Annotated in this window: 30 protein-coding genes and 1 pseudogene (1 of these 31 only partly in view); 11 read left to right on the top strand and 20 right to left on the bottom strand. The window is 67.5% G+C overall.

All coding sequences use genetic code 11. The annotated features are described in order from the left end of the window. The 7 genes and pseudogenes from BLV60_RS34545 to phnD (BLV60_RS10910) all read right to left on the bottom strand — a co-directional run. Nucleotides 1-184: pseudogene (locus BLV60_RS34545) on the bottom strand (hypothetical protein); the annotation flags it as partial. Continuing rightward, on the bottom strand, nucleotides 184-834 hold the full coding sequence (gene tagF / locus BLV60_RS10935; protein WP_093054223.1) for a type VI secretion system-associated protein TagF: 651 nt from the start codon (nucleotides 832-834) through the stop codon (nucleotides 184-186). The gene tagF and the pseudogene BLV60_RS34545, both read right to left, overlap by 1 nt. Beyond that, nucleotides 831-4,433 carry a type VI secretion system membrane subunit TssM gene (gene tssM / locus BLV60_RS10930; protein ID WP_093054221.1) on the bottom strand — a complete coding sequence of 1,201 codons (3,603 nt, stop codon included), beginning with the start codon at nucleotides 4,431-4,433 and terminating at the stop codon, nucleotides 831-833. Before tssM ends, tagF begins: the two co-directional genes overlap by 4 nt. Continuing rightward, nucleotides 4,430-5,779 carry a DotU family type VI secretion system protein gene (locus BLV60_RS10925; protein WP_093054219.1) on the bottom strand — a complete coding sequence of 450 codons (1,350 nt, stop codon included), beginning with the start codon at nucleotides 5,777-5,779 and terminating at the stop codon, nucleotides 4,430-4,432. Before BLV60_RS10925 ends, tssM begins: the two co-directional genes overlap by 4 nt. 32 nt (nucleotides 5,780-5,811) lie before the next feature. Beyond that, entirely contained in the window at nucleotides 5,812-7,143 is a 1,332-nt protein-coding gene (gene tssK / locus BLV60_RS10920; protein ID WP_093054217.1) for a type VI secretion system baseplate subunit TssK, read from the bottom strand. 154 nt (nucleotides 7,144-7,297) lie between these two features. Then, the gene (gene phnD, locus BLV60_RS10915; protein ID WP_093054215.1) at nucleotides 7,298-8,356 is read right to left on the bottom strand and encodes a phosphate/phosphite/phosphonate ABC transporter substrate-binding protein; all 1,059 of its coding nucleotides are present in this window, start codon (nucleotides 8,354-8,356) and stop codon (nucleotides 7,298-7,300) included. Beyond that, the gene (gene phnD, locus BLV60_RS10910) at nucleotides 8,356-9,393 is read right to left on the bottom strand and encodes a phosphate/phosphite/phosphonate ABC transporter substrate-binding protein (RefSeq protein ID WP_093054213.1); all 1,038 of its coding nucleotides are present in this window, start codon (nucleotides 9,391-9,393) and stop codon (nucleotides 8,356-8,358) included. The genes phnD (BLV60_RS10915) and phnD (BLV60_RS10910) overlap by 1 nt, the downstream gene beginning before the upstream one ends. 162 nt (nucleotides 9,394-9,555) lie before the next feature. Between phnD (BLV60_RS10910) and BLV60_RS10905 the strand changes: the two genes are divergently transcribed. The 3 genes from BLV60_RS10905 (at nucleotide 9,556) to BLV60_RS10895 (ending at nucleotide 14,643) form a co-directional block, all read left to right on the top strand. Next, nucleotides 9,556-11,445: an ATP-binding response regulator gene (locus BLV60_RS10905; protein WP_093054211.1), complete on the top strand. Its 1,890-nt coding sequence runs from the start codon at nucleotides 9,556-9,558 to the stop codon at nucleotides 11,443-11,445. Between the two features lie 154 nt (nucleotides 11,446-11,599). Beyond that, nucleotides 11,600-12,670, top strand: a complete 1,071-nt coding sequence (locus BLV60_RS10900; protein ID WP_093054209.1) for an ABC transporter substrate binding protein — start codon at nucleotides 11,600-11,602, stop codon at nucleotides 12,668-12,670. Further along, the gene (locus tag BLV60_RS10895; protein WP_093054207.1) at nucleotides 12,667-14,643 is read left to right on the top strand and encodes a hybrid sensor histidine kinase/response regulator; all 1,977 of its coding nucleotides are present in this window, start codon (nucleotides 12,667-12,669) and stop codon (nucleotides 14,641-14,643) included. Before BLV60_RS10900 ends, BLV60_RS10895 begins: the two co-directional genes overlap by 4 nt. A gap of 12 nt (nucleotides 14,644-14,655) precedes the next feature. On the opposite strand, the gene BLV60_RS10890 is transcribed toward BLV60_RS10895, so the two are convergent. Then, a complete protein-coding gene (locus tag BLV60_RS10890) occupies nucleotides 14,656-15,621 on the bottom strand; it encodes a GlxA family transcriptional regulator (RefSeq protein ID WP_093054205.1) in 966 nt (321 codons plus the stop codon). A 100-nt stretch (nucleotides 15,622-15,721) separates the two neighbouring features. Between BLV60_RS10890 and BLV60_RS10885 the strand changes: the two genes are divergently transcribed. After that, nucleotides 15,722-16,363: a cysteine hydrolase family protein gene (locus tag BLV60_RS10885; protein ID WP_093054203.1), complete on the top strand. Its 642-nt coding sequence runs from the start codon at nucleotides 15,722-15,724 to the stop codon at nucleotides 16,361-16,363. Nucleotides 16,364-16,375: 12 nt separating this feature from the next. Here BLV60_RS10885 and BLV60_RS10880 read toward each other — a convergent pair whose 3' ends face one another. From BLV60_RS10880 to BLV60_RS34355, 6 genes are all read right to left on the bottom strand, one after another. Further along, nucleotides 16,376-21,787, bottom strand: coding sequence for a two-partner secretion domain-containing protein (locus BLV60_RS10880; protein ID WP_093054201.1), 5,412 nt, complete (start codon nucleotides 21,785-21,787; stop codon nucleotides 16,376-16,378). 2 nt (nucleotides 21,788-21,789) lie between these two features. After that, the gene (locus BLV60_RS10875) at nucleotides 21,790-23,565 is read right to left on the bottom strand and encodes a ShlB/FhaC/HecB family hemolysin secretion/activation protein (protein WP_256328971.1); all 1,776 of its coding nucleotides are present in this window, start codon (nucleotides 23,563-23,565) and stop codon (nucleotides 21,790-21,792) included. A 15-nt stretch (nucleotides 23,566-23,580) separates the two neighbouring features. Beyond that, on the bottom strand, nucleotides 23,581-25,725 hold the full coding sequence (locus BLV60_RS10870; RefSeq protein ID WP_093054197.1) for a CHAT domain-containing protein: 2,145 nt from the start codon (nucleotides 25,723-25,725) through the stop codon (nucleotides 23,581-23,583). A 163-nt stretch (nucleotides 25,726-25,888) separates the two neighbouring features. Continuing rightward, nucleotides 25,889-28,696 (bottom strand): ExeM/NucH family extracellular endonuclease, encoded by a 2,808-nt coding sequence (locus BLV60_RS10865; RefSeq protein ID WP_093054195.1) that lies wholly within the window; start codon nucleotides 28,694-28,696, stop codon nucleotides 25,889-25,891. Between the two features lie 186 nt (nucleotides 28,697-28,882). After that, nucleotides 28,883-31,069 (bottom strand): catalase HPII, encoded by a 2,187-nt coding sequence (katE, locus tag BLV60_RS10860; protein WP_256328970.1) that lies wholly within the window; start codon nucleotides 31,067-31,069, stop codon nucleotides 28,883-28,885. A gap of 35 nt (nucleotides 31,070-31,104) precedes the next feature. After that, nucleotides 31,105-31,257: a hypothetical protein gene (locus tag BLV60_RS34355; RefSeq protein WP_176928769.1), complete on the bottom strand. Its 153-nt coding sequence runs from the start codon at nucleotides 31,255-31,257 to the stop codon at nucleotides 31,105-31,107. 287 nt (nucleotides 31,258-31,544) lie between these two features. Here BLV60_RS34355 and BLV60_RS10855 point away from each other — a divergent pair, with 287 nt between their 5' ends. Continuing rightward, the gene (locus tag BLV60_RS10855; protein WP_093054192.1) at nucleotides 31,545-32,363 is read left to right on the top strand and encodes a transglutaminase-like domain-containing protein; all 819 of its coding nucleotides are present in this window, start codon (nucleotides 31,545-31,547) and stop codon (nucleotides 32,361-32,363) included. A gap of 140 nt (nucleotides 32,364-32,503) precedes the next feature. After that, a complete protein-coding gene (locus BLV60_RS10850; protein WP_176928768.1) occupies nucleotides 32,504-32,941 on the top strand; it encodes a DUF1569 domain-containing protein in 438 nt (145 codons plus the stop codon). A 58-nt stretch (nucleotides 32,942-32,999) separates the two neighbouring features. Here BLV60_RS10850 and BLV60_RS10845 read toward each other — a convergent pair whose 3' ends face one another. Beyond that, a complete protein-coding gene (locus BLV60_RS10845; protein ID WP_093054188.1) occupies nucleotides 33,000-34,376 on the bottom strand; it encodes an MFS transporter in 1,377 nt (458 codons plus the stop codon). A gap of 323 nt (nucleotides 34,377-34,699) precedes the next feature. On the opposite strand from BLV60_RS10845, the gene BLV60_RS10840 reads away from it, so the two are divergent. Beyond that, complete coding sequence (locus tag BLV60_RS10840; protein WP_093054282.1) at nucleotides 34,700-35,683, top strand: amidohydrolase family protein; 984 nt, start codon at nucleotides 34,700-34,702, stop codon at nucleotides 35,681-35,683. A gap of 25 nt (nucleotides 35,684-35,708) precedes the next feature. Further along, the gene (locus BLV60_RS10835) at nucleotides 35,709-36,578 is read left to right on the top strand and encodes an intradiol ring-cleavage dioxygenase (RefSeq protein WP_093054186.1); all 870 of its coding nucleotides are present in this window, start codon (nucleotides 35,709-35,711) and stop codon (nucleotides 36,576-36,578) included. 62 nt (nucleotides 36,579-36,640) lie between these two features. Here the strand turns inward: BLV60_RS10835 and BLV60_RS10830 are convergent, their stop codons facing one another. Continuing rightward, complete coding sequence (locus tag BLV60_RS10830) at nucleotides 36,641-37,579, bottom strand: LysR family transcriptional regulator (RefSeq protein ID WP_093054185.1); 939 nt, start codon at nucleotides 37,577-37,579, stop codon at nucleotides 36,641-36,643. Between the two features lie 29 nt (nucleotides 37,580-37,608). Then, on the bottom strand, nucleotides 37,609-38,145 hold the full coding sequence (locus BLV60_RS10825; protein ID WP_093054183.1) for a MarR family winged helix-turn-helix transcriptional regulator: 537 nt from the start codon (nucleotides 38,143-38,145) through the stop codon (nucleotides 37,609-37,611). A gap of 131 nt (nucleotides 38,146-38,276) precedes the next feature. Here BLV60_RS10825 and BLV60_RS10820 point away from each other — a divergent pair, with 131 nt between their 5' ends. Together BLV60_RS10820 and BLV60_RS10815 are read left to right on the top strand one after the other, a co-directional pair. After that, nucleotides 38,277-39,545 (top strand): acyl-CoA dehydrogenase family protein, encoded by a 1,269-nt coding sequence (locus BLV60_RS10820; protein ID WP_093054181.1) that lies wholly within the window; start codon nucleotides 38,277-38,279, stop codon nucleotides 39,543-39,545. Between the two features lie 14 nt (nucleotides 39,546-39,559). Next, complete coding sequence (locus BLV60_RS10815) at nucleotides 39,560-40,105, top strand: flavin reductase family protein (RefSeq protein ID WP_093054179.1); 546 nt, start codon at nucleotides 39,560-39,562, stop codon at nucleotides 40,103-40,105. A 45-nt stretch (nucleotides 40,106-40,150) separates the two neighbouring features. Here BLV60_RS10815 and ligD read toward each other — a convergent pair whose 3' ends face one another. The 3 genes from ligD to BLV60_RS10800 all read right to left on the bottom strand — a co-directional run bounded on the left by ligD (nucleotide 40,151) and on the right by BLV60_RS10800 (nucleotide 44,675). Further along, entirely contained in the window at nucleotides 40,151-42,631 is a 2,481-nt protein-coding gene (gene ligD, locus BLV60_RS10810; RefSeq protein ID WP_093054177.1) for a DNA ligase D, read from the bottom strand. 15 nt (nucleotides 42,632-42,646) lie between these two features. Next, nucleotides 42,647-43,591 carry a non-homologous end joining protein Ku gene (locus BLV60_RS10805; protein WP_093054175.1) on the bottom strand — a complete coding sequence of 315 codons (945 nt, stop codon included), beginning with the start codon at nucleotides 43,589-43,591 and terminating at the stop codon, nucleotides 42,647-42,649. A gap of 73 nt (nucleotides 43,592-43,664) precedes the next feature. Continuing rightward, nucleotides 43,665-44,675 carry a succinylglutamate desuccinylase/aspartoacylase family protein gene (locus BLV60_RS10800; RefSeq protein WP_093054173.1) on the bottom strand — a complete coding sequence of 337 codons (1,011 nt, stop codon included), beginning with the start codon at nucleotides 44,673-44,675 and terminating at the stop codon, nucleotides 43,665-43,667. 157 nt (nucleotides 44,676-44,832) lie between these two features. On the opposite strand from BLV60_RS10800, the gene BLV60_RS10795 reads away from it, so the two are divergent. Then, nucleotides 44,833-44,875, top strand: partial view of a hypothetical protein gene (locus BLV60_RS10795; protein WP_093054171.1) — the start only. Its footprint extends 224 nt past the window's final position; only the first 43 of its 267 coding nucleotides appear in the window; it begins with the start codon at nucleotides 44,833-44,835; the stop codon falls past the right edge of the window.

Below are 44,875 nucleotides of genomic sequence, written 5' to 3'. Positions count from 1 at the left end.
GGGCTTCCGCACACCGGCTCAAGTCCTCTTCGAGGACTGCTTCAACCAGAATGTCGACATTCAACCCATCGTTGCACTTGGGATTTGAAATCGCCCTTACTTTCTTTTGGCGAAGCAAAAGAAAGTAAGTCGCCCGCCGGGGCGAGACCCGGCCTCGGAAGACAAAACAAAGAGAGGCCTTCATCACCCCTCCTCCGCAAATCCAAAAAACAGGGCTTCAAACTGCTCATCCCGAGGCAACCCAGTACAGAGCATCCGAACCCCATGCTCAGCAGCAGGATCACTCAGCCAAAGCGACGCCCCCGCCAGCGGCAATTCCAGCGAATCGACACTACTCTCACGTCCGTCAGCAGAAGCGCCATCAACAAACAGCCGATGCAACACCGCATCAAACCGCAGCGCATCCAGATCCCCATCAAGCCCTTCCAACGCAGCCTGCGTAGCATGAGCCCACCACTGCAACGCCATAGCCAGCGCCTCCCCCTGCAGTTGCCCGGAAACGGACCGATCGAGCTCCATAGCCAGGGCAAACGGAAAGTACCGCCCCACCCCATCGACAGAAGGCATCAGCACCCCGATCCACGCCTGCTCCCCCGCCACCTGCCGCCCCAGCGCAAAGCACCAGATAGGCGCTTCGAGGTATCGCTCAGTCCAATCCGCATGCCGATCCCGCAGCCGGGCCATGCCCCGCTGCAGCCATTGATCCCACACGGCACGAAACGCCTCAGGCAGCCGCCGATGCGCAAAATCCCCCATGCCCGGCAGCTTGCCGAACCACCCCGGCAACGCGGTCGAGGCAAAGAGAGGCGAAGGTGAAGAAGCTGCCTCGTTCACAGCCCCTCCGGACAAGAAAACTCCCGCAGCTCACGCAACCGGATCGGATGCTGCACGCTGTTCGTCGTCACTTCGAAGCGCGTCTTCCGGGCTCCGATCTGGAAGGTGATGAAGAACTTCTCAGGCGCATCGCCGGCCTCGAGCTGCCCGTCGTCGAGCGCACGGAACAGCGCCCACGGCCCATCCACAGCGGCACCCGAGCTGCCAGTGGTCGAAGGCGGGCTGACCTGGATACGCACCTGGTTGCTGCCCTTCGGCCCCGGCCACTGCACGGCCATCGGCACCACAGGCCCGTGCGCGTACTTCACGAGCTGGCCGTCGACGTCGAGGATGAACTGGGTGATGCCCGCATCCATCTCCACCGGCTTGAAGTCCAGCCGCATCGACGGCCCACGGCCGCCGCCGCGGAAGAAGATGTCCTTGATGCGCGCGGCCCGCTCGAACTGCGCGAGCGCCTGCGTGGTGATGGCGCCGCGTTCGGCCACGGGCTTGTAGCGCCACGGCTTGGTGCTGGTGTCGACCAGCGCGGCCAGGCGCTTCTGGAAGAAGTCGTCCATCAGGCCACCGGGGCCGAACATCTGGCCGAAGTCTTCCGGCAGCACGTCGCGCTTGCTTGTGCTCACGAAGGGGTAGCGGCCCGCGATGGCGCGCGCGCAGAACTCGGCCACGGGGCGCAGGTCCTGGCTCAGGTTGCCGCGCTCCGCCGTCTGCGCCTGCGCGGCGCCCGACTGGCTGAGGTTCTCGACCATCGAGCGCACCGGCTCTGGCAGGCGGCCCGCATCTGACTTGAGCTTGCCGGCCACGTCGCCGGGCGGCGGCGAGGTGCGGCCCTTCACGGCCGTGTCGACGGCGTTGAGGTACACGTAGACCTCGTTGAAGAGCTTCAGCGCGTCGTCGATGGGCGCAGGCTGGTTGGGGCCGCCGGCGGTGACGAGGCGGCGCAGCGACTCGAAGCGGTCGTCGACGATGCTCTCGATGCGCTTGCCCGGGGCCACCTGCCGGCCGGGGTCGCTGCCGAACAGGTCTTCCAGGCCCTTGCGCGTGTTGCGCACCGTTTCGGTCGCCTTGCTGACGACGTCCTTGTTGGCGTCGGCCGCCGGGATCAGCGTGGTCTGCTTGACCACCGCGCGCAGGAAGTTCGCGAGCGGGGAATCGACGCCCGAAAGAATGCGCGCGGTCTCGATGTTCTTCTCCAGCCCGGTGGCGCGGATCAGTCGCACGTCGGCGAGCAGTGCTTCCCACTGCTTGACGTATTCCTCCAGATACAGGCGGCGCACGCGATCGGTCAGCGCGCCGAGCGCGGCCACGTCGCGCAGGCGGTCGGCTGCGTTGCGGTCTTGCCCCAGCACCCACGGGTCTTCGTTGGCGAGCAGGCCGGTGAGCACGGTCACTTCGTTCTGGAAGCGCTTGTGATAGCCGTCGTAGGTGAACATGCCCGGCACGCCATCGGTCAGCGGCTTGCCGCTGATGCGCTCGAACACCAGCGGGCCCGAGGGGCCGGTGGCGGTGGCCACGCTGAAGGCTGGAATGTCCTTGGTGGCGCGCTGGCGCTTCAAGCGGCTGAACACGCGCTGTTCCAGCGGGTAGCTCGCGAGCACGGCGCGCACGCTGCGCACCAGGTTCTCGTCCATCTTGAGCGGCGAGCGCGGCGGGCCTTGGGCGATGAGCACGTCGAGCTGGTCTTCGAGCGCCTTGCGCTGGTCTTCGGGAATGCCTCGGTCGAGGTTGCGGGCCCAGTCGAGCGTGATCCAGGCCTTGAGCGCCTCGGCATCGAAGTGCTCGGGCTGGTAGAGCATCAGGTAGCTCTTGAGCGCCTCGTACGTGTACTCGAGGTTGTCCTTCTGCGCGGTGCGCAGCTGGTCTTCGATGCGCTTGGCGATCTGCGGCAGGAAGGCGTCGTTGAGCGCGCGCTGGTGCGTGAGCATGGCGGCGGCGTCGAGCTTGTCGCCCTGGTAGAGGCCCAGCGTCATCGACAGCGGCTCGTCGCCCTGGTGGTTGTCGGGCGTCTTCCAGATGTCGCGCAGGCTCTGCAGCACGGGCGCGACCTCGACCAGGTTCTGCACGCGCGCGGGCAGCGCCGCGAGGTTCTGCCTGGCGGGCTCGACGCGGGCCTCGACCGACTTCAGGTAGTTCATGTTCTGCAGCGTGCTGTAGCCCCAGGCCGCGAGCAGGCCGACGGTGACCAGCGTCATCGCCGTCACGCCGATCACGCGCAGCGTGTGGCGGCGGCGCTCCAGCTTCACGTCGGCGCCGGCGAGGCGCTGCTCGGGGAACACCACTTCGCGCAGCAGCGAGGTGAGGAAGTAGCTGCGCCCGCTCGACTTCTGCGGCGCGAGCATGGCGCGCTCGATGCCGAAGCTGCGCGCAAGGCTGCCCATCACGCGGTCGATCGGGCTGCCTTCCTGCGTGCCGCTGGTGAAGTACACGCCGCGCACCCACGGCGGCTGCGCAAAGCGCGAGCCGGTGAACACTTGTTCGAGCAGGTCGGACAGCAGCGAGCCGATGGAGCCGAACTGCGCCGGAAAACCGAAGATGGCCGCGCGGCGCGTGCCGTCGGTCTCGCGCTGCATGCGCGCGATGAGGCCGTCGTTCACGCGGTTGTGCAGCAGCGCGAACTCGCGGTTGAAGGCCGTGGAAAGGCCCTTCTCTTCCAGCTGCACGTTCTCGTTGGCCGGCAGCGTGAAGCCGAAGACCTGCGCGCGCTGTTCCTTGCCGAGGTCGTCGAAGTAGTCGGTAAAGCCGTAGAGCAGGTCGCTCTTGGTGACGAGCACGTACACCGGCAGGCGCGTGGTGAGCTTGCCGTCGAGTTCGAGCAGGCGTGCGCGGATCGAGGCCGCAAGCTGGGTGCGCGCCTCGGGGCCCTGGCTCAGCAGGTCGGCCACGCTGACGGTGAGGAACACGCCGTTCAGCGGACGACGCGGGCGCGCCTTCTTCAGCAGGCCCAGGAAGCCTTCCCATGCGCTCTTGTCTTCCGACTGGTGGCTGTCCTGCGTGGTGTAGCGCCCGGCGGTGTCGATGAGCACGGCCTCGTCGGTGAACCACCAGTCGCAGTTGCGCGTGCCGCCCACGCCGCGAATGGCGCCGGGGCCGAACTTCTCGGCCAGCGGAAAGCTCAGGCCCGAGTTGACCAGCGCCGTGGTCTTGCCCGCGCCCGGCGCGCCGATGAAGACGTACCACGGCAGGTCGTACAGGTAGCTGCCGCCCGAGATCGACATCCAGTCGCGCAAGCCGGGCTTCTTGCCGGCGGCATGCAGGCGCATCTGCTTGAGCGTGGCAACGGCTTCGCTGAAGCGCGTGTCGAGGATCTTCTGCTCGCCGTTGACGGGTGCGTCGGTCTTCGCAGCCGGCGCCTTCATGAGGCCGTCTGTCAGGTGCCGGCTCGCACGGCGCGCGCGCCAGCGGCGGTACAGCGCACGCAGCACCACGATGAGCACGATGACGCCGATGACGATGGCGCGCGTCATTTCGCTTTCGAGCGGCGCGAGCGAGCCGATCTTCACCAGCGGGCCGATCCACCAGATCAGCAGCGCGACGACGATCAGCGCGAGCAGTGTCAGCAGCAGCGGGCTGAACAGGAAGCCGAAGATTTTCTTGATCATTTCGTCGCTCCTGGTGCGGGAGCAGCCGGTGTGGCAGCAGCGAGCCGGTCGGGTTCGGTCAGCAGCACGATGTCGACGCGGCGGTTCTTCGCTCGATTGGCAGGCGTGTCGTTGGCGGCCACGGGCTCGGCGTCTGCCTTGCCGTCGGAGCGCATGCGCGCCGGGTCGACCAGCGTCGTCAGCGCGCCCTTCACCGCATCGGCCCGCGCGGCCGAGAGGTGCCAGTTGGAGGGATAGCGCAGCGAGCGGATCGGCTGGTTGTCGGAGTGGCCGGTGATCAGCACCTCGCCCTTCACCTCGGCCAGCGCCTGGCCGATGCGGCGCAGCACGGGCAGTGACTGCGCCATCGGCTCGGCGCTGCCGGAGCCGAAGAAGGAATCGCCGCGCAGGCGCACCACGCTGCGGTCGGACTCGTCGGTCACCGTGACCAGGCCCTGCTTGATCTCGGGTTCGAGAAAGCGTGCGAGGCGCGGCGTCTTCGCCGGCAGGGCGGGCGGCGCGATCTGGATGTTGGGCGCGCGCAGGCTCGACACCGCGGCGTAGGTGGTGTCGGAGCGGTAGTTGAGCGTGAGCCGCAGGCCGAACCACGCCAGAGCCAGCAAAAGCGCAAAGCCGGCCGCGAACACCCACAGCGGCAGCGACTCGCGCAACCGCACCGTGCCCGCGCCCTGCCCGCGCCAGTGCGGCGAAAGCTCGGGCTCGACGGCCGGGCGGTCCTTCGCGATCAGGTCCGCGAGGCGCTGGCGCACCGAGTCGAGCTGCGCGCGGCCGTTGTCGACCACGCGGTAGCGACCTTCGAAGCCGAGCGCGAGCACGCTGTAGATCAGCTCCAGAAGCTGGCGGTGCGTGGGCACGTCCTGCGCGAGCTTGGCGAGCAGCTGGAAGACTTTTTCGCCGCCCCAGGTTTCGTTGTGGAACTGCACCAGCAGGCTCTGCTTGTTCCAGCCGGCCTGCACGCCCCACGGCGTGTTGGCCACGGCTTCGTCGAGCGCGGTGCACAGCACGTAGCGCGCGGCCAGCACCGATTCGTTGCTGACGCCGGCGCGGCGCGCATTGGCATCGAACTGGTTGACGGCGTCGGCGGTGGAGGCGCGCAGCGCCGGCACATTGGGCGGCTGCGCAAGGTTGCGCAGCTTGCCGATCAACACCAGCAGCTTGCCGGCGGCCGACACCAGCGGATTGAGCAGGCCGAGCTCGCCGACGTCGGCGGCCGGCGTGGGATCGGCACCGCCGAAGAAAGGCGCCGGTGCCGGCGCAGGCGGCGTGCCGCCGGGCGTGCGCGGCTTGGGCTTGATGACCGTGCGTTCCGACTCGAAGGCGGCGAAGGGGTCGGGAGGTGTGCTCATGATGGTGTTCCGTTTCCGTCAGCCCGATGTGGCTAGGAACGAATGGCCCAGAACGCGAGGTCGAGGCCCGGGAAGTCTCCGGCGATGTGCATCGCGATGCCGCCGGATTGCTCGAGCTGGCGCCACAGGTCGCTGTTGCGCGTTTCGAGTTCGAAGTAGTTGGCGCCGGTGTGGAAGGGAATCTGCCGCGGCGCGACCGGCATCGGCGTGAGCGTGACGCCCGGCAGCGCAAGGTTCACGAGATCGCGAATGCGCTCGACCGGGCCGACCTTCACTTGCGTGGGGAAGCGCGCGCGCAGCGCTTCGCTGGGCATGTTCGCATTCACCGCGAGCACGAAGGTCGCCTTGCGCTGCAGTTCCACGTCCGTCACCATCGCCACGCGCACGCCGTGCTTGCGGTCGTGCAGCTCGATGCGGATGGCCGATTGCTCGAACACCATCGAGAGGCTGCGGCGCAGGTCGTCCATCACCGGGCGGAAGCTCAGTGCAAGGTCGTCGTGGATGTAGGGGCCGAAGCGCGCGACGCGGCGCGAATCGCGAAAGCTCGAAAGGTCGCCGGCCAGCCCCAGCGCATGCTCGAAGAAATGCTGCGGGTGCAGCATCGCGCTCTTTGCCAGGTGCGCAAAGATGGCCTCGTTGCGGTTCACGGCCTGCAGCAGCATGAAGTCTGCGATCTCGGCCACGCCGCCGGTGCCGCCCTGGGTCATGCGGCCCGCCAGCGCTTCGCCGCGCTGGCGCAGCAGGCCCAGCAGTTCGTCGAGCCAGGCGCGGATGACGGCATGGCCGGCCACGTCCAGTAGCGGCGGCAGCATGGCGCGGTCCAGCTGCACCTGGTTGTCGACGCGGCGCTCGACCACACGGGCGACGCCGATGGTGGTCCAGGCGTCGGTGGCTTCGCCGGCGCGCATCAGGCGCGTGTGGAGCTGGCCCAGCTGCAGCATCGCCGTGCGCTCGCCGGCGGTGTTCGAATCGGGCACTTCGGATTCGAGCACGCGGTGGCGCACCAGCTCTTCATATTCCTCGGCGTCGGCCTCGCGCGCACCGGCGCGGCGCAGCGGCAGCGCGAGCACCACGGCTTCGTCGCGCATGGAAGCAGGAATGTCGATGGGCTCGGGCAGCGGGTCGACCGCCGGCATGTCGAAGACCGTGCCGTCGCCGAAGACGCCGACCGCCCGCACCAGCGCCAGCTTGCCCAGCGTGAGCGCGGCCGGGTCGATCTCCAGCTCGGCAAAGCCCCAGGCGTAGGGGGTGGTCGAACGCAGGAGCACATGCCTCGCATGATCGGCATGACGCTCGCTCTGCTGCAGGTGCTGAGGCTGCAACAGCATCCCCTCGCTCCAGACCACTTTTGTTCGCCAACTCATCCGCACTCCGTCAACGGCAAGGGTGCCTGAAAGAAACACGAAGTTTCCGGCGCGGGGGACGGGAGGCAAATCCGCCTTAAGGCCTAGCTAATGGCCTAGGCGGGGGGATTTGGAGCTACGGCGAAGGGACTAGGTTGAGAGTCGAAGCGGGCGTTCAGCGCGCCGGAGCCGCGCGCAGGATCTCGACCTGCTCCGCATATGTCTTCTCGATGCGCTGCAGCCGCTGTTCGCGCGCCGCGTCATTGACCCACGAGGCGGCCATGGCGCGCTGCTTGCCCAACTGGTGCTCCAGCCGCGCCTCCGGCAGCAGCGCGCTGTCGTCGGCCGCAACGTAGCCGTAGGCCGCGCGCAGGGTCTTGAGCACTTCGCGCTCGGCGTCCGCACGCGGGCCCTTGCCCTTGCCGTAGCCGGTCAGGAAGTTCTGCAGCCGCGCCTGGAACTCGGGCGGGAAGTCGCGCCGCACCACCATCGGCGCGCCGGGCGGCGGCTCCGATTGCCAGACCACCTGCAGCCGCTCGGCCTCCACCGGGAACTGCTGGCGAAAGCGCTCCAGGTCGGTGGTGTTGTTGGTTGCCACGTCGGCGTCGCCGTTGGCCACGGCCAGTGCGGTGGCCTGGTGAGTGCCGACGAATTCGCTGCGAAAGCGTGTCTCCATCTCGATGTTGTTCGGCAGGAAGAGCTGGCTCTGCGGCACGATGAAGCCGGTGACCGAACGGCTGTCGCCGCGCGCGAGCCGCCATTTCTCCGGCTGGGCCAGCACGGCTTCGAGGGTGTTGAGCGGCCCCGCCTTGCGCACCAGCAGCACGGCGCGGTGCTCGGGCACGCTGGGGTGCCGCGCGATCTGCGCCACCACCTTCATGCGCCGCTGCATCACGGCGTCGAGCGCCATCTTGGCCGAGAGGAAGGCCATGTCGATCTCGTCGCGGCCGATGGCGCGGTCGAGCTCTTCGTAGGTAGGCACCGAATAGGCGCTCACCGGAATGCCGAGGCTGCGGCTCATGTCGGCCATGAGCGGGGTCCACAGAGCGCGCGACTCGACGGTGCCGCCCAGCGGCAGCACGCCGAAGCGGATCATCCTGATCGGCACCGGCGCGGCCTTCTCTGCTGTCTTTTCGGATGATGCGGCGGCGCCCTGCGCCATGGCCGGCAGCGGCCCGGCCAGCATGGCGGCGAAGGCCAGCACCAGCACGGCAGCCACGCGCCAAGGCTTCATCACGGCGTCACGTCCTTGAGCACGCTGACCTGCTCAGCGTAGCCGCTCTCGATGCGCTGCAGGCGGGCTTCGCGCGCGGCGTCGTTCACCCATTGCGCGGTCATGGCGTTCTGTTTGGCGAGCTGGTAGGCCAGCTTGGCCGCGGGCTGCAGCGAGCTGTTGTCGGCGGCCACGAAGCCGGCCAGGTCGTGCAGCGACTTGAGCACCACGCGCTCGGCATCGCCGCGCGGCCCCTTGGCGCGGCCGTAGCCGGTCAGGAAGGCCTGCACGCGCTTGCGCAGTTCGGGCGTGTATTCGCGGCGCACCACGATCTGCGCGTGCGGGATCAGGTCCGACTCCCACAGCACCTGCAGCCGCTCGGTCTCGGCCGGAAAGCGCAGCTTGAAGCGCTCGAAGTCGGCCGTGTTGTTGGTGGCCACGTCGGCCTCGCTGTTGGCCACGGCCAGCGCGTTGGCCTGGTGGGTGCCCACGATCTCGCTGCGAAAGCGCGTCTCCATCGCGATGTGGTTCGGCAGGAAGAGCTGCAGCTGGGGCACGATGAAGCCCGACACCGACTGCTTCTCGCCGCGCGCCAGCCGCCAGCGCTCGGGCTGGTCGAGCATGTTCTTCAGCGAGTTGAAGGGCGGCGCCTTGCGCGACAGCAGCAGCGCGCGGTAGCCGGGCAGGCCGTCGTGCCGCACCACCTGCGCCACCACCTTCATGCGGCGCTGGGTCACGGCGTCGAGCGCCATCTTTCCGGACAGGAAGGCCATGTCGACCTCGTCGCGCTGGATAGCATGCTCCAGCGCCTCGTACGAATTGACCGACAGCACGCTCACCGGGCGGTTGATGGCGCGGCTCAGCTCGGCCAGCAGCGGGTCCCAGTCGCTGCGCGACTCGAAGGCGCCTCCGAGCGGCAGGATGCCGAAGCGGATCGGCGCGTCCGGCGCAGGGGCGGCCTGGGCCGCGGCCCACAGCGGAAAGCCCGTGAGCAAGGCCAGTGCCGCCGCTCGGAGGACACCGGAGAAATCGACGAATCGGCGCATGGAAGCCTGCATTTGTGGTCCTAAAGAGATAGGGCCGTTGCGCATCGGCGGGTCTAACATGGGCAGCGCGGACGCCATTAAATATCAATTGCAAGCAATTTTTGTGATGTTTTTCCTGTCTTCCCGGTTCCGGACCGGCCTCCTAAGCTCGGCGCCCATGCGTCCGATGCCCCCATGAACTGGAACTTCCGCGTCCTGCGCGGCCTGGCCCGCCTGACCTTTGCCCAGCAGCTGATCCTGCTGGCGCTGGTGCCGGCGGCGCTGGCCACGGTGGCGGCCATCACCGTGCTGACGCGGCAACACCTGGGCAACCTCACGGAGCTGATGCGCGCCAATGCGCAAACGGTGGCCCTGCAGGTGGCCACGGTGGCGCAGGCGCCATTGGCGCGCATGGACCGCCGCGCGCTGGCGCGCACCGCCCAGTCGGGCACCTACCAGCCCAACGTGCAGCAGGTGCAGATCTGGACGGAAGACGGCGAGATCGTCGCCAACTCCGAAACCGTCGACCGCGCCCGCGCCGACGGCCTGCAGGTGGTGGTGCCCATCGTGGGCGACGACGGCCGCCACAACGGCCAGGTGATGGTCGAGATGAGCCTGGCCGCGGTGGAAAGCGCGCGGCGCTCGGTCTGGTTCAACGTGGGGCTGGTGCTGGCGATCAGCCTCTTCGGCGTGAGCCTGGCAGGCTGGTGGGCGGCGCGGCGCATCAGCGAGCCGATCCGCGCGCTCGGCAAGGCGGTTGACCGGCTCGGCGCGGGCGAGGACGCAAGCGTGGCCATCGAGGGCACCTCCGAGGTGCGCCACCTGCAGCACGGCTTCAACCAGGCCGCACGCGCGCTCGCGGAAAGCCACCGGCTGCTGCAAAGCCGCATCAACGAGGCCACGGCCGAGCTGGCCCGCAAGAACCAGCAGCTCGAAGTGGCGAGCCAGGCCAAGACCCGCCTGCTGGCCGCCGCCAGCCACGACCTGCGCCAGCCGCTGCATGCGCTCACGCTTTTCTCCGACGGACTGGCCAACGGCGAGACCGACCCGGTGAAGCTGCAGCGCATCGGCCACATTCGCGAATGCGTCGATTCGCTCGACCGCCTGTTCTCGGAGCTGCTGAACCTGTCGCAGCTCGACGCGGGCGTGCTGCAGCCGCAGTGGATCGACTTTCCGCTCGACCGGCTGTTCGATGAAATCAGCCGCAACTTCCGCCCGGTGGCCGAGCAGCAGTGCCTGCGGCTGGTGGTGCGCAAGACCGACATGTGGGTGCGCTGCGACTACGTGATGCTGTCGCGCATCCTGAACAACCTGGTGTCGAACTCGCTGCGCCACACCATCGAGGGCGGCGTGCTGATCGGTGCGCGGCGGCGCGGCAGGGGCGTGCGCATCGACGTAGTCGACACCGGCGTGGGCATTGCCGCGCAGCACCAGGCGCGGGTGTTCGAGGAGTTCTACCAGGTGGAGCCCACCGGCCGCCAGGCGGCGCGCGGCGCGCGCGGCATGGGGCTGGGCCTGGCCACGGTGCAGCGCCTGGCCGAGCTGCTCAACACGCGCGTCGAGTTGAGCTCGAAGCTGCACAAGGGCACCTGCGTGCGGGTGCTGGTGCGCTCGGCCCCGGCCGCACTTCCGCCGGCGGCGGGGTCGCCGGCCGTTGCCGCCGTCGAGGAAGAAGAAAGCCTGGCCAACGTGCGCATCCTCGTGATCGACGACGAGCGCACCATCCTCGAAGGCCTGACGGTGGTGCTCTCCAACTGGGGCGCCGAGGTGCTGCCCGCGCAGACCCGCGCCGAGGCGCTGGCGCTGGCCGACACCTGGGAGCAGCCGCCCGACGTGGTCATCAGCGACCTGCTGCTGCAAGGCGGCGACAACGGGCTCGACGTGATCGCCGCGCTGGAGCGCCATCCGCGCGGCATCGGCGCCGGCACCGCGCGCCTGCTCGTCACCGGCGAGACCAAGCCCGACCGCCTGCGCGAAGTGGCGAGCGCGGGCATCACGGTGCTCTACAAGCCGGTGTCGCCGCGCGTGCTGCGCCAGGCCATCCAGACGCAAAGGGCCGTCGCAGCCCTCGCGGTAGGTGCGTAGGTAGTCCATCGGACATAGGCCGTGCGGCTGCCACCGCGTGACATCCGTCACACGAGCAGGCCCTCGCCGACACGGACATAAGCCCTCCGCCTTATCGCGCCAAGCCGGGTCCGTCCTTACATTGGACTATCGCCCCTCGCTGCGGAAGCAGTCCATGTTTGTTGCCGTGAATTCCTTTCTCTCGCCCTTCTGCGGAAGGTTGCGCCGCGCCGTGCTGGCCGTGGGCTTCGTGTGGGCCGGTGCTGCTGTCTCGTCTGTCTTGTTCGCTGCCCCGGCCTCGGCCGCCAGCCTCACGGTGCTGATGGGCGACGATGCCGCGGCGTCTTCCGAGTTCGTGCAGCAGCTGCGCGCGGACCAGGAACCCGGCGGCAAGTTCGAGCTGGTACGGCTCACTCCCGGCGGCGCCGATCCGCAACCGCCCGCGGAGGCAACGGACACCGAGCGCGCCGCGAACGCCGGCGTGCGCACGCGCAGCCTGCGCACCGCTTCCGACGCGCCGCTCACCATGGCCGTAGGCCCCGCCGCCGCGCGCGCCGCCGTCGAGCGGCCGGGCCAGGAGCCGCTGGTGCTGGCGATGCTGAGCCGGCTCGAATACGAAACCCTGAAGGCCAGCAGCCCCGCCCTGCGGCGCGGCGACCGGCGCGTGGGCGTGCTGCTGCGCGACCCGGCCATGGCCGACCAGCTCGCGCTGATCACCGCCGTGCTGCCGCAGAAGCACCGCATCGGCGTGGTCGCCACGCCCGAGTCGGAGCCGCTGGTGCGCGAACTGCAGCGCGCGGCGCAAGGCGCGAACCCGCCCTGGGACCTGCGCGTGGAATACGCGCCCGACGCCAAGTCGCTCGCCAACGCCCTGCGCCAGGTGGTGCCGCTGAGCGATGCGCTGATGGTGCTGCCCGACCTGATCGGCGACAGCCAGGCGGCCACGCTCTCGGTGCTGCGCGCCGGCGCGAGCGCGGGCCTGCCGGTGTTCGGCGCAAGCGAAGGGCTGGTGCGCTCGGGCGGCCTGGCCGCGGCGGTCTCGACGCCATCGCAACTCGCGCAGCAGGCCCGGCTGCTCGGCCAGAAAGTGGCGAGCGCGGGCACGGGCAGCAGCAACAGCAATGCGCCGCTGGTGGAAGCGGCAACGCCCGCCACCGTGCGCGTCAACGCCACCGTGGCACGCGGACTCGGCCTGCGCATGCCGGAAGAACGGGAACTGACCGACCGGCTCGCAGCCCCGCGATGAGCACCGCACCGCCCTCTCAAGGCCCGCCGGGAACAAACGGGGCCGGTGCGCCCGCGCCCATGCCCACGCCGCCGCCCCAGTCGCCCCACACGCTGGTCGTGCGCGGCAACCTGCAGCGCGATCTGTTCCGTCTTGGCGTGGTGCCGTGCGCGGCGGTGGCGCTGGCGCTCACCGGCTGGTTCACGCACAACCGGCTGCAGACCCTCGAAGCCGCCTTCGACGCCGAAGGCCAGGCCGTGGCACGGCAGGTGGCGGCCATGTCCGACCTGAGCCTCTACGCGGGCGACCTGCCGGCGCTGCAGAACGTGGCCAATGCCGCGCTGCGCGGCGGCCAGGTGACGCGCGTGGAGATCAGCAACAGCGCGGGCGTGTACGTCACGGCCGGGCCCAAGACACCGTCGCTGGCGCAGCTGCGCATGTTCACCTCGCCGGTCACGCTGCGCGAGGCCTCGCGCGCCAGCGCCTTCGCGCCCGCCGGCTCCACCGCTGCGGGCGACACGCCCATCGGTCTCGTGCAGACCTTCCGCGACACCACCGCCTACACGCGTGAGCGCAGCCGCTCGCTCTTCGCGGGCATCGGCATTGCGCTGGTGGCACTGGTGGCTGCATGGGCCTCGGTGCGCCACATGGCGCGCACGGTGGCGCGGCCGCTGCGGCGCGTGTCGCGCACGGTGGCGGCGCTGGAGTCGGGGCATTTCGAGGTGCGCTGCGACGTGGTCGAGGGCGGCACGCGCGGCACGCACGAACTCGCGGTGCTCGCGCACGACATCGACCGCCTCGCCGAGCGACTGCAGCGCAACCGACAGGTCAGCGAGGAGCGCGTGCGCGAGGCCACCGCCGTCGCTCTGCAGCGCATGGCCGAGGCCGAGCAGGCCGCGCTGTCGCGTGCGCGCTTCCTGGCGGCAGCGAGCCACGACCTGCGCCAGCCGCTGCATGCCATGGGCCTGTTCATCGACGGCCTGCTGCCCGGCGCCTCGCCCACGCAGCGCCCGGCCGTGCTGCGGCTGCAGGAGAGCACCGAGTTCATGGGCGTGCTGCTCGACGACCTGCTCGAGATCTCGCGGCTCGATGCGCAGGTGCTGACGCCTGCGATCGCCAAGGTACCGCTCGCCGCGCTGTTCGACCAGCTCGATGCGCAGCACGCCGCCACCGCCGTCGAGGCCCGCGTGCGGCTGCGCTGGAGCGACCGCGGCCTGGCCGTGCGCACCGACGCGGCAATGCTGCGGCGCATCGTCGGCAACCTCGTGACCAACGCGCTGCGCCATGCGCCCGAGGGCGGCACCGTGCTGGTGGCCGCACGGCGCAGCCCGGCCGGCGTGCGTATCGAGGTGCGCGACAACGGCGTGGGCATCGCGCCGATCCACCAGGGCCGCATCTTCGAAGAGTTCTACCAGGTGGCCAACACCGAGCGCGACCGGCGCCGCGGCTTCGGGCTGGGGCTGGCCATCTGCGCGCGCATCGCTGCGCTGCTGGGAACCCGCATCACCGTGCGATCGGCGCTACAGGCAGGCAGCACTTTCAGCTTCACGCTGCCCGAGGCGCGCCTGGCGGACATCACGCCACCCGAGCCGCCGCCGCTCGCCGTCGCGCCCTTGGCCGGCCTGCGCTGCCTGGTGGTGGACGACGACCCCGCCATCCTCGACGGCAGCCGCGCGCTGCTGGAGCAATGGGGCTGCCAGGTCGAATGCGTGACCAACGGCCCCGAGGCCATCGCGCGGCTGGGCACCGGCGACCTCCACTACGACGCCGTGCTGTGCGACCTGCAACTGGCGGGCGAAGGCGACGGCGTGGACGTGATTGACGCCGCCAAGCGCCTGCAGCCCGACGCGCTGGCGGTGCTGGTGTCGGGCGCCACCGGGCCCGAGGTGCTGCAACGGCTGCGACATGGCGGGGTGATGCTGCTGACGAAGCCGGTTGCGCCAGCGAAGCTGCGGGCGCTGCTGACCACGCGGCGGCACGTGCACATCGCCTGACCCCGGCGCTTTCTACGCCCGCGAGAACTGCCGGCGATACGCAGTGGGCGATACCTTGAACGCCGACATGAAATGCTTGCGCAGCGACACCGCCGAGCCGAAGCCGGCGCCGGTCGCTACGCGCTCGACCGGATGGTCGGTGGTCTCCAGCAGCCGCTGCGCCAGCGCAAGGCGCTGGTTCTGCACCCACTGGCCGACCGTGGTGCCGGTGGATTCGCGAAAGCGCCGCGTGAAGTTGCGCCGGCTCATGAGCGCGCGCCGCGCGAGGTCGTCGAGCTCGTGCGGCGTGTCGAGGTGGCCACCCAGCCACTCCAGCAGCGGCGCGAGGCGGTCGCGCTCGGCTGTTGCGGGCACGGGCTGCTCGATGTATTGCGCCTGCCCGCCCTGCCGGTGCGGCGCGACCACCATGCGCCGCGCGGCGCGGTTGGCCGTCTCGGCGCCGTAGCGCACGCGCAGCAGGTGCAGGCAGCAGTCGATGCCCGCGGCCGTGCCGGCGGAAGTGAGCACGCTGCCGTCGTCCACGTACAGCACCTCGGGCTGCAGCTGCACCTTCGGATATTGCTTGGCGAAGGCCGGCGCCAGCTTCCAGTGCGTGGTGGCGGGCCGGCCGTCGAGCAGCCCCGCCTCGGCCAGCACGAAGGCGCCCAGGCACAGGCCGACCACGGTGGCGCCGCGCCGGTGCGCGGCCTGCAGCGCGCGGATCAGCTCGGGCGGCGCCGCGCTGCCGTCGTCGCGCCATGAAGGCACCACCACGATCTGCGCCCGGCGGATAGCCTCGAGCCCGTGCGGCACCACGAGCGTGAAGCCCGCGTTGGTCTGCAGCGCTCCGGGCTCCGGCGCGCACACCCGCATGCGAAAGCGCGGCGCGCCGGTCTCCGTGCGGTCTTCGCCGAAGACCATGCAGGGCACGGACAGGTGGAAGGGGCTGATGCCGTCGAAGGCTACGACGGCGATGGTTTCGATGGCCGGATTGCGCATGGCCCGATCTTATCGATGAATGGCTTTCGGGCCACTGTCGCGAAACGGCGCAAAGGCGAAGAATCAGGCCATCCGAACAACCAGAGAGAAGGAGCCTTTCATGAGCAACAACACCGCCACAACCCCGCGCCGCGCCCTCGTCGTGATCGACGTGCAGAACGAATACTTCGAGGGCGGCGGCCTGCCGATCGAGTTTCCGCCCATCGAAGACACGCTGCCCAACGTGACGAAGGCCATGGATGCGGCACGCGCCGCCGGCACGCCGGTGATCGTGGTGCGCCACCATGCGCCCAAGGGCGCACCGGTGTTCCAAGCCGACACGCACAACGGCCAGCTGCACCCCGAGATCGCGAAGCGGCCGCACGACCACCTCATCACCAAGAGCTTTCCGAGCGTGTTCACCGGCACCGACTTCGCCGACTGGCTCGCGCGCCATGAGATCGACACGCTGAGCGTGGCCGGCTACATGACGCAGAACTGCGACGCCTCCACCGTGTTCGAGGCCATGCACCGCGGCCTGAACGTGGAATTCCTGGCCGACGCCAGCGGCGCTCTGCCGTACGAGAACGCGGCGGGCAAGGTCACGGCGGAAGAAATCCATCGCGTGTTCAGCGTTGTCTTCCACAGCAACTTCGCTGCGGTGACTTCGACCGAAGCGTGGATCTCCGCGATGCGCGAAGGCCAGGACATCCCGAAGGACAACGTCGTGATGTCCAACCGCCGCGCACGCGGCGTCGCCTGAACCGGGCGCGGATCAGAAGTCCGCGCAGCCGTTGCGTTTCTCGGTGTCCACGCAACTCGACAGGTTGGGCCGCGAGCGCACGCGCGACCATTCGCGCGCCAGCACGTCGCTGCCCTGCGTGGCGCGGTCGCCTTCCAGCGGCCCGGTGGCAAAGCAGATCGGCGGCGGGCCGATGTTGCGGTCGTACACCCAGGTGGCGGGCAGGTCGCGCAGCACGTCGGGGCGCGGCAGGTTGGGCAGCCCGCCGACGAACAGGGTGCCCGGCACCACGTTGACCGCATAGCCCTCGGCCGAGGTGAAGGTGCCATTGATCGGGTACGCGCCCTGCGGGCTGGCCTGCAGCGCCGGCGAGAACAGGAAGCCGGCGAAGCCCGCGCCCGTGTCGCCCAGAATGAGCCCGCCGATGCCGTAGCTGAACAGCGGGTTCGGATAGCCGAAGGGCCGGCTCGCGTTGGCGACGATCACCGTCGCCACCGGCTGCTGCGCGTAGATGAAGTGGTTGGCGCCCGCGGGAATGCTCACCGCGCACAGGCCCGAATACGCGCAGTGGTACAGGTTGGGGTACAGCCCCGAACCCGCCAGGCCGCCGCGCGTCTCGCCCACCCAGGTGTCGGCCCACACGCGCCACGGCGCGCCGCCGATCGTGTAGCCGCCGGTGTTCTGGAAGCGCGAGGCCGCCACGAGATCGGTGCCGCTCGTGCTGCTCACGTTGGCGCCCAGCAGCAGGTCGCCGCTCAGCGTGCGCACGAACACGGTGTCGGCCGCCATCGAGGTGGCCGACACGACCTGCGGCGCATTGCCAGCGGCGTCGTAGCCGGTCACGCTTACCGAGCCCAGCTTCACGGTGTCGACATCGACATAGCGGAAGGCCCCGGCCGCGCCGCCGCCCACGGTGTCTGCACTGACGTTGTTCGCCGCCTGGTCGAGCAGCACGCTGCCGCCGGTGGAGCGCGCCAGCAGCGTGCCGGCAGTGATTGGCGCAGCGGCTGTCTGCGTGATGTTGCCGCCCGAGATCAGCCCGACCTTCGACGCCGTGAGTGCGCCGCCAAGCTGGATGTTGCCGCCACCGCCGTTCTGCAGCGTGAGCGCGTTGGGCACGCTGAGCGGCCCGACGACGTTGATGTCTGCCGCATGGGCATTGCTGCCGGCGACGATGGTGGGCGCGTCGAGCCGCGTGAACTCGTCGGCCGAGACCGCGAAGCCCGTGGCCGCCGTGCCGCCCAGCGTGATCGGGTTGGCCGTGAGGTCGACCGCGTTGCCGGCAGCGTCCACGCCGCCGGGGCGAAGGTTGAGCACGTTGCCCGCGCGCACCGTGCCGGTCAGCACGAGCGCGTCGGTCGAACCGTCGTTGCTTGCGCGCAGCACCACATTGTTGTTGCCGTCGATGCGCCCGCCGGTGCCAAGGGTGATGCCCGTGCCGTTGGCCTGCGACTCGCCCGCGACGTCGATGTTGCCCGCGCCGAGCGTGGTGACCAGCGCGTTGTTGGCGATCAGCACGCCGCCCGACGTGCCGCTCTGGGCACCTGGCGTCACGAGGCCGCGGATGCCGATATTGCCGTCGATGCTGCGCACCGTGACGTTGCTGAGATCGACGGCCTGCACGGCAAGCGGCCCTGTGCTGGGGTCCGTCACGCCGCTGCCGGTGCCGTAGATCGAGATGTCGCCGCTGGTGGTGAGGATCTGGCTGGGCCCGGTGCCCGCGCCGACGCGCACGCCGGTGCCGCCCGGAGCGGTGCCCGAGATCGACACGTCGCCGGTGCTGCTCTGGATGCCGACGCCGCTGAGCTGCACCGTCGCGGTGAAGCCCGAGAAGGTGGGCGTGCCGCGCTGGCCTGTGATCTGCACCGAGCCGCCGGGACCCGCATCGCCCAGCGCCGTGGTGCGCGTGTCGATCGTCGTGTTGGTCATCTGGATGGCCGTATTGCCCGTCGGGCGGGTGTCGGCCGTCATCGTGACGTTGCCGCCGTTGGTGGCGATCGTCATGCCGCTCAGGAAGATCGATCCGTTCTGGCCACCCACGCCCGCGTTGAACACCACGTTGAGCGCACCGGAGTTGGACTGGATCGAGTTGTTGTTGAAGGCGTTGATGTTGTGCGCCGCGTCGAGCTCGAAGGTCAGCGGCGCGGCGCCCTTGCTGCGCACGATGGCGGCATCGGCCGCGAAAGTGATGTTGCCGTCGAAGGCATTGCCGCCCGTGCCGGTGGTGATCGTCACGCTGGTGCCGCCGTCGAGCGCGTTGTTGATGTCGCCGTCCTGGATGGTCGAGTTGGCCAGCGGGTCGAAGGGGTTGCCCGTGAGGCTGCCCGAGGCGGTGCCGTGCGCGATGTTGACGTTGAACGGATCGATCACCCAGGAGCCCGCGCTGCCCACGGGCGCCGAGGCGTCCACGCGCAGGCCAGTCAGGTCGAAGTGCTGCGCCGAGGTCTCGATGTTGCCGCCGTTGCCGCCAGCACTGCCGCCGCGCGCCGACAGACTGCCGTAGCCGCGCAGCGTGTCGCCCGCGATCACGTTCACCGTGCCGCCGTTGCCCGTGGCCGACTTCGCGTCGGCGCGCAGGCTGGCCTGATCGCTGATGGCGATGGTGCCGGTGGCGCGCACGTCGATGGTGCCGGACTGGCCCGCGCCGCCCGCGTCGATGGTGGTCACGTTGTCGAACGCGTCGGTCACCAGCACGTTGCGCCCGTTGAGGCTGACGGTGCCGCCCGCGCCGGTGCTGCTCGAGACGTCGAGCACCGGCAGAATGGTGGTGCCCGACTCCAGGTCGCGCAGGTTCACGCGCCCCACGCGCACGTCGCCGCCGCGGCCGTCGATGGCAATGCGCCCGCCCTCGGCGCGCACGGTGCCGCCGGCTTCCATTCCGAGCACCACCGCCGATGCGTCGTTGCCGACAGTCGCGGCGCCGCTCGCCACGTCGAAGCCCTTGCCGCCCGCCGTGCCCGAGATCGACACGTCGCGCCCCTTGCCGGCCGTGATGCTGCCCCCGAGGATGGAAACGCCGTTGCCCGCGCCGTAGCTCACGCCGGCGCCGCCGTTGGCGGCCGATGCCGAGGTCAGGAAGGCGCTGTTCGCCGTCAGGCCCTGCATGTCGCTGCCGGTGCCGTCGATGGCCACGCGCCCGCCGGCATCGATGATCGCGCCGCGCATCGAGATGCCGCCGATGTTGCCCGTGGTCACGTCGGGGAAGGAACTGTCGACGAAGTCCACAGTGCTGCCGTACACAGCAACGGGGTCCGTGGCCGTCCAGCTGCGCGAGCTGCCGGTGATGTTCACATCGCCGGTGCCGGTGCGCAGCACCGTGTCGTTGCTCTCGGTGCCGTCCAGCAGCACGCCGCCCGCGCCGATGCCACCTGCGCCGGTGATCGCGATGTTGCCCGCGCCGGTGGCCAGGCTGCTGCCCGAGACTTGCACGCCGTCAGCGCTCACGTAGTAGTTCGGGTCGCCGGCCGAGCTGCTGGAGCCTTGCCCGCGCAGCACGATCGAGCCGCTGCCGCCGCAGGCGCCCGAAGCCATCGCGCAGGTGTTCAGCGTGCTGTCGAAGAGCGAGATGCCCGCGCGGCCGATATTCGGCCCGCCATCGGTGGGCGCGATGCCGCCGACCGCATAGCCGTTGGCCGCGTCGCTCTGCCCGTAGAAGCGGATGTTGCCGCCGTTGGTGGCGATGCTCGCGTTGTTGAGTTCGATCACGCCGCCGTCGGTGCCGCCGGCCGAGTTGGCGTTGAAGTCCACGTGCAGCGCGCCGCTTTCCGAGCGGATCGACGAGCCGCTGGACATCTGGATGTCGCGCAGCGAATCGACCGTGAGCCGCGCGTCGCGCCCCTGCGACTTGACGATGCTCGCGTTGTCCTGGAATCGCACGTCGTGCGACTCGCCATCGTTGGAGCCGGTGCGCAGCGTCACGTCGGTCGAGCGGCCCAGCGTGTTGCCGATGGCTGTCGTGCTGATGCGCGTGTCGGCCGTGTTCTGCGCGTAGTCCGACGGGTCGTAGGGCGGCACAGTGTTGTCCACATTGAGCGTGCCCTTCGACTCGACCACCCAGGTCCCGTTGGCACCGCTCGCACCGCCCGCCGCATCGATCTGCGCCAGTTCGGTCACCTCGACCTGCCGCGCCGTGGTGGTGATGGTGCCGCCCGCGCCGCTGCCCGCACCGCGCGCCTGGATCTGGCCGGAGACGTGCGTGTAGTCGGCGCTCAGGTCCACTGTGCCGCCTTGTCCGTTGGCACCGGTTGCGTTCGCGCGCAGCACCGAATCGGGCGACATGCTCACTGCGCTGTTGCCCGTTATCTGGATCTGCCCGCCCTTGCTGCCGCTTGCATCGGCGGTCAGGCCGGACATGCGCACGTAGTCCGCGCTCGCAGTGATCGAGCCGCCGGCCACGCCCGCCTCGGTGCCTGTCACGTCGAGGGTGCCGCCGAGCAGCATCTCGTTCGAGCGCGCCGGCGACTGGCCGCCGTCGAGCACGATCTCGCCGTTGCGCGTGGACAGCGAGAGAGCCCGGATCACGCCGGTCTGGCTCACCACGAGCTGGCGTGCATCGACATCCGCCGCGGCCGCCATCAGCACCACGCGACCGCCATTGGCCGTGATGTTGCTGGTGTTCATGAGCTGCGCGGTCGTCGACTTGCTCTCGTCAGCGGCCTGCAGGTCCGCGAGCTTGAAGGTGGTCTGCCCGTCCAGCGGCACCTTGAAGGTCGTGAGCCCGTCGCCGTCGAAGTCCAGGTTCATCGTGAGCTTGCTGGCCGACACCAGGCCCACCGAGCCGCGCGCGACGTTGATCTCGCCGTCGTTGCGCACCGAGCCGCCGACCAGCGCCACGGTGCCGCCCTGCGATGCGGTGATCGACGCGCCACCCTCCACCCTCACCTGCGCAATGCTGCCCGAGGGGCCGACGAAGACAAGCTGCTCGCTCTTGTCGAAGGCCTTGTTCTCCGAGCCCGCGGGCATGAAGTTGTTGTTGGCGATGTCCAGCGTGGATGCAACCAGCCCGCCCACGTTGACCGACGAGCCCTTGCCGAACACGATGCCGCTCGGGTTGATGAGGAAGACGCTGCCGCCCGGCAGGTTCGGACTTCCGATCAGCGAGGTCTTGAGCGTGCCGTCGATGCGCGATGCCTGGATGGTGCCGCCGTCACCCACCACGCGATTGAGCAGCACCGCACGCGTGCTGGGTTGTGCGATGTCGACCGTGTTGGCCGCACCGATGGAGAAGGTCTGCCAGTTGACGATGCCGCGCTGGAACGGCTGATTGATGTTCAGCACGTTGCCGTTCCGCGTCATCGTGACGTTGCCGACGATGGCGCCAGGGAGCGTCGAAACGGCGGGCAGTACCTGCGCCATCGCCGGCGCGAGGCCTGCGCACAGGAGCGACAGCGCAACGGGCCGCAGTTGAAGCCGCCGCTGTTGTGAAATTCGATTGCGTTGCTTCATGGTCAGAACGCCTTGATGAGCTGCACGTACAGCCTCGGGTTGCGGCCACCGCCGTCGGTCTGCGCAGGCGGCGTGCCGGCGCGCCAGGCGAGCGTGGCGTTGATCGAGAAATTGCCCGGCCGCGACCAGCTCAGGCCCACGCCGTAGCCGCGCAGGCTGTGGCTGTTGATGCCGTCGTAGGGCGTCGGGTTGCGCACGATCTTTCCGTGCGCGGCGTCGTAGAACAGGAAGGGCGTGAGCTCTTCGTTGAGCGACCAGCGCCATTCGACCGTGCCGATCACGCCCTGGTCCACCAGCAGTTCGCCCGAGGGGTAGGCACGCACCGCGCGTGCGCCGCCGAGCGCGAGTTTTTCCGAGGCGTCGAGGTTCTTGCTGGCCCACTGGCCGCCCAGCGACAGGTACAGCGAGTGGCGCGGCACGATGGCCTGCAGGCGCGAGAGCTGGAAGCTCAGCTTGGTAAAGCCGCCTTCGGTGTTGTGCCCCGTGATGCTGCGATCGAAGTCGCGGCTTTCCGGGTCGCGGATCGAAAGGCTGCCGTGGTACAGCGTGCCCGAACTGGCCCAGTAGCCGCCGCCCAGAAGTTCGTCGCGGCGCTCCCAGGTCCATCCCAGGCTCAGGCCGTTGACGCGCTTCTTCGAGCTGAAGTCGGCCGCGCGCAGTTCGTCGGTGAGGTCTTTCACGTCGACGCCCAGGCGCAGAAACAGGTTCTGCTGGCGCTGTCTGATCAGCGGATAGTTCAGCGAAAAGTCGAGCACGTTGGCGCGGCCGCGCGCATCGAGGTCGACGAACTGGCCGCCAAGCTCATAGCTCACCCGCGACAGGCCAACGCCCGCGCGCAGCCCGCTGGTGCCGATGGGCGCCTCGTAGGCAATGCGGCCGTATTGCAGCGCGTTGCTGTCGGACACCATCACGCGCATGTCGAGGTTGTCGCCGATGCCGAAGGGGCTGAGCCAGCGCGCCGTGCCGCCCACGCGGTAGCGGCCCGATTCCTTGGTGCCGTGGTTGTCGGCCTCGGCCGTGAAGGCCCAGCGCGGCGCGGCGGCCACTTCGACCGACAGGTCGGTGGTGCCGGCCTGCGCGCCTTCCTGCAGGCCCGATGACACCTTGACGCCAGGCTGGTCGGACAGCAGCAGCATCGCGCGTTCGTACGCTGGCGCACTCACGGCCTCGCCGGGCTGCAGCGGCGCAAGGAAGCCGCGCACGCGCGACTCGGCGATGGGCGCATCGGGCGCGACCACCACGTCGACCTTGCCGAGGCGGCCTTCGATGACGCTGATCTCGACGATGCCGTCCCGCACGGTCTGCACGGGCACCACGGCCTGTGCGAGGAAGTAGCCTCGTTCCTTGTAGCGGGCGGTGATGGCCTTCGCCAGCTCTTCGAGGTCGGTGAGCGTGACGTCGCGGCCGATGTAGGGGCCGGTGATGGTCTGCAGCTCTTCGTTGGTCAACGCTTTCACGCCGTTGAGCCGCAGGTCGTTGAGCTTGAATGTCGCGCCTGTGGGGCGTGGTGGTGCGGGCAGGCTCTGCGGTGCGACGGCGCCGGTTGCTTGCGCGAGCGGACGGTCGCAGGTGCCGCAGGGGTCCTTGGTGGGCAGCAGTTCGGTGCTGTCGCCGGCATCGTTGGCCGACGTGGCTTGCGGTTCAGCCTGCGCCTGCTCCTGGGCATGCGCGCGATCGGCAGCCATGAAGAACATGGCCGACACCAGCGCGCCGGCGGCCCAGGCAACGGGACGCAGTGCGCTGCGCGAATCAAGAGCAAGAGAGCGGTTTCTTTTCATGGCATTGCGCATGGCTCAGCTCCCCACCGTCAGGCGCCAGTTACCGATCAAATTGAACGGCGCCCAGAAGAAGGGATGGGACATCTTTGGGTCCTTCAATACAGCGAGTTGCCCGGCCTGCATGGCCTTCTGGATGTCGCGGCCCTTGGCCAGCTCGCCGTAGAGCGTGCTCATGAGCACCGCGGTCGCGTCGTCAGACACCGGCCACAGCGAGGCGATCAGGCTGGAGCTTCCAGCCGAGAGAAACGAGCGCGTGAAGCCCAGCACCTCATCGCCCTGCGCGATGCGCCCCAGTCCCGATTCGCAGGCCGACAGCGTGACCAGCGCGGTGCCGTCCATCGGCAGCTCGAGGATCTCGTGCGCCTCCAGAAAATTCTGCTTCCCGCCTTCGTTGGCCAGCAGGATGCGCGAGTACAGCGGATCGACCGCGTCCGCCTCGGCATGCGCCGCCACGTGCATCAGCGGCGAGCGCGAGGCTACGTCGCGGAACTGCGTCTTGGTGGCGGCCGCGCCCATGTACACGGTGTTGCGCGGGAACAGCTGCGCGAGCTGCTTCACTTCGGTCTCGGCGCCGGGCAGGTCGTACTTGTCCTCGATGCGCGGATTGCCGAAGGCCGTGAGCGATGCGTTCACGCGCGGCGTGCGCTGAGCGAGCTGCACCGCGATGCTGATAGACGGCGCCACCGCCACCGGATGCGTCTCGATGACGTAGCGGCCGTCGAGCCGCAGCGCCTGGAACGGCAGGTAGTGCAAGGGCCCGTGCGGCACCACGATCAGCCGCTGCCCCGGTGCCAGGCCGAGCGGCCCGAGCAGCGCGGCGCCCAGCTTGTCGGCGTTGGTGATGGCGGTGCGGCGGCCGCGCACTATGGAGTTGCGGAAAGTCTCGACCAGCTCGTTGAGCTCGTCGCGCTTCACCGCCACCGTCTTCTCTGTGATGTTGCTGGAGCTCACGACCCACACCACGAGCCGGTCGGGCAGCGAGTGGAACTGCACCACGCGTTCGTCGGGCGCCAGCGTGCGCTGCAGCGTGGCAAGGTCGACGGTGTTGGCGGCCTGCTCGTTGATCTTCGCGCGGCCGCGCACCGCGTCGAGCAGCGCACGCGAGCGGCTGTGCTCGCTCACCTCGAATGCGGCCCGCGCATCGCCCGCGTCGCTGTAGATGGCCACGCCGCGCTCGAACACCGTCTGCAGGTCCGAGAACAGGCCCATCTTGAATTCTTCGCTGCGGAACTTGGCGCGCACCTTGTCGACGTCGCCCAGCGCGCGGCCCACGGCCTCGGCCGCGGCCTGCTTCTGGCCCAGCGCGAGTTCGCTGCGCGCCACGCCGTCCCAGGCCCAGAGGCGGTAGTACTCGGTGTCCGCGCCGACCTGGCGCGCCGTGAGCGCGCGGTACATGTCGCGCGCCTCGGCCGGCTTGTTCTCGGCCAGCAGCAGGCGGGCGCGGGTGCGGTCGAGCTGCGCGGTGAGCGGTGCGTCCTTCGGCGGCGCCATGGTGCCGAGCACTTCGCGTGCCCGTGCGGGGTCGCCCGATTCGATCAGCGCGTTGACCAGCGAGGCCTGCACCAGCGGCGCATAACGCTGCGAGCTGTTGGCCAGAGCTTCGTCATAGCTGAGAACCGCGCCGGAGAAATCGCCGCGGCGCGTGCGCACGTCGCCAATCACCTTCTGCACGGGGCCGACCACCAGCTTGGGGTCGCGCGCCTGGTGCCTGAGCGCTTCGCGTGCGAACTCCTCGGCTTTTTCGAGCTGGCCCGAGTAGCTGTAGACGATGGCCAGGTCGCGATTGGCCATGGCCATCAGGTTCGGGTCGTTGGTGGCGTTGGCCAGGTGCAGCGCCTTGCTCGCGGCGCGCACGCTCTGGCGAAACTCGCCGGCCTCGGCCAGCGCAACGGCCTGGCTGCAGTACTGGTAGCCCGAGAGCTTGACCGCGTCCTGCCCATAGAGAACAGCGCCTTCGCTGGTCAATGCCAGCAAGGTGTCGGTGTCGGCCAGTCGGGCTTGCTCCATCTTGCTGGCCGCGGCTTCGGCGCTCGTCGCCTGCTGCGCCGATGCCAAAGAGCCGTAGCCCAGGAAAAGAATGCCAGCCAGACCGAGCGCACCTGCGAAGCCCGCACGATGACGTGCAGGGCGCTCCCATCCCCATCTTGAAAACCACGCCATTGAACCCCCTGCGTGCGGCCCATGCATCCGCTGCTGCGGATGTTCGACGCCGCGGGAGTGCGCGCCGTTCAGGCCTCGGGGGGAAAGTCTAGGAGCGGCCTCCTGCCGCGCCTATTCTCAATACGGTCTAGCGCTAAAGGACTAAGAGGGTGCTTGCGCTAGGTCAATTTACCGTGTGCGCGCCCAGGCCGTCGGAGGTGTCCTCCGGCAAACCGATCCATTGCACCGACGGATCGAAAGCAAGGCCCGGGTTGCGATCCCCCGCCTTGATATCGGGCTTGCGGCGCAGGGTCCGGTTCAGCGTGCCGACTCCGCCGGCGGTCCATTCGGTTCCAGGGTCAAAGCCGACTTGACCGAAGCGATCGATGACCACGCCCGACTTTTCCAGCGTCAGGGCATCGTCGCCATTGAAGTTGACTACGCCGCTGGTGAGCGTGCCTGCGGGCTTGAAGGCAGCCGTCGCACTGGCGTTCGCCAGCACCAGAACACCACCAGGCGGCAAGGAGCCGGAAAGCACCTGGGAGTTGGTTGGCGGCGTGGCCGTGCCGTTGGAATACAGCCTGACGGTATACAGGCTCAGGTCCACCGCCGATGCGGTCGGGTTGTAGATCTCGATCGCCTTGTTGCTCGCCGTGCCTTCCACGTATTCGCTGAAGAACAGATCCGGCGGTCCGGGCGGTACTACCACGACCACCGCGCTCACGTTCACGCTACTCGATTGCGTTGCGGCCTGGCCGGCAGAGTTGGTCAGCGTGGTCACCACGTTGTAGGTGCCCGCGGCCGCGTAGGTATGCGTCACCGTGCCGGTGCCAGGCGCTGTCGTGGCGGCGCTGCCGTCTCCCCAATCGACTGCAAGAGAAGTCAGCGTGGTCGCGCCGCCGGGTGTGGCTTCGAAGATGTTCACGCTGTAGGCTTCCCCGACCTTTGCGGCCGTCGGGACCGACGCACTGACGATGGGTTGCGTCACCGCGGCATCGGCCGCCAGGGTCAGGCCGACAAGCACAGGGTCGTGGTCCGATGCCCGGAAGGGCGTGGGCGCATAGCGGTCGTCGGTCGTGAAGTCGGTGTTGTAGTCCAGCGCGGTAGGCTCGTCGGCGTTGATGTGCCACACGCTCACGCCGCTGACCTGCGAGCCCAGCGAAGACGATGCATAGGCATGGTCGAGTGCGCCGGTTTCGCCGCCGAAGACATAGGTGTACCGGTTGTCGGCGGGCATGCGCTTGAGCAGGCTTTCGTTGCCGGCAGCTTCGAGCACCTTGGTCGGGTCTTCCAGCAGGTAGCTGTTGAAGTCGCCCATCATCAGTACGTCGGTCTCGTCCTCGTCCATGGCCTTGAGCTTGGCGACGAAGCTGTTCAGTGCGTTCGCCTGCTGGGTACGCGCCAGGTTGAAGCAGCCCTGCCCCTGGTCGACGTCGCCCGTGGTCGGGCAACTGCCCTTGCTCTTCAGGTGGTTGACCACGAACCAGAAGCCGCCGTTGTTGCCTACGGCGCTGAATCGCTGGGCCAGTGGCGGGCGTCCGCTTGCAGCGGTGTAGTCGGCCAGGTCCGTGCCCGTCGGAAGAACGGCGTTGCCCACGCGCTGGACTTTCGCGGGCTTGTACAGGATGTCCACTTTGATGGCATCCGTGCCGAACACGCCGCTGTTGACGGCGGCATAGGTGTTCGGGCCGACCTTGGCGTTGAGGGCCGCCAGCAGGTCGTTCGTTGCCACGTCGGAGTTCTGGATTTCCATCAGGCCCACCACGTCGGCATCGAGGCCTGCGATGGCGGCCACGATCTTGGCCCGCTGCCGCTGGAACTCGTTCAGGTTGTTCGCGCCGCGGCAGTTGGCCGCGGATGCGGGACCGGTGCCGAACGAGCAACCCTGGCCGGTCTGGCCCGATGAGGTTTCTCCGTTCACGAACGTGGTGAAGTAGTTGAGCACGTTGAAGCTGGCCACCTTGAGCGGGCCGCTGACCACCGGTGCGGTCGGCGAGCGCGGATTGGCCTGCGCGAACACGGGCGCCACCGTCGGCTGGATGCGATAAGCCGCAAAGTTGTGGCTCAGGATGCCGGTGACTTTCTGCGTCGTATCGCCGATGCGCCGGGTGCCGTCGGTGCCTGCTGCGCTCAGGTACGGAATGGGGTTCGGGTTCTGGCGCGAGGAGCCATCGTCCAGCACGATGCGCGAAAGCAGGTTCTGCGCATGGGTTGCCGCCGCGTTGCCGTTGGTGGCGTTGAACTGCCGTCCGTTCAGTGCCAGCACCACCTGGCCATAGCGGCCCAGCTCGAACAGTTCCGTCACGGCCAGGGGCTGCGCAATTTCGACCAGCATGCCTTCGTAGCGCTCCAGCGTTGATTCATTGGCCACCGGCAGCGTGATCTGTGTCGGGCTGATTGCAATGCCGGAAGCGCAGACGCTGATGGCCAGTGGGTCCGCTGTCGTGCCCGCAATCTGCGTGAGGCTGTCGGGCTTTGCATCGGCGCCCGCGGTCTGGCCGAACTCGGTCACCACACCGGAGACCTGAACGAAATCGCCAACGGCCACACGTGTGGCGTTGTTCGGTGCATAGACAAAGACACCTTCCGAGGTCAGCGGATCGGCATCGGGCACGAGCTGCTGCATGAAGAATCCATTCAGCTTCACGGTCGTGATGCCGGTGTTCTGGAAGTCACCGACGACCACGCCACGCACCGTCACTGCTTGCGTTGCCAGAGGACTCGTGTCGCCCGTACCTTGAACGGATGAGATGGCCCTGACCGGCGCATTGGCCGGAACGGCGGCTGTACATGTGGGCGGTGGCTGCTCCACAACCGGCGGCGGTGTGTCTGTCGACGGCGGCGTGTTCGGCTGCGTGGTGCCCGCAGAAGGCCCGGGGATCAGCGGGAAGGAGGTCCCGCCACCACCGCCGCCGCAGGCGGTCAGCGCAAGGACCAGTGTCAGTGCCAGAGCTTTGAACTGCCAGGTCGGCCTCAGTGCGGGATGAGTCATGTGGGTTTCTTTGAATGAAGGGGGGAACAGCGAGCAGACAGCGCGCGTTTATATGGACCATGTGTGTAGCCCCCGAGAAACCCGGACCCGTCATGGGTGATTGCCTGCTTGATTGCCTGCGTCGGCGCGACGCGCCACGCGCTGCAGGCCGCATTGCGGCCTGCAGACAGGTACGTCAAAAGCTTGCTAGGCCGGTACCGCGTCGATGTTCACGCGATCCCAATGGCGATGCTTCGCGATGGCGACGATGAAGTCATGCGCGATCTGCGTTGCGGCAGTCGCATCGCCCAGGTTGGTGACCGGCGTGGCGGCCACGATCACGCCTGCTGGAGCATCGGAGTCGGCGGCAATGCCCAGTGTCGAGAGCAGCTGCACGCCCTCTCCCACCGTGCAGATCGCCTTGCAGTGCTTGTAGGCCTCCAGCACGAAGTGCACCGCATCGCCAATGCCCGCCAATGCAGCGACGCTTTCGCCGCCGGCTGGCACCAGCACCGCATCGAACATCACCGACGGCGTGTTCGCGAACGTCATGTCGACTTCGATCTGCCGCTTCGACGCGCTGGCCACGGTGCCCAGACGCGGCCCGACGACCTTGCATTGCGCGCCAGCCTGTTCGAGCGCATCGCGTATCGGCTTCAGCGAAGCCGAGTCGACACCGTCGGCCACGAGGATCGCGATCTTGCGCGTGCGGATCGAACCGTCGCCGGTGTCGGCCATGCTGAGCGCGGGCGATTCGTCGATGGGCAACTCGATGCGGTGGTCACGAAAGCCCGCGCGGCCTGCCGCCGCCTTGGCATCGGGCTCGCCGATGCCAAGCGGCTCGGCCACGCGGCGCGCGAGCTTCTCGTCCACATGCGCGAGGTTGTCGACCATGCGCTGGCGGATGGCGGGCACTTCGAGCTTCGACAGCTCGAAGCGGAAGGCCGCGATGATGTGCTCCTTCTCGGCCGCGCTCTGGCTGTTGAAGAACAGGCGCGCCTGCGTGAAGTGGTCGTCGAACGACGGGCTGCGGCGGCGCACCTTGGGCGGATCGATCTCTTCGGGGAAAGACTGGAAGCCGTGCTGGCCGCCGTCCACACGAAACTCCGTGCCGCTGCCCAGCGTGTTGGGCTCGTAGGCCACCTGCCCTCGTGCGATGGTCTGCCGGTGCATGCCGTCGCGCTGGAAGTTGTGGAACGGGCACACGCCCTTGTTGATCGGCAGCTCGTGGAAGTTGGCGCCGCCCAGCCGCGAGATCTGCGTATCGGTGTACGAGAACAGGCGCCCCTGCAGCAGCGGGTCGTTGCTGAAGTCGATGCCGGGCACCACGTGGCCCGGATGGAAGGCCACCTGCTCGGTCTCGGCGAAGAAGTTGTCGGGGTTGCGGTTGAGCACCAGCTTGCCGATCTTCTGCACGGGCACCATCTCTTCGGGAATCAGCTTGGTGGGGTCGAGCAGGTCGAAGCCGAGCGAGTGTTCCTTGTCCTGCGGAATCATCTGTACGCCGAGCTCCCATTCGGGGAAGTCGCCGTTCTCGATGGCTTCCCACAGGTCGCGGCGATGAAAGTCGGCGTCTTTGCCCGCGATCTTCTGCGCCTCGTCCCATGCCAGGCCATGAATGCCGAGCCTGGGCTTCCAGTGGAACTTCACGAAGTGGCTCTCGCCGCGGCTGTTGACGAAGCGGAAGGTATGAACGCCGAAGCCTTCCATCATGCGCAGGCTGCGCGGAATGGCGCGGTCGCTCATGGCCCACATCAGCATGTGGGTGCTCTCGGGCATGAGCGAAGCGAAGTCCCAGAAGGTGTCGTGCGCGCTCGCGGCCTGCGGCATCTCGTGGTGCGGCTCGGGCTTCACGGCATGGATGAGGTCGGGGAACTTCATCGCGTCCTGGATGAAGAACACCGGAATGTTGTTGCCCACGAGGTCGTAGTTGCCCTCGCGGGTGTAGAACTTGACGGCGAAGCCGCGCACGTCGCGCACCGTATCGGCGGATCCGCGCGAGCCGGCCACGGTCGAGAAGCGCACGAAAACGGGCGTCTTCTGGTCCGGGTCTTGGAGAAAGTCGGCGCAGGTGAACTGCGACATCGACTTGTAGACCTGGAAGTAGCCGTGCGCCGCCGAGCCGCGCGCGTGCACGGCGCGCTCGGGAATGCGCTCGTGGTCGAAGTGCGTGATCTTCTCGCGCAGGATGAAGTCTTCCAGCAGCGTGGGGCCGCGCACACCCGCTTTCAGCGAGTTGTGGTTGTCCGGTATCTGCAGACCCTGGTTGGTGGTGAGGGTCGTCGGATGCTCGACGGTGAAGCCTTCGAGTTGCTGCTGCTTGGCGTTGCTGCCGTCGCTCGCCTTGGTGGCGCTGGCGCGGCGGCCTGCGGCGGCCTTGTTCTGTGGCGTCATCGTGGATCTGCTGGAATCTTTCATGGGGTGGGCACTCAGCCTGTTTCGTTGTTGCTGTCGAGGAACATGTCGAGCACGTTGACCACGGCGACGAGGCATATGCAGCCTGCCACGGCGGCAACGGCCCACACGAGGATTTCGTCGCCCCAGGTGCTGGCGAGCGTGTCGAAAAACGATGAAAGCTCCATAGGTCCCTCCAGGGATGCAAGCGAATTGCAAGGTTATGTTTCGCACCGCGCGCGACCCGTAGTGGCCGCCCTCCCCCGTCTGTGGGAGAAAGAGTGTGTGCAAGGTAGGAGCGCACCGACAGCGCATCGCACCCGCCTACGCTGCTTCGCGGGTACTGGCTGTGGAGCCTGAAAGATTCGTCGCATAGCATGGGCCCACGGGACGGCACTGATCGTGCTTGTCTTTCATCGCACTGCCTCGCGCACCGGCCGCACCGCCCGGATCCCCTCAGGGAAGAAAGAACCCCATGCAGATCAGGATCGGCTTCGACATCGAACTCGGCGTCACCGCCCCCACGGCGGTGATCTACATGCTGCAGGTGCACCCGTCGCGTGCCCAGGACCTGCAAGGCGGCGAGAACATCACCCTCAGCCCGCCGCTGGCCACCGACCACTACCAGGACAGCTTCGGCAACAGCTGCGCGCGCGTGCACGTTCCTGTCGGGGTGAGCAGCGTGCGTTTGCGCAACCACGCGGTGGTGTTCGACACAGGCTGGCCCGACCCGGTGGACTTCAGCGCCAGCGAGCATGCGGCGGCCGACCTGCCGGTGGAGACGCTGCCTTTCGTGCTGCCGAGCCGCTATTGCGAGGTCGACGGCGAACTGCTGCAGTTCGCCTGGGCCAACTTCTCGAACGTGGCGCCGGGCTGGTCGCGCGTGCAGGCAATCTGCGACTTCGTGCACCGGCATCTGCGCTTCGACTACCAGAATGCACGGGCCACGCGCACCGCTTTGGAGGGTTTTCGCGAGCGCACGGGCGTGTGCCGCGACTTCGCGCACCTTGCAATCACGCTGTGCCGTTGCATGAACATACCGGCGCGCTACGTCACGGGCTACCTCGGCGACATCGGCATTCCGCCGGTGCGCTTTCCGATGGACTTCAGCGCGTGGTTCGAGGTGTACCTGGGCAACCGCTGGCACACCTTCGACGCGCGGCACAACACGCCGCGCATCGGCCGAGTGGTGATCGCGCGCGGGCGCGACGCGGCGGACGTGCCGATCACGATGGTGTTCGGCGCGAACACGCTGCAGCGCTTCGAGGTGACTACCGAGGAAGTGCTGCAGTGAGCATCAACCTGCGGCGCGTGCAGCACGAATCGATCGGGGCCAGGCCGGACTCTGCAAACCGTGGCGCGGGAAACCGAAATCAGAGATCGTCAAAAATTTGACAGTCTCGGTGCGACCCGATGCATAGCATCCGGCTCCACATGAATACCGACCTTTCTCACACCATGCGCACGCTCGAGCGCCTTCGCGAGGCACCGCTGCATACCCGCTCAGGCTGGGATCTCGCCCATGTGCTGCACCACGCGGCGCAAAGCATCGAATATTCCCTGGATGGCTTTCCACAGCTGAAGCCTGCCTGGTTTCGCGCCTCGTTGGGCGCCATGGCATTTGCAGTGTTCTCGGCGCGCGGCAAGATGAGCCATGGATTGGAAGAGCCGATACCCGGCGCGCCCACGATCGCTTCAGGCCAGCCGTTGAACGCTGCGGTGGAGCACCTGATGGACGCATTGAATCGTTTCGAACGACACAGCGGGGTACTCGCACCGCACTTCGCCTACGGCGCACTGGGCAAATCCGAGTACACGCGCGCTCATCTCATGCACCTGGCGAATCACTGGGAGCTGGTGGGCGCTGGCTGACGCGTACCCGAACAGCACCATCCGGATCGTGCGCCTGTGGACGGCTGGCCTGGCAAGCTCAACTTCCCCGCACTGCCGGCATGCTCGCGGGAGCCTGGTTCAATTCGGAACTCGCGTTGGCGTGCTGCATCGACGCAGACCGTTCGTGATTGATGAACAGCACGGCAATCATGCCGATGACAGCTGGAATGGCGATCGCAATGAAGTTCTGGTGCAGCGGCAAGCTCATGCCGACAAGCACGCCGATCAGGATCGGCGCGAGGATCGCACCGCTGCGGCCCACACCCAATGCCCACCCGAGACCGGTAGAGCGGAACGCCATCGGATAGAACTGCCCGGTATAGGCGTTGGCGACGATCTGCGTGCCGATCGTCGAAGCACCAGCCAGTCCGACAAGGACGAACAACGCAGGCGTCGGCATCTTGAACCCAAGCAGCGTCAGCGAGACCGCGGCAAGCGCATACATTGCCGCGAGCACGTACTTGATGTGGAACCTGTCGGCGAGCCAGCCGCCGCCGATTGCGCCAACCATGGCTCCCGCGTTCAGCACCAGCACGAACGTCAGCGCCGAGCCCAGGCTGTAGCCGGCGCTGGCCATGAGCTTCGTCAGCCACGAACTCAGCGCAAAAACCATGAACAGGCACATGAAGAACGCAATCCAGAACATCACGGTGCTGAAGCCGCGGCCTTCGCGAAAAAGGTGCCTGATCGGCGCGCTGTCGGCCTTGTCTTGCGCCGGCACGACGAATCGGTCCGTCGCCTGCGGCCGATAGCCGGGATCGAGCCTGGAGGCTATTTCCTTCAGCTCGTCGCTGCGGCCCTTGGCGAGCAGGAATGGCATCGATTCCGGAACCGACTTCAGGATGACGGGAATCAGGAGGACCGGCAGGCCCGCCGCGAAAAACACCGATTGCCAGCCGTAGGTTTCGATGAGCCCCTTGCCCAGAAGCGCTGCAATGATTCCGCCAACTGCGTAGCCACTGAACATCAGGGTGACCAGGGTCGCGCGAATCTTCCTGGGTGAGTACTCGGTCATCTGCGCGACCACGTTCGGCATCACGCCTCCGATGCCGAGCCCGGCGAGGAAGCGCATTGCACCGAAGGTGAAAGGGTCGTCGGCGAGGCCGGCTGCGGCCGTGAAAACGCTGAACAGGCCAATGCAGATGGCGATCGCCCAGCGACGGCCTATCTTGTCGGCAATGGTGCCGAGGAAGATGGCCCCGAACATCATTCCGAAGAGCGCCGAGCTCACCATGAATCCGGCGTTGGTCGCGTCGACGCCCATCTTCGCCATGATCGAAGGCAGCGCAATGCCGACGACGGACAGGTCGTAGCCGTCGAACACGATGATCAGCGCGCACCAGAAAAGCACGCGCCCGTGAAAGCGGTTGAAGCGGGCGTCGTCGGCCAGCTTGTGAAGATCGATTTGGCGCATGGCTCTTGTCTCCGACTGAATAGATCTCACGGCGAGGGTTGTTCCGCGACGGGCTGAATGATGGTCGCCTCGCAGTGGCGGGTCCAACGCATTTTTCGGATGTTCCCTATCAATCCTGGAAATTCTGGGGAGGGTCTACCCATGGATCGGACTGTCGCGGTGCCCTGCCCGCTCTTTCATGCGCCTGGCGAATGCGCGCTATCACCGATATTCGTTGGACCACATCCCGGCGCCTGCATAGATTCAGCAGCCAGGCGAACGCCAACGTGGCGCTGCCAGGAACCCAAGCAACGGCAGAGCCCGCGCGCACAAAGGAGATGGTCATGCAAGGCAAGATCGGCCTCGAGGAACACTTTGCGATTCCCGAGACGCTTCAGGATTCAGCCGGCTTCGTGCCGGGAGACTACTGGCGGGAGCTCAGCAGCCGCCTCCTAGACATTCACGAAGGGCGCTTGCGCCAGATGGATGAGCACGGCATGGAAATGATGATCCTCTCGCTGAATGCACCTGCCGTGCAGGCGGTGCCCGATCCGAAGAAAGCCTGCGAGCTCGCGATCCGCGCGAACGATTTTCTGGCGGAGCAGGTGGCGCGACGGCCCGACCGCTTCCAGGCGTTCGCAGCCCTGCCCATGCAGGACCCCGAAAGGGCCACCCAGGAACTCGAGCGGTGCATGACCGAGCTGGGTTTCCGCGGCGCCCTGGTCAACGGCTTCTCGCAGATCGGCACGACCGACAACGCCACCTACTATGACGCGCCGCAGTACGCCCCTTTCTGGGAGGCGGCGCAGCGGCTGGACGCGCCGTTCTACCTGCATCCGCGCAACCCGCTCGCGAGCGGAGCGCAGATCTACGAAGGCCACCCGTGGCTGCTCGGCCCTACGTGGGCCTTTGCACAGGAAACCGCCGTCCACGCCCTGCGCCTCATGGCCAGCGGCCTCTTCGATCGCCATCCCGGTCTCAAGATCATCCTCGGCCATCTGGGCGAAGGCCTGCCCTACAACATGTGGAGAGTCGACCACCGCAATGCCTGGGTCAAGGCGCCCAAGGGCTATCCGGCCAAGCGCAAGCTGTGCGAATACTTCCAGGAAAACTTCTATCTCACGACCTCCGGCAACTTCCGCACCCAGACGCTGATCGATGCGATGCTGGAAATCGGGTCGGACCGGATCCTGTTCTCGACCGACTGGCCTTTCGAGAACGTGGATCACGCGTCAAACTGGTTCAACGACGCGAGCATCAGCGAGGCCGATCGGACGAAGATCGGCCGGACGAACGCGCTGTCGCTGTTCAAGCTGAAGCAGTCCTGATTCACCCGGGCAGGCACGGGACCTAATGATCGACATCGACGAATGGACCATCACCAGCGCAGTCCGGAAAGCGCACGGTGCAACTTCCAATGCGCGCCTGAAGACCGTGATGGACAGCCTGGTGCGCCACCTTCACGACTTCGCGCGCGAGGTGCAGCTCACCGAAGCCGAGTGGTCCCATGGCATCGACTTCCTCACGCGCGCCGGAAGCATCACCGACGACAAGAGGCAGGAGTTCATCCTGCTGTCCGATGTGCTGGGGCTTTCGACGCTCGTCACCGCACAGTGCAACCGGCGCCCTGCCGGATGCACCGAGGCGACAGTCTTCGGTCCCTTCTACGTACCCGACGCCCTGGCGTACAGGAACGGCGACGACATCGCCAATGGCGCGAGCGGTGAACCCTGCTTCGTTGGCGGAACGGTCCGCGGGATCGACGGCAAGCCGATCGCCGATGCGCGCATCGACGTCTGGCAGTCCGACGACGAAGGCTGGTACGACGTTCAGCGTCCGGAGCTGGAGCATGCGCAAGGTCGAGGCCATCTGAGCAGCCTCGGGGACGGCAGCTACCGGTTCAGATCTGTCGTGGCCGTTCCTTATCCGATTCCTCACGACGGCCCGGTGGGGCAACTGCTGGAAGAGCTCGGCCGCCACCCGTGGCGTCCGGCACACCTGCACTTCATGATCCGGGCGCCGGGGTACGAGACGCTCATCACCCACGTGTTTCGCGCAGAAGGTCGCTATCTCGACTCCGACGCGGTATTCGGCGTGCGCAGCTCGCTCATCGCCGAGTGGAAACGCAATGAGCCCGGCGTCGCGCCGGATGGCACATGCATGGACGTTCCCTTCTACACGCTCGAATACGACTTCGTGTTGAACGACTCCAGGAACGACTAGGATCCGTCAACGCCATTTCCGGCACCGCGACGCCAGGCCAATCCAGGCGCACCGTACGACGTCTACACCTGTGGATCGCGGCGTGATCGCTCATGGAAGAGGCCGAATATCAGTTCGCGCAGCCAGCGATTTCCGCTGTCCTGATGAAATCGCTCGTGCCACTGCTGCCGTATTTCGAATGGCGTGACCTCGAACGGCGCATCGACGATATGCAGATCCGCGCGTGAAGCCACCATCGCCCTGGCGAGACGGGCCGGCGCAGTCAGCAGCAGGCCCGATGCGGCGACGATCGACGACAGGCCCAGCGAGTGAGCGGCCGTAAGGACGACCCGCCGGCGATCGAGCGCACCCGCCCGATCCAGGGTCTGCTGCAATTGCGAGTCGGTCGTTCCCTGAGGCCGGTACGCAATGTGTTCCGCCGCGAGGTAGTCGTCGAGTTCGATGCTTGCGGGTGTGCCCAACGGCGAAGTCTTCGACATCAGCACGACGAATGATTCGTCGAACAGTCGCTGCTGGTAGAACGACGGCCCCATCGGCTCCCAGCTGCCGAGCGCTATGTCGATCTGTCCATGGAGCATCCGCTGCCGGGCGTCGGCCATGGAGACGTCCACTGTTTCGAAGCGAACCCCGGGTGCAGCAGCGCGAGCGACCATGAGCAGCTCGGGCATCATGACCAGTTGCCCGATGTCGTTGACGGCAATCCTGAACGTGCGGCCCGATGTCTGCGCATCGAAGGTTCTGCCTTGATCGACCGCCTGCACCAGGCAGGCGATTCCCTCCTCGATCGGGGCGATGAGGCGTTCGGCGACGGGGGTGGGGATCATCCCGTCCGCCGAGCGCACGAACAGCGTGTCGCTGAAACGCTCGCGCATGCGCTTGAGGGCGTTGCTCACCGCCGACTGCGTCATGCCGAGCCGATCACCCGCGAGCGTCACGCTGCGCGTGGCATAGATCGCCTGAAAGACCAGGAAGAGATTCAGATCAATGGAGTTGATGTTCACCGCGTCGTCTCCGGCCGTTTATCGAGCCGTCATTCGTTGTCCAGCACGGCCAGGTTGTCGTAGACCATCCGGAGCATGTCCCGAAGCGACTCGGCCTGCGCGAAGCTCAGTCCTGACAGCGACACCCGCTCGTACAACTGGGCCAGCGGAATGATCCGCAACGCGAGGTCGCGCCCTGCCTCGGTCAGTGCGAGCGCAAGGGCCCGCGCATCCTCGTCGGATCGATCGCGCACCACCACACCGCGTTGAAGCAGGCCGTCGACAGTTCGCGAGAGCGTGGAAGGCTCGGTCGATGTGTGCAACGCCAGGTCGGAGAGGCGCTGATGTGGCTGATGGTGCAGCGCGACGCAGATCCGCCACTCGGTCAGCGAAAGGTTGAACTGCTTGAGCTCCCTGCTGAACGACTGGCCCATTCGGGTTCCCGCACGTGCAAGCAAGTAAGGGATTGCCCGTTCCAGATCGTGATTCACAGATTTATCTGCTTCTGCAATCAATTCCGGGAGCGCTTCGGGGCTTGTCTTGCGCTGCTTTACGGGGGTGGCCACTGCCAGCTTTCTCTTGGTCATAGGCCATCTTACAAGCGAAAAACATCACCGATATAGCGTAAACCCCAAGCCAATATTGATTGCATTTGCAAATGTTATCCGCTTCAATTGAGCCCTCTGATCGCAGAGCCACACATCCTTTGGAGACACCCATGACTGATGCCGCAACGAACCCGCTCGCTCAACTCAATCACGTCGACATCCCTGCGCCAGGCCGAAAGTCGCCTGTGATGGGCGCCCCTTCGATCGAAAAAATAGTTGCATCTGCAAGCGAATTGGTGCCGGTGCTGCGCGCCCGGGCTCAACGCACCGAACAGGATCGCCGCGTTTCGGAAGAGACGACGCGTGCGTTCCATGACGCGGGCTTCTTCAAGCTGATGCAGCCGGCGCGCTACGGCGGGTTCGAGTACGGCTTCACCGCCTTCATCGACGTGGTCAGCGAACTGGCACGAGGCTGCACCTCGTCGGCGTGGGGCTGCTCGCTGGGCGCCATCCATCAATGGCTGGTCGCGACCTTCCCCGAGCAGGCGCAGGACGACGTCTGGCGCGAGGACCCCGGCGCAATCGTGTGCGGCTCGTATGCACCGGCGACGATGGCCGAGAAGGTCGACGGCGGCTACCTCGTGCATGGCAAATGGCTTTTCGCGTCCAACGTGGACAACTCCCAGTGGGCACTGCTGGGCGTTCAGTTTCCGCCGGAAGAAAAGGGCGCTGCGCCAACGGCCGGCTTTCTGCTCGCACCCCGATCGGATTGGTCGATCGAGGACAACTGGCACGTGGCGGGCCAAGCCGGAACGGGATCCAAGGCGATCGTCATCGACAAGCCGACATTCATTCCGGGGCACCGCAAGCTGACGTTTGCGCAGGCTTCCTCCAACAACCCTCCCGGCGCCGCCGTCAACACGAACCCGATCTACCGCATCCCCTTTCTGTCGGCGGTGCCGGTATGCCTCGTGTCGCCGATCATCGGCACGGCCCAAGGCGCGGTGGACGAACTGATCGGGCTGGCCGGCTCGCGCGTCACGCGAGGGGCTGTTGCGGGAGGCGGAAGCAGGCTGAGCGAGTTCTTCCCGGTGCAGTCTCGCCTGGCTGAAGCGTCGGCGAGCGTCGATGCAGCGCGGCTTCTCCTTTATCGCGACACCGCGCAGGTAGAGCAGATGGCAGCCGATGGCCATGTCATCAGCATCCAGCAACGGATTCGCAACCGGCGCGACCACGCCTTCGCCGCACGTCTCTCGCGCGATGCCGTGGAAGCCGTGTTCGCCAGCGTAGGAGGCGCAGGCCTGGCACTCGACCAGCCGATCCAGCGCATGTGGCGGGACACGAACGCCATCTCGCGCCACATCAGCCTCAACTGGGATGCAGTTTCTTCGATGGTGGGGCAATACCTGCTCGGCCTCGAGCCGAAGGGCCAGTACTGATCGGGGTATCGGCCATGTACTCCTGGGCTCTCATCACGGGCGACGCGGCCGACACGGTCGATGCCCGCCAGCTGCGACAGGCGCTTGGCGCCTTTCCCACGGGGGTGTGCCTCGTGACGACCACGACACCTGAAGGCAAGCGCGAGGGCATGACGATCAACTCGTTCGCCTCGGTGTCGCTGGATCCACCCTTGATCCTGTGGAGCATCCGCGACGACACGCGCAGCGCCGACGCATTCCTTGCGGCGCGGCCGTTCAACCTCAGCGTGCTGACCGCAGAGCAGCGCGACCTGGCCTGGCATTTCGCCAAGCCCGCGGCGGACAAGTTCGAGCGCTACGCCGGAGCATTCGAAGTTGGACCCAACGAATGCCCAAGGCTTGTCGAGAGCGTGGCAACCTTCGAGTGCTCGACCTATTCACGCCACCAGGAAGGCGATCACACGATCATCCTCGGCCGGGTCGATCGCTTCTCGCGGACCGACACGCCGCCTTTGCTCTTTCATTCGGGGCAGATGGGTTCGTTGTGGGAGCTCGCGGCGACGCTGGCACGGCCTCGATGAGGCTGGTTCGCAGTTTCGCGCGCAACTCTCGACTGGCGGCGGGCATCACTCCAGCTTGTAGCCGAGCAGCTTCATCGCCGCAGCAAGCCCCTTGCGGTTGCGCTCCATCGCGGCCCAGGGCTTGTTGCCGGTTTCGAAGCGCTGCGCCGCATTGGCGACGGTCCACTGCGAAGCACTTGTGAGCTCGGGCAACTCTTCCCACGCAAGCGGCACCGACACGCCCAGCCCCGGGCGCGAACGCGCCGACCACGCGCTGACGGTGGTCGCGCCGAAGCCATTGCGCAGGTAGTCGACGAAGACCTTGCCCACGCGGTTGCGCGGCCCGCTCTTGGCGACGAAGCGCGCCGGTATGGTCTGCGCGAGATGCGCCACCACGGCCTGCGAGAAGCCCTTGACGGCATCCCAGTCGTACTGGCGCCGTATCGGCACGACCACGTGCAGCCCCTTGCCGCCGCTGGTCTTCAGGAACGAGGGCAGGCCAAGCTCGTCAAGCAGCGTTCGCACCAGCATCGCGGCCTCCTGTATCTGCGGCCATGCCACGCCTTCGCCGGGGTCGAGGTCGAAGGTCATGCGGTCGGGCTTGCCGATGGCGCGCGAGGTGGCGTTCCAGGTGTGCAGCTCGATGACGTTCATCTGCGCGGCGCCGAGCAGGCCCTGCTTCGTGTCGATCTGCAGCAGCGGTTCGTGGCCCGGGTCGAGCGCGGGATCGAGCAGGCGCACGCCGGGAATCTCGCGGTTCTGCACGTGCTTCTGGAAGAACAGCTCGCCGCCCACGCCCTCGGGCGCGCGCACCAGCGACACCGGCCGGCCGCGCAGGTGCGGCAGCATGAGCTTGGCCACGCCGTCGTAGTAGGCCGCGAGCTCGCCCTTGGTAATGCCGCTGTGCTTGTCGATCACGCGGTCGGCGTGGGTGATCTTCTGGGACATGGGGGTGCTCTTTCTCTTTCCTTCCTCCGGCCGCTCGCGGCGGATGTCGCGCGCGGGCTTGTCGGCGCGCAGGCCTTGAAAGACGGCCTGGCGCACGCGGTCTTCGCGCGTCCATTCGCCGAATGAAATTTCAGCCACGAGTGATGGCTTGACCCACTGCGCCTTGATGCCGCGCGGCGTGGGGGTGAACGGGCAGTCTTCGGTGGCCAGCCTGCCCAGCTTCGCCTTGATGTCGGCGAGGCGGTCGGCGTCGAAGCCCGTGCCGACGTTGCCGCAGTAGCGAAGGCGCCCGGTGGCCTCGTCGTGCACGCCGAGCAGCAATGAGCCGAAGCCCGAGCGCGTGCCCTTGGGCGTGGTGTAGCCTCCGATCACGAATTCCTGGCGCTGCTGGTTCTTGAGCTTGATCCAGTCGGGCGAGCGGCGCGACACGTAAGGCGAGCCCCTGCGCTTGCCGACGATGCCCTCGAAGCCGATGCGCGCCGACGACGCGAGCAAGTCGCGCGGCGAGGCGTCGAAGGTTTCGCTCAGGCGCAGCAGCGCGGGCGGCTTCTTGCCGAGCAGCTGCGCGAGCCGTGTGCGGCGCTCTTCGACCGGCATGTCACGCAGATCTTCGCCGTCGAGAAAAGGCGCGTCGAACAGCCAGTAGACGATGGACGATGTCGCACCGCTGTCGAAGGCGTTCTGCAGCGCCTGGAAGTCGGGTGCGCCGTTTTCGCCGTCGACGGTGATCTCGCCATCGAGCCAGGCCGAATCGGTGGGCAGCTTCGCGAGGGCCTTGGCGAGCGCAGGCAGCTTCGCGGTCCAGTCATGGCCGTTGCGGGTGAAGCAGCGGGCCTTGCCCTTGTCGATGCGCGCGAGCAGGCGGTAGCCGTCGAACTTGAGTTCGTAGAGCCAGTCGTTGGGAGACGGCGGTGGCGAAGCCGCGAGAGTGGCGAGCTGGGGCTGGAAGGTGGCGGGAAGTGCGGCTTTCTTTGCGGGCGCCTTCTTCGTTGCGACTTTCTTCGGCGGCTGGTCCACCTCGTCCACGCCGCGCCCGGTGATCACGCTGGCCGGTTGTTCTTCGAGCACGTCGTAGTCGTCGAGCGCACGCGCATCGCCGTCGCGCTCCTTGATGAGCAACCAGGGTTCGTGCTTCTCGTCGCCCTTGCCGTGCATGCGCACCAGCGTCCAGTGGCCGTGCAGCTTCTCGCCGCGCAGCTCGAACTTGAGCTTGCCGGCCGCGAGCGCCTTGCGCGCATCGCCGTCGGGCAGCCAGTCGCCGCGGTCCCAGACGATGACGGTGCCCGCGCCGTACTGCTTCGGCGGGATCGTGCCCTCGAAGCCGGCGTAGGAGATCGGGTGGTCTTCGACGTGCACGGCCATGCGCTTCACGGTCGGGTCGAGGCACGGTCCCTTCGGCACGGCCCAGCTCTTGAGCGTGCCGTCAAGTTCGAGCCTGAAGTCGTAGTGCAGATGGCTCGCATGGTGCTTCTGGATGACGAAGGACAGCACGCCCTTGCCATTCCTGCCGCCGGCCTTGGGTTCGGGCGTGCGAGTGAAATCGCGCTTGCCGTGGTAGCGCGCCAGCGCCTTGCGCGCGGTCGATGCGGTGGTACCCATGGCGGCAGGCCGGCGTCAGGCGGCGCGGCGATGTCGGACCGGGGCCTTGCGCTCTGCTGTCTTGGCGGCGGGCTTGCGCTTCTTCGCCGCGGCCTTGGGTGGGGGAGCTTCTTCTTCGCCGGCAGCCTTCGCCTTGCCGCGCAGGCTGCGCTGCAGCAACTCGGTCAGGTCGATGATCTTGGCGCCGCGGCCTTCGGTGGACTGCTCTTCTTCAGGCTCGGGCTGCGTCACGGTCTCGGTCTGGCCGGCCTTCACCTTCTTGTCGATCAACCGAAGGATCTCGTCCTTGAACTCGTCCTTGAATTCGTTCGGGTCCCAGTCGGCGCTCATGTCGTCGACCAGCTGCTTCGCCATCTTGAGCTCGCGCTCGCTCAGGCCTGCCTTCTTTGCATCTTCGGAGGGCAATGGCAGATCGGTCCACGGGCGGATGTCGGCGCCCCAGCGCAACAGGTTCAGCACGAGGCCGGGGCCGACGGGCACCAGCACGGCGAGGTGCTGCTTGGTCTGGATGACGACACGCGCCACGCCCACGCGCTCGCTGCGCTGCAGGGTTTCGCGCAACAGCGCGTACACCTTGGCGCCGCGGTTGATGGGCGCCACGTAGTAGGGCCGCTCCAGGTACACGAAGGGAATGCCGTTGGCCGGCACGAAAGTCTCGATCTCGATGGTCTGCGTGGTCTTGGGGTAGGCGGCCGCGATCTCCTTGTCGCTGATCACCACGTACTCGCCGTCCTCGTATTCGACGCCCTTCACGATCTGTTCGCGCGCGATCTCCTTGCCGGTTTTCTTGTTGATGCGCTTGTAGCCGACCGGGTCCATGGTCCGCTTGTCGAGCCAGTCGAAGTCGATGCCGTGGTCGGTGGTGGCCGAATAGAGCGCCACCGGGATGTGGACGAGGCCGAAGCTGATGGCGCCCTTCCAGAGGACGCGCGGCGCGGGGGCTTTTTTCGAGACTGGCATGGGCACACTCCTTCAGTCTTGGAATGTGCGCCGCCCATGTGCGGGCGATGTAGGAGCGCGGCGTCAGGCTTCGTCAGGCCGCGCCGGCCACCGGCCCGAGCCGGCGCTCGCTCGGGCGCGCGAAATAGAACCACTCGGCGCCCGGCAGCGCCATCGCGTTGGGGAACACGATGAAGCCGTCTTCGGGCGCACTCAACAGCGTGCCGTCGTGGCGCATGCCGATGGGCTCGCCGCGCTGCACTTCGTCGAAGGTGGCCCAGTCGCGCACGAAGCTGTCTTCCTCGTGCAGGCGGTCGGTCACGCTGGCCAGGCGCAGCAGCTTGGGAGGCTGCACCGGCGCACCCGACAGCCCTTCGGGCAGCGCCGCCATGCCCAGCAGCGCAAGCGTGCGTCGGATGGCGCGCCACGCCACCTCGGGTGCCTGCGGGTCCAGGTGCTGGCCGCATTCGAGCGTGACGCCGTAGCCGCCGCGGCTGCGGATGTATTCGTTGGTGCCGCGGCCGAAGTCGAGCGCGGCCTCGTCGGCCGGCGTGCCGCCCGCGCGTTGCGCGAGGCCGGCGGCGTAGATGTCGAGCCAGCCCTCCACCACGATGGGCGTGCCGATGTGCAGCGCGAGCTGGCCCTCTTCATACGAACGGGCGAAGGGCTCCAGCGTGCCGGTGTTGTCGCGCGGGCCGATCATGGCGAAGGCCTCGCCCTCGCTCTGGAAGGAATGCAGGTCGAGCAGCACTTCGTGGCGCGCGATCAGCGGCGCCAGCACGTTGGTCACGCGGGCTTCGTAGTCGGCCGGTGCCTCGGTCGGGCGGAACAGGCGGTTGAGGTTGCGCTCGCCCTCGCGCTGCAGGCGGCGCCGTGCGAGCGGATTGGCGACGGGCACCAAGGTCAGCTCGCCGCGCTGCAATTGCAGGGTGCCGGCCTCGAACTCGCCCAGGATGCGCTCGATGCCCAGGGTGCCGGAGACTTCGTCGCCATGCACGCCGCCCATCACGAGCAACCGGGGGCCCGGGTTCAGCGAGGCGAAGGTGTGGATGCGCAGGCTGTCGGTGGCAATGCCGGCAAATGGATCTGAGGGGTCGGAAGACATCCGGGGATTATTGCGGAGCCCCTTCCCTGCGCGCAAAGGCGCTACTTATTTCATAGCATCATGGCGGCCCACGCCCGCCTACAGGGGCTGCCTTGCATGTCCTACCGCCCCGGCGGCAATCGCGACACAGGCTCGTTCTTCATTGAAGGAGCCCCGCATGAGCAAGAGCAGCAAGAGCAAGACCGCGCCGGCCGATCCTC

This window comes from Variovorax sp. YR634 (assembly GCF_900106655.1).
GTDB lineage: Bacteria > Pseudomonadota > Gammaproteobacteria > Burkholderiales > Burkholderiaceae_C > Variovorax.
The sequence above is the reverse complement of the archived record's forward strand: the minus strand, read 5'-3'. Positions and strand labels throughout refer to the sequence as shown.

Bases quoted from the DNA above. Each gene is read 5' to 3' on its own strand.
- BLV60_RS34355 (WP_176928769.1), bottom strand. From the start codon at position 31,257: ATGGAGCTTTCATCGTTTTTCGACACGCTCGCCAGCACCTGGGGCGAC.
- BLV60_RS10805 (WP_093054175.1), bottom strand. From the start codon at position 43,591: ATGCCAGTCTCGAAAAAAGCCCCCGCGCCGCGCGTCCTCTGGAAGGGC.
- BLV60_RS10840 (WP_093054282.1), top strand. From the start codon at position 34,700: ATGCAAGGCAAGATCGGCCTCGAGGAACACTTTGCGATTCCCGAGACG.
- BLV60_RS10850 (WP_176928768.1), top strand. From the start codon at position 32,504: ATGAATACCGACCTTTCTCACACCATGCGCACGCTCGAGCGCCTTCGC.
- BLV60_RS10925 (WP_093054219.1), bottom strand. From the start codon at position 5,779: ATGAGCACACCTCCCGACCCCTTCGCCGCCTTCGAGTCGGAACGCACG.
- tssM (WP_093054221.1), bottom strand. From the start codon at position 4,433: ATGATCAAGAAAATCTTCGGCTTCCTGTTCAGCCCGCTGCTGCTGACA.
- katE (WP_256328970.1), bottom strand. From the start codon at position 31,069: ATGACGCCACAGAACAAGGCCGCCGCAGGCCGCCGCGCCAGCGCCACC.
- BLV60_RS10845 (WP_093054188.1), bottom strand. From the start codon at position 34,376: ATGCGCCAAATCGATCTTCACAAGCTGGCCGACGACGCCCGCTTCAAC.
- BLV60_RS10875 (WP_256328971.1), bottom strand. From the start codon at position 23,565: ATGAAAAGAAACCGCTCTCTTGCTCTTGATTCGCGCAGCGCACTGCGT.
- phnD (WP_093054215.1), bottom strand. From the start codon at position 8,356: ATGAAGCCTTGGCGCGTGGCTGCCGTGCTGGTGCTGGCCTTCGCCGCC.
- ligD (WP_093054177.1), bottom strand. From the start codon at position 42,631: ATGGGTACCACCGCATCGACCGCGCGCAAGGCGCTGGCGCGCTACCAC.
- BLV60_RS10815 (WP_093054179.1), top strand. From the start codon at position 39,560: ATGTACTCCTGGGCTCTCATCACGGGCGACGCGGCCGACACGGTCGAT.
- BLV60_RS10835 (WP_093054186.1), top strand. From the start codon at position 35,709: ATGATCGACATCGACGAATGGACCATCACCAGCGCAGTCCGGAAAGCG.
- tssK (WP_093054217.1), bottom strand. From the start codon at position 7,143: ATGAGTTGGCGAACAAAAGTGGTCTGGAGCGAGGGGATGCTGTTGCAG.
- BLV60_RS10870 (WP_093054197.1), bottom strand. From the start codon at position 25,725: ATGGCGTGGTTTTCAAGATGGGGATGGGAGCGCCCTGCACGTCATCGT.
- BLV60_RS10885 (WP_093054203.1), top strand. From the start codon at position 15,722: ATGAGCAACAACACCGCCACAACCCCGCGCCGCGCCCTCGTCGTGATC.
- BLV60_RS10880 (WP_093054201.1), bottom strand. From the start codon at position 21,787: ATGAAGCAACGCAATCGAATTTCACAACAGCGGCGGCTTCAACTGCGG.
- BLV60_RS10825 (WP_093054183.1), bottom strand. From the start codon at position 38,145: ATGACCAAGAGAAAGCTGGCAGTGGCCACCCCCGTAAAGCAGCGCAAG.
- BLV60_RS10820 (WP_093054181.1), top strand. From the start codon at position 38,277: ATGACTGATGCCGCAACGAACCCGCTCGCTCAACTCAATCACGTCGAC.
- BLV60_RS10900 (WP_093054209.1), top strand. From the start codon at position 11,600: ATGTTTGTTGCCGTGAATTCCTTTCTCTCGCCCTTCTGCGGAAGGTTG.
- BLV60_RS10890 (WP_093054205.1), bottom strand. From the start codon at position 15,621: ATGCGCAATCCGGCCATCGAAACCATCGCCGTCGTAGCCTTCGACGGC.
- BLV60_RS10865 (WP_093054195.1), bottom strand. From the start codon at position 28,696: ATGACTCATCCCGCACTGAGGCCGACCTGGCAGTTCAAAGCTCTGGCA.
- BLV60_RS10855 (WP_093054192.1), top strand. From the start codon at position 31,545: ATGCAGATCAGGATCGGCTTCGACATCGAACTCGGCGTCACCGCCCCC.
- BLV60_RS10800 (WP_093054173.1), bottom strand. From the start codon at position 44,675: ATGTCTTCCGACCCCTCAGATCCATTTGCCGGCATTGCCACCGACAGC.
- phnD (WP_093054213.1), bottom strand. From the start codon at position 9,393: ATGCAGGCTTCCATGCGCCGATTCGTCGATTTCTCCGGTGTCCTCCGA.
- BLV60_RS10905 (WP_093054211.1), top strand. From the start codon at position 9,556: ATGAACTGGAACTTCCGCGTCCTGCGCGGCCTGGCCCGCCTGACCTTT.
- BLV60_RS10895 (WP_093054207.1), top strand. From the start codon at position 12,667: ATGAGCACCGCACCGCCCTCTCAAGGCCCGCCGGGAACAAACGGGGCC.